The organism is Neobacillus solisequens (genome assembly GCF_051233465.1).
GTDB lineage: Bacteria > Bacillota > Bacilli > Bacillales > Cytobacillaceae > Neobacillus.
The window spans coordinates 173,014-230,379 of sequence record NZ_JBKFGJ010000009.1; the positions used below are offsets into that span (position 1 = coordinate 173,014).

General features: G+C 40.8%; 59 protein-coding genes and 2 riboswitches (2 of these 61 cut by a window edge). Of the genes, 38 read left to right on the top strand and 21 right to left on the bottom strand.

Annotation, left to right across the window (positions count from 1 at the left end):
* Nucleotides 1-1,013: the 3' portion of a diguanylate cyclase gene (locus ACI3K6_RS10075; RefSeq protein WP_435554714.1), read on the top strand. It extends 271 nt beyond the left edge of the window; the window shows 1,013 of its 1,284 coding nt (coding positions 272-1,284); its start codon lies beyond the left edge, outside the window; the stop codon is at nt 1,011-1,013.
* Nucleotides 1,014-1,057: 44 nt separating this feature from the next.
* Here ACI3K6_RS10075 and ACI3K6_RS10080 read toward each other — a convergent pair whose 3' ends face one another.
* Complete coding sequence (locus ACI3K6_RS10080) at nt 1,058-1,741, bottom strand: spore coat protein (RefSeq protein WP_435554807.1); 684 nt, start codon at nt 1,739-1,741, stop codon at nt 1,058-1,060.
* 164 nt (nt 1,742-1,905) lie between these two features.
* Between ACI3K6_RS10080 and ACI3K6_RS10085 the strand changes: the two genes are divergently transcribed.
* From ACI3K6_RS10085 to ACI3K6_RS10095, 3 genes are all read left to right on the top strand, one after another.
* The gene (locus ACI3K6_RS10085) at nt 1,906-2,472 is read left to right on the top strand and encodes an IMEF encapsulin system ferritin-like cargo protein (protein ID WP_335478702.1); all 567 of its coding nucleotides are present in this window, start codon (nt 1,906-1,908) and stop codon (nt 2,470-2,472) included.
* Between the two features lie 178 nt (nt 2,473-2,650).
* Nucleotides 2,651-3,499, top strand: coding sequence for a family 1 encapsulin nanocompartment shell protein (locus ACI3K6_RS10090; RefSeq protein WP_435554715.1), 849 nt, complete (start codon nt 2,651-2,653; stop codon nt 3,497-3,499).
* 3 nt (nt 3,500-3,502) lie between these two features.
* The gene (locus ACI3K6_RS10095; RefSeq protein ID WP_435554716.1) at nt 3,503-3,856 is read left to right on the top strand and encodes a 2Fe-2S iron-sulfur cluster binding domain-containing protein; all 354 of its coding nucleotides are present in this window, start codon (nt 3,503-3,505) and stop codon (nt 3,854-3,856) included.
* 30 nt (nt 3,857-3,886) lie between these two features.
* Here ACI3K6_RS10095 and ACI3K6_RS10100 read toward each other — a convergent pair whose 3' ends face one another.
* The 12 genes from ACI3K6_RS10100 to ACI3K6_RS10155 all read right to left on the bottom strand — a co-directional run bounded on the left by ACI3K6_RS10100 (nt 3,887) and on the right by ACI3K6_RS10155 (nt 17,148).
* Nucleotides 3,887-4,366, bottom strand: coding sequence for a hypothetical protein (locus ACI3K6_RS10100; RefSeq protein WP_435554717.1), 480 nt, complete (start codon nt 4,364-4,366; stop codon nt 3,887-3,889).
* A 582-nt stretch (nt 4,367-4,948) separates the two neighbouring features.
* A complete protein-coding gene (locus ACI3K6_RS10105; RefSeq protein ID WP_435554718.1) occupies nt 4,949-6,436 on the bottom strand; it encodes a YfcC family protein in 1,488 nt (495 codons plus the stop codon).
* 58 nt (nt 6,437-6,494) lie between these two features.
* A complete protein-coding gene (locus ACI3K6_RS10110; protein WP_435554719.1) occupies nt 6,495-7,844 on the bottom strand; it encodes a M20 family metallopeptidase in 1,350 nt (449 codons plus the stop codon).
* Nucleotides 7,845-8,127: 283 nt separating this feature from the next.
* Nucleotides 8,128-9,087 carry a carbamate kinase gene (arcC, locus tag ACI3K6_RS10115; RefSeq protein WP_335478690.1) on the bottom strand — a complete coding sequence of 320 codons (960 nt, stop codon included), beginning with the start codon at nt 9,085-9,087 and terminating at the stop codon, nt 8,128-8,130.
* Nucleotides 9,088-9,125: 38 nt separating this feature from the next.
* Nucleotides 9,126-10,541, bottom strand: coding sequence for an arginine-ornithine antiporter (arcD, locus tag ACI3K6_RS10120; RefSeq protein WP_435554720.1), 1,416 nt, complete (start codon nt 10,539-10,541; stop codon nt 9,126-9,128).
* Nucleotides 10,542-10,615: 74 nt separating this feature from the next.
* The gene (gene argF / locus ACI3K6_RS10125; protein WP_335478686.1) at nt 10,616-11,626 is read right to left on the bottom strand and encodes an ornithine carbamoyltransferase; all 1,011 of its coding nucleotides are present in this window, start codon (nt 11,624-11,626) and stop codon (nt 10,616-10,618) included.
* A gap of 82 nt (nt 11,627-11,708) precedes the next feature.
* Nucleotides 11,709-12,995, bottom strand: a complete 1,287-nt coding sequence (gene arcA / locus ACI3K6_RS10130; RefSeq protein WP_335478684.1) for an arginine deiminase — start codon at nt 12,993-12,995, stop codon at nt 11,709-11,711.
* Between the two features lie 288 nt (nt 12,996-13,283).
* Nucleotides 13,284-14,684 carry an arginine-ornithine antiporter gene (gene arcD / locus ACI3K6_RS10135; protein WP_435554721.1) on the bottom strand — a complete coding sequence of 467 codons (1,401 nt, stop codon included), beginning with the start codon at nt 14,682-14,684 and terminating at the stop codon, nt 13,284-13,286.
* A gap of 203 nt (nt 14,685-14,887) precedes the next feature.
* On the bottom strand, nt 14,888-15,586 hold the full coding sequence (locus ACI3K6_RS10140) for a Crp/Fnr family transcriptional regulator (RefSeq protein WP_335478679.1): 699 nt from the start codon (nt 15,584-15,586) through the stop codon (nt 14,888-14,890).
* A 31-nt stretch (nt 15,587-15,617) separates the two neighbouring features.
* Complete coding sequence (gene argR / locus ACI3K6_RS10145; RefSeq protein WP_335478676.1) at nt 15,618-16,082, bottom strand: arginine repressor; 465 nt, start codon at nt 16,080-16,082, stop codon at nt 15,618-15,620.
* 132 nt (nt 16,083-16,214) lie between these two features.
* Complete coding sequence (locus ACI3K6_RS10150) at nt 16,215-16,847, bottom strand: DUF2085 domain-containing protein (RefSeq protein ID WP_435554722.1); 633 nt, start codon at nt 16,845-16,847, stop codon at nt 16,215-16,217.
* 79 nt (nt 16,848-16,926) lie between these two features.
* The gene (locus tag ACI3K6_RS10155; RefSeq protein WP_435554723.1) at nt 16,927-17,148 is read right to left on the bottom strand and encodes a hypothetical protein; all 222 of its coding nucleotides are present in this window, start codon (nt 17,146-17,148) and stop codon (nt 16,927-16,929) included.
* Nucleotides 17,149-17,457: 309 nt separating this feature from the next.
* Between ACI3K6_RS10155 and ACI3K6_RS10160 the strand changes: the two genes are divergently transcribed.
* The 3 genes from ACI3K6_RS10160 to ACI3K6_RS10170 all read left to right on the top strand — a co-directional run bounded on the left by ACI3K6_RS10160 (nt 17,458) and on the right by ACI3K6_RS10170 (nt 19,828).
* Nucleotides 17,458-18,414, top strand: coding sequence for a polysaccharide deacetylase family protein (locus ACI3K6_RS10160; protein ID WP_435554724.1), 957 nt, complete (start codon nt 17,458-17,460; stop codon nt 18,412-18,414).
* A gap of 95 nt (nt 18,415-18,509) precedes the next feature.
* On the top strand, nt 18,510-19,511 hold the full coding sequence (locus tag ACI3K6_RS10165; RefSeq protein WP_435554725.1) for an AI-2E family transporter: 1,002 nt from the start codon (nt 18,510-18,512) through the stop codon (nt 19,509-19,511).
* An 83-nt stretch (nt 19,512-19,594) separates the two neighbouring features.
* Entirely contained in the window at nt 19,595-19,828 is a 234-nt protein-coding gene (locus ACI3K6_RS10170; RefSeq protein WP_335478667.1) for a hypothetical protein, read from the top strand.
* A gap of 614 nt (nt 19,829-20,442) precedes the next feature.
* Here the strand turns inward: ACI3K6_RS10170 and ACI3K6_RS10175 are convergent.
* Nucleotides 20,443-21,150, bottom strand: a complete 708-nt coding sequence (locus ACI3K6_RS10175) for a DNA alkylation repair protein (protein WP_435554726.1) — start codon at nt 21,148-21,150, stop codon at nt 20,443-20,445.
* Nucleotides 21,151-21,285: 135 nt separating this feature from the next.
* On the opposite strand from ACI3K6_RS10175, the gene ACI3K6_RS10180 reads away from it, so the two are divergent.
* Together ACI3K6_RS10180 and ACI3K6_RS10185 are read left to right on the top strand one after the other, a co-directional pair.
* Nucleotides 21,286-22,284 carry a cation diffusion facilitator family transporter gene (locus ACI3K6_RS10180; protein WP_435554727.1) on the top strand — a complete coding sequence of 333 codons (999 nt, stop codon included), beginning with the start codon at nt 21,286-21,288 and terminating at the stop codon, nt 22,282-22,284.
* Between the two features lie 69 nt (nt 22,285-22,353).
* Complete coding sequence (locus tag ACI3K6_RS10185; protein ID WP_435554728.1) at nt 22,354-23,355, top strand: DUF3231 family protein; 1,002 nt, start codon at nt 22,354-22,356, stop codon at nt 23,353-23,355.
* Between the two features lie 92 nt (nt 23,356-23,447).
* On the opposite strand, the gene ACI3K6_RS10190 is transcribed toward ACI3K6_RS10185, so the two are convergent.
* Nucleotides 23,448-23,960, bottom strand: coding sequence for an acyl-CoA thioesterase (locus ACI3K6_RS10190; RefSeq protein WP_335474221.1), 513 nt, complete (start codon nt 23,958-23,960; stop codon nt 23,448-23,450).
* A gap of 101 nt (nt 23,961-24,061) precedes the next feature.
* Here ACI3K6_RS10190 and nadE point away from each other — a divergent pair, with 101 nt between their 5' ends.
* From nadE to ACI3K6_RS10235, 9 genes are all read left to right on the top strand, one after another.
* Nucleotides 24,062-24,883, top strand: a complete 822-nt coding sequence (nadE, locus tag ACI3K6_RS10195) for an ammonia-dependent NAD(+) synthetase (RefSeq protein ID WP_435554729.1) — start codon at nt 24,062-24,064, stop codon at nt 24,881-24,883.
* Between the two features lie 220 nt (nt 24,884-25,103).
* A complete protein-coding gene (locus ACI3K6_RS10200; RefSeq protein ID WP_335474225.1) occupies nt 25,104-25,955 on the top strand; it encodes an MASE3 domain-containing protein in 852 nt (283 codons plus the stop codon).
* A 145-nt stretch (nt 25,956-26,100) separates the two neighbouring features.
* Complete coding sequence (locus tag ACI3K6_RS10205; RefSeq protein WP_335474227.1) at nt 26,101-26,931, top strand: amino acid ABC transporter substrate-binding protein; 831 nt, start codon at nt 26,101-26,103, stop codon at nt 26,929-26,931.
* Nucleotides 26,918-27,604, top strand: a complete 687-nt coding sequence (locus ACI3K6_RS10210; RefSeq protein WP_335474228.1) for an amino acid ABC transporter permease — start codon at nt 26,918-26,920, stop codon at nt 27,602-27,604. Before ACI3K6_RS10205 ends, ACI3K6_RS10210 begins: the two co-directional genes overlap by 14 nt.
* A gap of 15 nt (nt 27,605-27,619) precedes the next feature.
* Nucleotides 27,620-28,354 carry an amino acid ABC transporter ATP-binding protein gene (locus tag ACI3K6_RS10215; protein WP_435554730.1) on the top strand — a complete coding sequence of 245 codons (735 nt, stop codon included), beginning with the start codon at nt 27,620-27,622 and terminating at the stop codon, nt 28,352-28,354.
* A 162-nt stretch (nt 28,355-28,516) separates the two neighbouring features.
* A complete protein-coding gene (locus ACI3K6_RS10220) occupies nt 28,517-29,056 on the top strand; it encodes an NfeD family protein (RefSeq protein WP_435554731.1) in 540 nt (179 codons plus the stop codon).
* Between the two features lie 56 nt (nt 29,057-29,112).
* On the top strand, nt 29,113-30,633 hold the full coding sequence (locus ACI3K6_RS10225) for a flotillin family protein (protein ID WP_435554732.1): 1,521 nt from the start codon (nt 29,113-29,115) through the stop codon (nt 30,631-30,633).
* Nucleotides 30,634-30,946: 313 nt separating this feature from the next.
* On the top strand, nt 30,947-31,657 hold the full coding sequence (locus tag ACI3K6_RS10230; protein WP_435554733.1) for a response regulator transcription factor: 711 nt from the start codon (nt 30,947-30,949) through the stop codon (nt 31,655-31,657).
* Entirely contained in the window at nt 31,635-33,008 is a 1,374-nt protein-coding gene (locus tag ACI3K6_RS10235; protein ID WP_435554734.1) for a HAMP domain-containing sensor histidine kinase, read from the top strand. The genes ACI3K6_RS10230 and ACI3K6_RS10235 overlap by 23 nt, the downstream gene beginning before the upstream one ends.
* 456 nt (nt 33,009-33,464) lie before the next feature.
* Here ACI3K6_RS10235 and ACI3K6_RS10240 read toward each other — a convergent pair whose 3' ends face one another.
* The gene (locus ACI3K6_RS10240) at nt 33,465-34,223 is read right to left on the bottom strand and encodes a (S)-benzoin forming benzil reductase (RefSeq protein ID WP_435554735.1); all 759 of its coding nucleotides are present in this window, start codon (nt 34,221-34,223) and stop codon (nt 33,465-33,467) included.
* A gap of 338 nt (nt 34,224-34,561) precedes the next feature.
* On the opposite strand from ACI3K6_RS10240, the gene ACI3K6_RS10245 reads away from it, so the two are divergent.
* Nucleotides 34,562-35,224, top strand: coding sequence for an FMN-dependent NADH-azoreductase (locus ACI3K6_RS10245; RefSeq protein WP_435554736.1), 663 nt, complete (start codon nt 34,562-34,564; stop codon nt 35,222-35,224).
* Between the two features lie 128 nt (nt 35,225-35,352).
* On the opposite strand, the gene ACI3K6_RS10250 is transcribed toward ACI3K6_RS10245, so the two are convergent.
* Nucleotides 35,353-36,135, bottom strand: a complete 783-nt coding sequence (locus tag ACI3K6_RS10250; protein ID WP_435554737.1) for an undecaprenyl-diphosphate phosphatase — start codon at nt 36,133-36,135, stop codon at nt 35,353-35,355.
* A 208-nt stretch (nt 36,136-36,343) separates the two neighbouring features.
* Between ACI3K6_RS10250 and ACI3K6_RS10255 the strand changes: the two genes are divergently transcribed.
* The 3 genes from ACI3K6_RS10255 to ACI3K6_RS10265 all read left to right on the top strand — a co-directional run bounded on the left by ACI3K6_RS10255 (nt 36,344) and on the right by ACI3K6_RS10265 (nt 38,596).
* Nucleotides 36,344-37,105: a DUF4931 domain-containing protein gene (locus tag ACI3K6_RS10255; RefSeq protein ID WP_435554738.1), complete on the top strand. Its 762-nt coding sequence runs from the start codon at nt 36,344-36,346 to the stop codon at nt 37,103-37,105.
* A gap of 125 nt (nt 37,106-37,230) precedes the next feature.
* Complete coding sequence (gene rodA, locus ACI3K6_RS10260; RefSeq protein WP_335481370.1) at nt 37,231-38,403, top strand: rod shape-determining protein RodA; 1,173 nt, start codon at nt 37,231-37,233, stop codon at nt 38,401-38,403.
* Nucleotides 38,404-38,437: 34 nt separating this feature from the next.
* Nucleotides 38,438-38,596: a hypothetical protein gene (locus ACI3K6_RS10265; RefSeq protein WP_435554739.1), complete on the top strand. Its 159-nt coding sequence runs from the start codon at nt 38,438-38,440 to the stop codon at nt 38,594-38,596.
* A gap of 72 nt (nt 38,597-38,668) precedes the next feature.
* Here the strand turns inward: ACI3K6_RS10265 and ACI3K6_RS10270 are convergent, their stop codons facing one another.
* On the bottom strand, nt 38,669-38,944 hold the full coding sequence (locus tag ACI3K6_RS10270) for a hypothetical protein (protein WP_435554740.1): 276 nt from the start codon (nt 38,942-38,944) through the stop codon (nt 38,669-38,671).
* Nucleotides 38,945-38,979: 35 nt separating this feature from the next.
* Complete coding sequence (locus ACI3K6_RS10275) at nt 38,980-39,948, bottom strand: ABC transporter substrate-binding protein (protein ID WP_435554741.1); 969 nt, start codon at nt 39,946-39,948, stop codon at nt 38,980-38,982.
* A 184-nt stretch (nt 39,949-40,132) separates the two neighbouring features.
* Between ACI3K6_RS10275 and ACI3K6_RS10280 the strand changes: the two genes are divergently transcribed.
* Genes ACI3K6_RS10280 through ACI3K6_RS10300 form a run of 5 tightly spaced genes read left to right on the top strand, consistent with a single transcriptional unit; the run spans nt 40,133 to nt 44,009 of the window.
* Nucleotides 40,133-41,137, top strand: coding sequence for a FecCD family ABC transporter permease (locus tag ACI3K6_RS10280; protein ID WP_435554742.1), 1,005 nt, complete (start codon nt 40,133-40,135; stop codon nt 41,135-41,137).
* Nucleotides 41,134-42,189 (top strand): FecCD family ABC transporter permease, encoded by a 1,056-nt coding sequence (locus ACI3K6_RS10285; protein WP_435554743.1) that lies wholly within the window; start codon nt 41,134-41,136, stop codon nt 42,187-42,189. The genes ACI3K6_RS10280 and ACI3K6_RS10285 overlap by 4 nt, the downstream gene beginning before the upstream one ends.
* Before the next feature lie 27 nt (nt 42,190-42,216).
* On the top strand, nt 42,217-43,035 hold the full coding sequence (locus ACI3K6_RS10290) for an ABC transporter ATP-binding protein (protein WP_435554744.1): 819 nt from the start codon (nt 42,217-42,219) through the stop codon (nt 43,033-43,035).
* Nucleotides 43,028-43,810 carry an IucA/IucC family C-terminal-domain containing protein gene (locus ACI3K6_RS10295; RefSeq protein ID WP_435554745.1) on the top strand — a complete coding sequence of 261 codons (783 nt, stop codon included), beginning with the start codon at nt 43,028-43,030 and terminating at the stop codon, nt 43,808-43,810. The genes ACI3K6_RS10290 and ACI3K6_RS10295 overlap by 8 nt, the downstream gene beginning before the upstream one ends.
* A complete protein-coding gene (locus tag ACI3K6_RS10300; protein ID WP_435554746.1) occupies nt 43,758-44,009 on the top strand; it encodes a DUF2573 family protein in 252 nt (83 codons plus the stop codon). Before ACI3K6_RS10295 ends, ACI3K6_RS10300 begins: the two co-directional genes overlap by 53 nt.
* A 30-nt stretch (nt 44,010-44,039) precedes the next feature.
* Here the strand turns inward: ACI3K6_RS10300 and ACI3K6_RS10305 are convergent, their stop codons facing one another.
* Nucleotides 44,040-44,174, bottom strand: coding sequence for a YuzL family protein (locus ACI3K6_RS10305; RefSeq protein WP_435554747.1), 135 nt, complete (start codon nt 44,172-44,174; stop codon nt 44,040-44,042).
* 217 nt (nt 44,175-44,391) lie between these two features.
* Here ACI3K6_RS10305 and ACI3K6_RS10310 point away from each other — a divergent pair, with 217 nt between their 5' ends.
* The 8 genes from ACI3K6_RS10310 (at nt 44,392) to ACI3K6_RS10345 (ending at nt 52,073) form a co-directional block, all read left to right on the top strand.
* Nucleotides 44,392-46,779, top strand: coding sequence for a 3-hydroxyacyl-CoA dehydrogenase/enoyl-CoA hydratase family protein (locus ACI3K6_RS10310; protein ID WP_435554748.1), 2,388 nt, complete (start codon nt 44,392-44,394; stop codon nt 46,777-46,779).
* Nucleotides 46,780-46,869: 90 nt separating this feature from the next.
* Nucleotides 46,870-48,045, top strand: coding sequence for an acetyl-CoA C-acetyltransferase (locus ACI3K6_RS10315; RefSeq protein ID WP_435554749.1), 1,176 nt, complete (start codon nt 46,870-46,872; stop codon nt 48,043-48,045).
* A gap of 45 nt (nt 48,046-48,090) precedes the next feature.
* The gene (locus ACI3K6_RS10320; protein WP_435554750.1) at nt 48,091-49,872 is read left to right on the top strand and encodes an acyl-CoA dehydrogenase family protein; all 1,782 of its coding nucleotides are present in this window, start codon (nt 48,091-48,093) and stop codon (nt 49,870-49,872) included.
* A gap of 209 nt (nt 49,873-50,081) precedes the next feature.
* A complete protein-coding gene (locus tag ACI3K6_RS10325) occupies nt 50,082-50,441 on the top strand; it encodes an arsenate reductase family protein (RefSeq protein ID WP_435554751.1) in 360 nt (119 codons plus the stop codon).
* Between the two features lie 79 nt (nt 50,442-50,520).
* Nucleotides 50,521-50,904, top strand: a complete 384-nt coding sequence (gene gcvH, locus ACI3K6_RS10330; protein ID WP_335479499.1) for a glycine cleavage system protein GcvH — start codon at nt 50,521-50,523, stop codon at nt 50,902-50,904.
* Nucleotides 50,905-51,008: 104 nt separating this feature from the next.
* Nucleotides 51,009-51,248 carry a YusG family protein gene (locus tag ACI3K6_RS10335; protein WP_335479497.1) on the top strand — a complete coding sequence of 80 codons (240 nt, stop codon included), beginning with the start codon at nt 51,009-51,011 and terminating at the stop codon, nt 51,246-51,248.
* A 150-nt stretch (nt 51,249-51,398) separates the two neighbouring features.
* Complete coding sequence (locus tag ACI3K6_RS10340; RefSeq protein WP_335479495.1) at nt 51,399-51,755, top strand: toprim domain-containing protein; 357 nt, start codon at nt 51,399-51,401, stop codon at nt 51,753-51,755.
* A gap of 6 nt (nt 51,756-51,761) precedes the next feature.
* Nucleotides 51,762-52,073, top strand: a complete 312-nt coding sequence (locus ACI3K6_RS10345) for a thioredoxin family protein (protein ID WP_435554752.1) — start codon at nt 51,762-51,764, stop codon at nt 52,071-52,073.
* 1,581 nt (nt 52,074-53,654) lie between these two features.
* Here ACI3K6_RS10345 and ACI3K6_RS10350 read toward each other — a convergent pair.
* Entirely contained in the window at nt 53,655-54,383 is a 729-nt protein-coding gene (locus ACI3K6_RS10350) for a nuclease-related domain-containing protein (RefSeq protein WP_435554753.1), read from the bottom strand.
* 204 nt (nt 54,384-54,587) lie between these two features.
* Between ACI3K6_RS10350 and ACI3K6_RS10355 the strand changes: the two genes are divergently transcribed.
* From ACI3K6_RS10355 to ACI3K6_RS10365, 3 genes are all read left to right on the top strand, one after another.
* On the top strand, nt 54,588-54,929 hold the full coding sequence (locus tag ACI3K6_RS10355; RefSeq protein ID WP_435554754.1) for a hypothetical protein: 342 nt from the start codon (nt 54,588-54,590) through the stop codon (nt 54,927-54,929).
* A gap of 70 nt (nt 54,930-54,999) precedes the next feature.
* A riboswitch (SAM riboswitch) is annotated at nt 55,000-55,101 on the top strand.
* Nucleotides 55,102-55,194: 93 nt separating this feature from the next.
* Nucleotides 55,195-56,511, top strand: coding sequence for an O-acetylhomoserine aminocarboxypropyltransferase/cysteine synthase family protein (locus tag ACI3K6_RS10360; protein ID WP_435554755.1), 1,317 nt, complete (start codon nt 55,195-55,197; stop codon nt 56,509-56,511).
* 124 nt (nt 56,512-56,635) lie between these two features.
* Nucleotides 56,636-56,741: riboswitch (SAM riboswitch) on the top strand.
* Nucleotides 56,742-56,866: 125 nt separating this feature from the next.
* Nucleotides 56,867-57,366: the 5' end (the start) of a methionine ABC transporter ATP-binding protein gene (locus ACI3K6_RS10365; RefSeq protein ID WP_335477947.1), read on the top strand. It continues 526 nt past the right edge of the window; only the first 500 of its 1,026 coding nucleotides appear in the window; the start codon lies at nt 56,867-56,869; the stop codon falls past the right edge of the window.

Below are 57,366 nucleotides of genomic sequence, written 5' to 3' on the forward strand. Positions count from 1 at the left end.
TTGGAACAGATCGATATTCATCTTTGGCTTGGGGATTAAAATTAAATATCCGCCGATTTCCTTCATTAACTGATCCTGTGAATGCGATGATTGAATCAGGCTTTTACTGGCATAATCATTATGGCTCGCAACAAGTGATCGAGCAAGGCCATAATATGAAAGTAACAAATCAAAGTCTTGCTAAAGGGAAAGAAAGTTTTGATGAGTTTAGGTCAAAGGCTAAAACAGTCTATACAGAAACATCTTTGCAAAGAGAGGCAAAGATAAAATACATTTCCTCTTTAACGTCTAACTACCATATATTATTAATACTTCTCTCGTTTTTTCTATTCTTGACGCTAATCGTAATGATGTTGAGCGCATTTAAAAAGGTAACCGAGCCAATACTTGAAGTTCAAAATGCGATCAAAGAAATAGCAGGTGGAAATTTCGATTATCCTTTATTTGATCAGAAAAAATCCAAGGACGAGCTATCTGAACTGGTTTCAAGTATAAATATTATGCGATATCAACTTCACCAAAAAATGAATACAACGATGCTATTGGCGGAAACGGATTCATTAACGGGTATCTTTAATCGAGGATTCTTTGATAAGGAATTAAATAAATTAATGGTTAACGCCCATTTATATGGGGGAGAGTTTAGCCTCATTCTCATTGATATTGACCATTTTAAAAAATTTAATGATTCCTATGGCCATACAGAAGGTGACAGAGCTTTATGCCACGTCACTAAGCTGATTTCAGAACAAACTCGCTATACCGATGTCTTTGCCAGATATGGCGGAGAAGAATTCGCGGTCCTTGTTACCACTCCAGATGCAGCTTCCTTAGCGGAAAAGTTGAGAAAAAAGATAGATGAAACTCTGTTAGAAAATTACCACATTACCGCTAGTTTCGGTATCAGTGACTTTCAGATAGGTGAAGATGCAAAGTCATTGATCAATCGGGCTGACCAAGCGTTATATGAAGCAAAGCGTAAGGGTCGCAATAGAGTAGAATATGTAAAATAGGTAAAAAGCTATCCTTCCAAACTTGGAAAGGATAGCTTTTTTTATTAATGACGCATGTTATTCGAATTGTTGTTCATGTTCGTCCCCATACCCATGTTTGTGTTGCCACCAGTTTGTGGCGTTCCTTGGGCAGGAGCAAATGTGTTCATGATTTGCGTCATATCCTCTTGAGCAAGCTGTGGTACTTGGTAGTAATGGTTTTTGTTTTGATAAATAGAAAGTTCATACGCCATTTCAATACAGTTCGGAATGGAGTCAGCAAGTACACGGCGAACAACAGGGTTCGTCGATTCAACGGCAGCCATCGTTTTTCCAGCAGCTCCAGCTTTACAGCATGCGAGCATTGAAGCAGAAATAAATTCATCAGAAATCTCATTAAGGGTCTGCATTGGTCTTTTCGGCTGAGATGTTTGTTTGAGTCCATAAACAAAATCGTTATCCTGTTGCATTTTATAGCTTTGTGTAGGTTTGGAAGGATCTTGTCCGCTTTGGAAGCATTCCAAGGTAATATTGTACTCATCTTGTATGAATTGATATTGGCGATCTAAAATCCCCAGTAATTCCTGATCTTTTACATGTGGACGAAGCATCATATACTGATTCAATGTGTCAATCGATTGAACTAGTACCTCATGCACGTCAAACATTTCATGACCGCCATGGTTCAATTGCGGTGGCACGGCTCCTGTATGCATATTCTGGTGCATTTGCCCCTGTTGATTTTGCATCATACCCTATCTCCTCCTAAGAATATTTGGACACTCCCATCTATTATTTTGTTTCAAGCCAGAATTGTTATTCGTGATCGTAACTTTAATTTCTCTGTTTCGCGTTTTAAAACGATTCTCCACGTCAATAATGCAGGTAGTAAAAGCTTAGGGAGGTACATGTCGTGAAACAGGAACTGGAGATATTTTATCGGATCTTTACCACAACAAAAAACGCCATTGAAAAATTTATGGATCTGCTCGACCCGGTCATCCAGAACGCAACAGACGACCATGAACGCCTGTATTATCACCATATTTATGAAGAAGAGGAACAACGTCTATCTCGCTTGGCAGAGCTGATTCCGTTAATCAACAAGTTCCTGCAGGAAAAAGAGAACCAGGACTTTACCCCAACAAATAACGAGTTTAATCGTTTGCTACAGGAATTAAATCTTGAAAAATTTGGACTTCACAATTTTGTTGAGCATTTGGATTTGGCCCTGTTTCGCTTCACAGATGAAGAGCGCACTACACTGCTAAATCAGTTGCGGCAGGTTTCCTACCAGGATTACCAGCAAGTTAAAGTCATGCTAAATGAAATAAATGGTCGTTTTGACCATAACTATGTGGATCCCCATGTCCATCATGATGAGCATCATGATCATTTGGACAGGTCCGTGTCAGCTTCCGTTACTGCCGAAAAGACTTCAAATTACCGGAAAGGATTTACGGTTGGCAGCTTGATGTAAGGCATAGTAGAGGATTCGTCATAATTATTGCTAACAAACGGTGGGATTAATCGAAAATATAACGGGATACTTCTTAGCAAAACTCGCGAAAGTATCACAAAATCTTGTGGGAATCCAGCTAAATCCTGCTGAATCACTAACATCATCATCAGCAAATGAGGAAAAGAGAGGAAAACGTATGAATAAATCACAGCTATACCCAGACTCACCACTCCATGATGGTGAATTTGCCCAATTAGATAAAACCGTCATCGAGGCAGCACGCAGACAACTGGTCGGGCGAAGATTTATTGAACTGTACGGCCCGCTTGGCAGGGGAGTCCAGAGTATTTTTAACGATATTTTTACTGAAAATGAAGAAGCAAAAATGGACTTTCAAGGTTCATTTGACGTAGATGTTGAAACAAGCAAACGTGTTAATTTGACAATTCCCATGATATACAAAGATTTTATTCTATTTTGGAGGGACCTGGAACAGGCAAAAGTCCTCGACATCCCGATTGATTTTTCACCGGCTGCCAATGCAGCCCGAGATGTTGCTATTATGGAGGATCAGATGATTTTTCATGGTTCAAAGGAATTTGACCTCCCAGGCTTAATGAATGTTCATGGGCGAATCACTCATTTAATCGGCGAGTGGTATGAATCGGGTGCAGCGTTTCAGGATATCGTGGATGCCCGCAACAAACTGCTCGAATTGAATCATCATGGACCTTTTGCCTTAGTACTATCGCCAGAGCTTTATTCACTTATCCATCGTGTACATAGGGATACTAATGTTCTAGAAATTGAACATATTCGTGAGTTGGTGACCGATGGCGTGTTCCAATCACCTGTTTTAAAAGGAAAAACAGGAGTGCTGGTCAATACGGGCAGAAACAATTTGGACCTTGCCATTTCAGAGGATTTTGACACGGCTTATTTGGGACAGGAAGGATTGAACCATCCATTCAGGGTTTATGAAACAGCTGTACTGCGGATTAAGCGACCATCAGCTATTTGCACATTGGAAGCAATCGGGGATTAAATGATGAATCGCATGTTTACCGTTGGTTCGTTAATTCCCGGAAGGATGAGCGCTGTTCAACAAACGATACCAAAGGCCATCCTCAAACCAGAAGTGTTTACGGAAAAACTAATCTTGTATCAAGGGATAAATAAATTTGAAGTGACACCTGAAAAAGGAATCCTTCTCGACACTGCACTTAAGCAGGGAAAACCCATTCAGTATAAATGCAGAAAAGGAACATGCGGCCAGTGCACGGTCAAAGTGGATGCCATTGGCATAAAGTTATCCCAACCAAATGAGAAAGAATTAAGTAAATTGAAAGATGAAATAGGGGGCGGCTTCCGCTTGGCATGCCAGACGGAAATTATGTCATAAAAAAAACGAGGACTGGGGGCCTCGTTTTTTTTATGCGTGCATACGATCGCTCATATGAACTAAATTATCTTCCACTGGGAAGGGCAAAGTAATATTGTGTTTATGAAGCTCTTTTACACTAATATCACGGACAATTTTCATAGCCTCTTTTTTGAAGGTTTGAGTGACAAAGCCATGGTTTACTTCACAAAGCTTTTGTAAATACTGTAATGTGTCACGGACCATGATTTGCTTAATGAAAGAGTTATTCAGCTGACAAATCAATTTGTGCTGAAGGCCTTTAATAATGGCAATCTGGTCAACATGGGCAATGATGTTCGCGCCGTTTTCATCGATAAAACCGACCGAAACATATTGACCTTTTGAAATATCAACATTGGTGAACACGGGGTTGTTATAAATCTCACCGGAGGACAAACGAATGGAATCCGCTTCAGCTGCACCACCAATTTTACGTTGATTCGCAATAACCGTGTGAATATCTTTCAACCCAAATAACATGTTAAACATTGTTGATATTCCTCCTCGCAGTGTTAAGTTCTCTCTGTTGTCTATAAGCTTATTCTAGAGATAATGAGAATCATTGTCAATAAGGTTTTGTAAAAGAAATATGACAGTTATTTGAAATGAAAAAGTTGGTAATGAAGGGTCAGGCTATCTGACCAAATATGATGCTTGGGGAATAATAAGACTGATAGAAAGCCTCTAACAGCCCAAAAATAAGGGAATTCTTGAATAATGGTCAGATAGAATACTTCTATCAGACTAAAAATTGTAGAAATCTAGAAAAGCGGTCAGATAGAATGCTTCTATCAACCCAAAAACAAGTAAGAGTCAATAAACGGTAACATAGCCATCTTCTACGTTCCCGAACAAGCTGCAAAAGCAAAAAAACAGGAAAGTAGACCGCCTCTACGTTCCTGAACAAGCTACAAAAGTAAAAAAACAGGAAGGTAGACCATCTCTACAATCCAGAACGAGCAGCAAAAGTAAAAAACAGGAACGTAGCCCCAATACATTGCTCCAAAAACAAAAAACGGTCACATAGGCCAAATAGGCCCACGCAACCGCTTTATCAGACATTCAAATTAATTACATAATCGTCGCAACACTTAAAATAACCATTACAATCACCGAAAGCATTACTACCAATTTCCAAACATGTTTCAAATACGTGCTATAAGGAATTCGAGCAATAGCTAGTGCGCCCATAATGACAGCACTTGTTGGAGTCAATAAGTTGATGACACCGGATGCACTTTGGTAAGCCGTGATGACAATATCTCTTCCCACATGCGCGAAATCAGCCAATGGCGCCATGATTGGCATGGACAAGGTGGCTAGACCCGATGTGGATGGAACTAAGAAAGAAAGTGGCATGTAGAACAAAAACGATAGATCCGTAAAAAGAACAGAACCCATATTAGAGAGGGCTCCTTCGCCCCAATGAAGAACGGTTGCGGTCATGCCGCCAGCGTTCATAACAACGGTAATACCGCGGGAGATTCCGATAATAATCGCAACTCCGAGTAAATCACGTGCTCCATTAATAAAGGTACTCGTAAAGTTTTCCTCGCCCATACGGTAAATAAAGGCAATTATAATAGAAGAAACGAGGAAAAGCATTGTTAATTCTCCGAACCACCAGTCACCAAGCGGGATCATGCCGCCTAGTAATTTACCGATGAACGGAATTTTTCCTAAGGCCGTTACTAAATCTTCAAAAATAGTAATATTGAATTTCGCAGCCCATGGGACTACACCTAAAATCATAATCACAAACGTTAATCCGAATACCGAAAGTACTGCTTTGCGGCGACCGGTAAATTCAAGATCTTCTGTTTTCTGAGTCAAGAAATGCTGCTCATTTTCCTCTTTCATATTGGCAATTAATGACTTGGACGGATCGTCCTTGACTTTTTTTGCATAGCGCATGACAAACATGATGGTAACAATTAACGTCACAATAAGGATGACTAACCGCAGTCCCATTCCGTCACCAATTGAAACTCCGGCGAATCCAGAAGCAATACCTGTAGCAAATGGGTTGACAGTAGAACCCAGACAACCGATACCAGCTCCAAGAGCGATGATAGAAACAGCAGTTAATGCATCATAACCAGCAGCAATTAAAACTGGGATCAAAATCGGATAAAACGCGATTGTTTCTTCGGCCATGCCGTAGGTTGTACCACCGATGGCGAACAGTGTCATCAAGATTGGAATCAGCCATTGCTCCCGGCCTTTTAATTTACGAATGACCCGAGTGATCCCTGCATCAATCGCGCCTGTTTTCATAACCACTCCAAGGAATCCACCGATAACTAGAACGAACAATGCGATATCTTTTGCATCAAAGAAACCGTTAATCGGGGCATTGACCACTTCCCATATACCTTGAGGCGTTTGTTTAGCGGCCGAGAGTTGGTGATAGGTACCGGAAACAGGAATTTCTTGCTGGCTAACCTTGTCCACTTTCGTATCGTATTGACCACCAGGGACTATCCAAGTTAATGCAGCAATAACAATGATAATTAAAAATAATAGCGTGTAGGCAGTTGGCATTTTCATTTTTTTCATAGTACTACCCCCAATAGAATAATAGAAAAAGAAAGGAGAGTACTAACCCGATTATGATTTATCGGGTTAGTTCATAAATCGCACGTGCATAAATTTCCATAGCATTAAACATTAAATCCAGATCAATATGTTCATTTGGCTGATGCTCGGTTTTTGCTTGATTCGGAAAAATGGCTCCAAAAGCAACGAAGTTTTCCATCGCTCTAGCATAAGTGGCTCCACCTGACGAAATCGGTTGGGAAGCGAAATCATTGGTAACTTCCTGATAAACCTTCATCAAGGTTTTAATTAAAAAGTGATCTTTTGGGACATAAATGGAACGTAAATAATCAAATTCCTTGTACTCCAGACCATACTTTGCGGCGGCTTCAGACAACAGCCCGACCATTTCTTGTTTATCGGCGGTTACAGGGATCCGAATATCAATGGATAGACGTTCAACTTCCTCATTCAAATCGATTTTTCCAATATTAAACTTTAATTTGCCGGATGCCTCATCTTCACATTCGCCAAAAATCTTCACCGCAAATGGATCCTCTTGGAGCATATCGCTGACAAATTCAATGACTTTTGAAGAGTAGCCGACCTGTTTCAGTGCCAATAGCAGGCGGGTAATAGCATTAATCCCTTTCTCTGCCACCTGAGCATGGACTGCTTTACCTAGAACAACAATTTCATCTTCAGTTTCTTCAAAAGCATAACCCATTTCTGTCAAAGCAGCCTTTACTTCCGGTAATTTTCCACCTGCATATCTCGCTGCGTCAGGCACTGCGTTAAACGCATTTCCCGCTTTTAACTGGAGCCCTGAATCATTACTTCCTTCTAAATTCAGCTGTAATAATCCTTTTTCAGCATAGACGAGAGGGAAGGTAGAGTCGGGAGCAAAGCCCATTGACGGAATTTCTTCAATCTCGCAGTAACGGTTCATACAGCGCCAAAGGGTTTCTTCATCTGTTCCAAATATAAACCTGACCCGCTTGTCAAACTCAATACCGAGATTCATTAAGGCTTTGACGGCAAACAGTGCAGCTAGTGTTGGGCCTTTGTCATCCTGAGTACCGCGGCCATACATGTTGCCATCTTTAATGACGGCTTCAAACGGGGAAGTATTCCAGTCATCAAGACTACCGGCAGGCACTACGTCTAGATGGCCGAGAACGCCAACCATCTCCTTGCCTTGACCAATCTCTGCATAACCGTAATAACCCTGAGGATCATAGAAGGTGGTAAAACCTAACTGACTGCATAGCTCTAAAGTCTTTCTTAAAGCTAAATCAATATTTTTGCCGAAGGGAAAGTTCTCATCGGTTTCATCTATGACACTGGGAATGGCTATGAGCTCCTTTAAGGCTTGATGAAAGTCAGTTTCTATGTTTTTTAATTCACTTAACAATTTGTCTGCATTCAATGTTTTTCGCTCCTTTCATCTTGATTTTATAGTTAGCAAGCGCTTTCTTAAGTTAGCATGTTCACAGTTGTGGTGTAATAATCCTTACATTTTTGCAGAGAAAATATACATTTTTATGCATCAAAACTAATAAATGGTGGGAGTGTATACAAAAAAGGGGGGTGAAACTGAATAACTAGTGAATGTCATATAAAGTTCATACCTAAAGTTCTAAAATTACAAAAATTAGTTTGACATAAAAACCTCTCCGAAACATGTTTCGGAGAGGTTTGATTTATGGCTATTAAACTAGTACAGGAGCACCATTCATTGATACAACGGTACCAGCCTTGCCTTCAACTGCGTTTACTGCTTGTTCTAATGAGGTAATGATCGTTTTGCGTTTAGGACTTGTTGCTGCAAATTGGATAGCCGCTTCTACTTTTGGAAGCATGCTGCCTGCTGCAAATTGACCTGTTGTGATATAAGTGTTCATTTCTTCAATGCTAACTTCTTCTAATTTCTTTTGAGTTGGTTTGTTAAAATCAATATAGACATTGTTAACGCCTGTTAGAATAACCAATGCATCAGCATCAACAAGCTCAGCTAATTTTTCAGAAGCGAAGTCTTTGTCAATTACTGCTTCAACACCAGTAATACCATTTTCTGTTTCGATGACAGGGATACCGCCGCCGCCGCAGGAGATAACGATGTTACCTTGTTCTACTAAGGAATTAATAACGGAATGCTCCATGATGCTAACAGGTTTTGGTGATGCTACCACACGTCTCCAGCCGCGTCCGGAATCTTCCTTAAAGCATACACCTGAATCTTCCATGATTCGTTTTGCTTCTTCTTCGCTATAGAATGGGCCGATTGGCTTAGTTGGGTTGATAAAGGCAGGATCCTCTTTATCAACAACTACACGGGTAACAAGGGTAACAACATTTTTAACAATGCCGCGTTCTTTCAAGGCTTTTTCCATGGCATTTTGCATCCAGTAGCCAATCATTCCCTGACTCATGGCACCGCAAGTATCAAGCGGCATTGCTGGATTTTTAACTGAATCTGCTGCAGCTTGCTGTAGTAAAATATTGCCGACTTGTGGACCGTTTCCGTGAGAAATAATGATATCTATTCCTTGTTCAATGAAGTCAACTAATTGACGAGCTGTTGTTTCTAGTGCTTGCTGTTGAGCTTTGGCAGATGCATCGCCAGATTGAATAGCGTTGCCGCCTAAAGCGATTACTACTTTCTTTGACATTGTATTTTCCTCCTATTATTAAAAACTCGATTAGGTTTTTATAAACTGATTTTTCCGGCAACAACCATGTATACAGCCAGGATGGCAAGTAAGATAAAGATAATAGCCCAGATCAGTTCGAATGGTTTAAAGGTTTTTTCGCCATTTTCTTTTTGGGCGATTCTAAAGACTAAGATTCCGATCGCGTATAATACAGCGGTTAATACTAGATAACTAAGTCCAGCTGCATAGATTAACCAAACTCCGTAAATAGATGCGATTAATCCGATTACCATTTGTTTCGTTTCTTTATTCTGTAAACTGTATTTCACTTGGTACAGTGCAGAGAACAAGTAAGGAATTAAGATTGCTGAGCTAGCTAATGAGAATGCAAAATTATAAGGCTTATCAGAAACTAATAGAGTTAATAAGAAAATCTGTACTAGTACGTTTGTGACAATTAAGGCATTGACTGGTGCATGGTTTTTATTTTCCTTGGCAAACATTTTTGGTAAAATGCCGTCCTTCGCTGCTAAAAATGGCAGTTCTGCAGCGAGTAGGGTCCAACCAAGCAAGGCACCTAATAAGGAAACGATTAACCCTAGGTTAACTACAGCCGCTCCCCAAGGACCAACTACTTCTTTTAAGACGTAAGCCATAGATGGACTCTTTAAGCCCGCAAGCTCTGATTGGGACATAATCCCATAGGATAACAAGGTTATAAGAATGTAGATAACCAACGTTGATAGTAGACCGATGACTGTTGCTTTACCAACATCATTCATATTTTTTGCACGGCTTGAAAGTACGACGGCTCCTTCAATACCGATGAATACCCAAAGGGTAACTAACATGGTGCTCTTTGTTTGACTTAGGACATCTGAAAAATGGAAACCATTTTTGCCCCAGAAATCGATGGAGAATGTATCCATTTTAAAAGCGAAGATGGCAATGATGATAAATAGGAAAATTGGAACGAGTTTTCCGATCGTTACGACCAGGTTGACTAATGCTGCTGAATGAACCCCACGGAGGATTAAGAAATGTAGCAGCCACAGTAGAACTGAAGCACCAATGATCGATGCAAGATTTGCACCATCAAAAATTGGAATAAAGTAGCCGATGCCACTGAAAAGTAAGGTTAAGAATGCGATATTGCCTAACCATGCAGATAGCCAATAACCCCAAGCGGAGTTGAAGCCCCAATAGTTACCGAAACCAGCTTTTGCATAGCTGAATACGCCACCTTCTAGGTCAGGACGTTTATTTGTTAAATTTTGAAAGCAAAAGGCAAGTGCGATCATGCCAAATCCTGTAATGACCCAGCCGAGGATAACTGCCCCGGCAGAAGCACCGCCTGCCATATCTGATACTAGGTTGAACGCTCCGCCACCGATCATGGAACCAATAACAATGGCAATTAAGGATAATAAACCAAGTTTCTTGCTTGTATCAAGACTTTTTCCCTCTTCCATTATGTTTCACTCCTCTGTTTGAATTGGAAAGGAAAGGAGAAGGAGAGCAAACTCCTTCTCCAGTAAGCAGTCTCTTAATCTAAGTTTCCAAGAGTTGCAGCCATTACCGCTTTAATGGTGTGCATTCTGTTTTCAGCTTGATCAAATACTTTAGAATGATTGCTGCGGAATACTTCATCTGTTACTTCCATTTCAGACATGCCATGTTTTTCGTTAATGTCACGGCCATAGCTTGTTTCAAGGTCATGGAAAGCAGGTAGGCAGTGTAAGAAAATCATATTTTCATTACCAGTCTTTTTCACCATTTCCATGTTGACTTGATATGGAGATAGAAGTTCAATTCTTTCAGCAAACTTATCTTCTTCACCCATAGATACCCAAACGTCTGTATAGATAACGTCTGCTCCAGCAACACCTTCATCAACACTGCTAGTGATGGTTACTTTACCGCCAGATTTAGCAGCTAGTTCTTTAGCTAATTCAACAATTTCTGTTTCAGGGAATAAAGATTCTGGTGAGCAGATGCGAACATCCATTCCAACTAAAGCTCCACCGACAAGTAAGCTGTTAGCAACATTGTTACGGCCGTCGCCAACGTATACGAATTTAATGCCTTCTAAGCGGCCAAAGTTTTCTTTAACAGTTAAGAAGTCTGCAAGAGTTTGTGTTGGGTGCCATTGATCTGTAAGACCGTTCCAAACTGGTACCCCAGAATGTTCTGCTAACATATCCACTTTTTTGTGTTCAAAGCCACGGAATTCGATACCGTCAAACATGCGGCCTAATACTTTAGCTGTATCTTCGATAGATTCTTTTTTACCTAATTGGATATCGTCTTTTCCTAGGTATTCTGGATGTGCGCCAAGGTCGATACATGCTACTGTGAATGCACAACGTGTACGAGTAGATGGTTTTTCAAATAGAAGGGCAACGTTTTTACCTTCTAAGTGGCGATGAGGAACACCATGTTTTTTCTCATCTTTTAATTTCATTGCTAATTCAATGAAATAGACAAACTCTTCTTTAGAAAAATCCATTTCGCGTAAAAAGCTTCTGCCGTGTAATTTTGGTGTAGTTGCTAACATTGTATATTCTCTCCTTTAATCTCTCATTTTTATAAAAAGGTTTTCTTAATCAAGCGCCCGGCAATGAAGCGGGCGCTGCTAATTATTTGCGAAGGTCTTCACGAACGATTGGCATACTCATGCAACGTGGGCCCCCACGACCGCGAGATAATTCCGAGCTTAAGATTTCAATTACCTCAATACCATGCTGACGTAATAAGTCGTTAGAAATGTAGTTTCGGTCATATGTGACAACAACTCCAGGAGCGATAGCCAAAGTATTGGATCCATCATTCCATTGTTCACGGGAAGCAGCGATTTCATCACCGCCGCCGCAAGGAATTAGGACAAGTTCACTAAGTCCAAGAGCTTCTTTTAAAGCTTCCTGCAGGTTGGAACGGTGCGAAATTTTAGCATGTTCAGCATCTTCGCCTTTTTCAAGGATATATACGTTCATATTTCCTTGTGGACCTTGGATTTCTGGGTGAATCGTAAATTTATCGTGATCTACCATTGTAAACACTGTGTCTAGATGCATGAAAGCGCGGCACTTAGGAATTTCAACGGCCATAACCTTTTTAAAGGAACTGTTCCGTTTGAATAAATTCAATGCTAGTTTTTCAATTGCTCTAGCAGATGTACGAGCTGAAACTCCGATTGCAATAACTTCATCACTTAGGATGAGCTCATCTCCGCCTTCGATTGGGAATTCATTATCACGGTCAAGCCATACTGGAACGTCATGTCCGGCAAAGCGCGGATGATGTTTGATGATATATTGCATGAATAAGGATTCACGGCGACGTGCTGGTTCGCGCATTTTGTTAATAGATAATCCGTTGCCGATACTTGCTGCAGGGTCACGGGTGAAATACAGGTTTGGCATTGGATCTAAGTAGAACGGATAGTGATCATCCATAAATTCATATAAATGAGTTTTCTTGCTTTCTTCTATTTCTTTTTTTAGAACACCAGCCATAATTTTGTCCACCATTTCGGCAGTAGGGAAGGATAATAAATATTCTCTTAATACCTTTGCAGCCCCATTGACATTAGCATGGCTTTCTCGTAAAATATCATCAACAAGTTGTTTTTTAATTTCTGTGTTACTTAATGTCTCAGTAACTAATTTCTCGAGGTATAGGACTTCTATGCCTCTATTTTTTAATGTCTCGGCAAAATAGTCGTGTTCTCTCTGTATAATTGGTAAATATGGAATATCGTCGAATAATAAACGTTGAAGATATTCAGGAACCAGGTTTTCAACTTCTTTACCTGGGCGTTTTAGTAACACCGTTCTTAAAGTCCCAATTTCAGATTTAACATTGATCGGGTGCTTTAATTGGTTTTGTGTTTCTCTCTCAGCAGTCAATACGGATGTACTACTCATTTCTAATCCTCCTTTTTTTCTCTTTCCTTGCTACACCTTTATTCTAAGTGATGTAAACGATTTCTTTTGTAAGTACCCTTACAAGTAAACTGTTAAAATCATTACATTTTTTTGTCAATCATATAAATGACTATGCATATTTATGTATGTTTTTATGCAAAACAGTATTTTTAGGAGTTTTTTAATTGAATAACGACCGAATGTCACATATATTTCAAAGATAAAGTTCTAATTTTCTGAATACACTAGGTAAAAAAAGACTGGCAATCATGCCAGCCTACCTGTGTTTTATATCGAAATTTTCCCCGTAACAAGCATGATAACCGCCACAACCGCTACTACTACAAAGAATAAGGCCCAAATAAGTTCAAACTTTTTGAAGGGCTTTTGCCCACTTCCTTTTTCAGCATATAAAAAGACGAATATACCCAATGAATAAAGAATGGCTGTTAGTAATAAGTAACTTAGTCCAGCAGCATAAAGAATCCAAACGCTATAAATGGATGCAATAATCCCGATGATCATTTGACCCGTTTGCTTTTGCTGCCAGCTATATTTCACTTGAAATAAGGCGGAAAACAGATAGGGAACTAGTATGGCAGAGCTTGCCATGGAAAAAGCAAATTGATAGGGTTTATCAGAAATTAATAAGGTGAGTAAAAATAACTGGATCAGCACTCCAGTAAAAAACAACGAATTCATTGGAACATTATTTTTATTTTGTTTGGCAAATGTCTTCGGAAATGTTCCATCTTTGCCGGCTAAATAGGGAATTTCGGCGGCATAGAGGGTCCAGCCGAGCAAAGCTCCTAATAACGATACAATCAGACCAATGTTGACAAAGGCTGCTCCCCAAGGGCCAACAATGCTTTTTAGTACATAGGCCATAGAAGGGTTCTTTAGGCCGGCCAGTTCTTCTCGCGGCATAATACCTAATGATAATAAGGAAATCAGTATGTATATGACTAGTGTTGAAATCACGCCGATGACAGTTGCTTTACCGACATCGCTTTTTTTCTTAGCCCGGCTTGATAAAACAATAGCACCCTCAACGCCTGTGAACACCCATAATGATACAAGCATCGTACTTTTAACTTGGCCCATAACGTCGGAAAAATGAAATCCTTTACTACCCCAGAAATCGATTGAAAAGGTACGGAACTTAAATGCGATTAGGGCAATGATAATAAATAGTATGATAGGAATCAGTTTAGCAATCGTCACGACGATATTCATGACAGCAGCAGATTGGACACCTCTGGATACAAAGAAAATTAAAATCCAAAGGAATAAGGAGGCACCGATCACAGAACTAATGGTTCCTCCATTAAAAATAGGAATAAAATAACCGATGGAATTGAATAGTAGGGTTAAAAAGGCGATATTCCCGAGCCAGACAGATAGCCAATAGCCCCATGCGGAATTAAACCCAAGGTACCTGCCGAATCCAGATTTTGCATAACTGTATATACCGCCTTCGAGGTCAGGCCGTTTATTGGACAGGTTTTGAAAAGAAAAAACTAATGCAAGAATACCGATTCCTGTAATGACCCATCCCAGCATGATGGCACCGGCATTCGCGCCGCTAGCCATATCAGTTGCCAGATTAAAGCACCCGCCGCCAATCTGAGAGCCAATGACTAACGCGATTAATGCAAGCAAACCGAGTTTGTTTTCTTTGTTTTCCATATAGAACCTTCTTTCCATTAAAAACCTTCTTGATATTCAATAGGTTGTCTAATTTCCACATCTTAAATACTACACTAAATAGAAGGTACGAACATCTAAAAAAAATGCATAAATATAAGTTGTAATTTTCATAATATACAGGATTTGTATCTAGACAGAAAAAATCAGCCCCTCACGAAATAGTGAAGGGCCGAACTTAATGGTTATATTTCTTTAAAGTAATCAGGATCCTGGAAACGAATATTTTTTTTATTCACGGAGATGATCTCTTCCCGTTTTAATTGGTTCATAATCAAGCTGACGGTTTCCCTGGTCGTGCCCGACATTTTAGCAATATTGGCAGCTGTTAGGGGACAAGGGATTAGAACGTCAGTCCCATCTTTAATGCCAAGATCCTCCATTAAATAATTAAGTGTATGCAGCACGCGTTCTTGAGCATTTGGTATGAGGATTTGCTGCACTCGTTTCTGATGGAGCTCGAGAATTTCGGAAAGCTTTGTGATGGTCAGGATTAATGCCTTTGGATTGGTCTTCAACATTTCTTCAAGGACGTGGGTCTGAATGAAATAGACCATGATATCGGTCGCGGCAACCGCGGTGTTTTTATAGTAGGGATCGTTAAAGATTCCTCCATGAGGGAATAACTGATTTTTTTTCACAAAGTCAACATACATCATGCTGCCTTCTTCACTGCCACTTTCAAACATAACGTACCCGTCAAGCAAGAAAAAGATCTTATCTCGCGGGTCACCTTCCATAAATAGACATTGATTTTTCTTGTATGTTCGAAAATAAAAATAAGGCAAATACTTTTGTAAAGTTTTTGGGGAAACCGCCTTCAAAATCTCAAATTGCTGTAAGTCAGAAATAACATCCATATGAATCACAGTTGAGTTGAGCATGTTCTCTCTCCTTTCTGTGGGTAATTGTACCTTATTCGCTTAATGATCTAAGCTGCTTATTGATATGGGACGCTTCGTCAGGAGTTCGGCAAATGATTAGGCAAGTATCGTTCCCGCAGACTGTTCCTGCTTTGCCTTTCAAATCTAACGAATCCAACAATGCCCCAAAAGAGTGGGCGTGTCCTGGAAGAGTTTTAATAATAATAAAGTAATTGATAACCTCAATTCCAATTAAGGCATCCTTAAGCTTGTTCTTCAGCTTTTCTGAAATGAGATGGTCTTGGTCCACTTTAAAGCTATATTTAAGACTGCCATCACGGGAAGGTACTTTAATTAACTGCAAGGCATGAATATCACGTGAAATGGTGGCTTGCGTTACTCGTAATCCCTTTTCTATAAGCAATTGTTGCAGCTCTTCTTGTGTCTTTACCTCTTGTTCAGAGATCAGCTGGGTGATAAGTTGTAATCTCATCTCTTTCGTGATTGGTACGTTCATCGGCGGAGCTCGCTTTCATCTTATTCTACCTTTCTATCTTATTGCCAAATCATTGTAAATGACATGTATAAATCGTGAACTTATTCTAAACTACATAAAAAAAGGCTGGAAATCGTCACAATAATGTGGATTTCAGCCTTTTATAAGTATCTGGTGAAGGATCGAGAGAAAGGTCAGGAAAAGGATACTGCCCATAATTGAGAATGCCCATTTTATACTTTTTATTATGATTTTGGAAAATACAAATGATGCAATGAGGCTAAACCATCCGATGATCGTAACGATTATCAAACCGTCAATCATCAGGTAAGGGAGCACCCCAAAAAATACGAGTCCCCCTAGTGCACTGCTAAGAACAAGGGGAATGAGTACATCAAGGCTGTGGGTAATTACAGGTGTGCTTGTTGATTCTATTGCTTTTACATTCAATAGCGGATAAAGAAAATATGGCAGGACCATTCCAAAACTGATACCGGTCACTATTCTTTTAAGATTTGAGCTTTCAAACAAATGCAAGTAAGAACCTAATCCGTCTATCATTAGGGGGAGCATAAATATAAGAAGAATCATGCTTATTTTTACGGATGGAATGGTCATGCTTGGTCGTTTTTTAAATAAACATAAATAGGTTAGGGTCGAAAAAATCCCTAGATAAATTCCAGTATCACGAGCACAAACGGAGAGGACTCTTCCAGAGGCAAGGAATGTTCGATCCGCAATTTGATGACAGACAGCCTTCCCGAAAAAGTCAAAGATTTCATCCACCAGCAGCCACCACCACCTTTCTAGGCAAAACCCAATTCATGTGTAATGAATTGGGTTCCCAAGAGCAACATCATTGTGATTAATATCCTGACATAAAGGCGGGAGAAATAGATAAAGCTGACAAGGCAAACCAACAAATACAACTTAATACAATTGAAACAATTCCAATGATCAAGCAATTTTTTCCGATTGCTTTTTTCTCGAGATCTTGATCGTTCATCCAGATAATTCCTAATATAATTCCAACAACAGGAATAAAAAATGATAAGATGTAAAGTAGAGCCTTAAGCCCACCTGACACATACTCACCCCCATGATGCGAAAATATGGAATTCCTCTTGTACATGAAATTCCTTGTTCAATGATATGTATGTAGAACTCTTTACAAATTTGCCTGTCCCTGAATTGGAAATTTTTTAGTAATTTTTCGCCCGTTTTTAACGTATATAAGTTACAATAGATAAGAGAATTGTTGCAACTTGTCTAACAATCTATTATTCTGACTGGACCTTTAATATAATTGTAATATTTTTAATGGATTTGAAACATTTCGTCGGCATAATCGTCTATAATGGTAAAGGAAAAAAAATCATCAAAGAGGGAATGAATAATGGGGAAACTAAGACTACGAAGAAGGGTAAAGGGGACCCTTATCTTTTTGGGGTTGCTTGCATTTTTGTTTGCCGGAATTACGATCAATAATTGTTATTTCCAAGCACAGGCTGCCGACAAACCTATTAATCAACCAAAGAATGAAACTATTAAAAAGCCAAACTTGCAAGCACCTGCTCACGAAACAAAAGAGTTAAGAAAAGAACGAGAAAAAAGGTGGAAAGAGGGGGAAGCACGGCGGAAAGAACATGAAAAAGGAGGAACTGCACAGCCCGTCAATACAACTGTACCTCCACCACCACCGGGTCAACCCAATCCTACTTCACCACAACAGCCACCGGCTAGTTCTCAGCCGAATAATCCTAAAACGGTATATCTAACATTTGATGATGGACCGTCGGTATTTTCCGAAGGGATTATCGCCCTACTGGAACAATATCATTTTAAGGCAACTTTTTTTATGATTGATGGTAATATTAGAAGGTATCCGGATGCGGTAAGACTCATGGTAAAAATGGGTGAAGGGGTAGGTCTCCACAGCGTATCTCATAATAAAGCCATTTTTTACGCATCAGTCAACTCTGTTCTGGGAGAATTGAATCAGAACCGCCAAACATTAAAAGAAGTGTCCGGAGTCGAATCCTTTTTAATGCGGACACCATATGGAAGTTCACCATATATGACGGATGAATATAAACAAGCGGTGAAAGCGAACGGATATATTATGTGGGATTGGAACATTGACAGCAAAGACTGGTATTTTAAAGACGAACGCTATATAGGAAATGTAATTAATCAAATAAATAGCAGATCCAGTCATCCTGGGCCACTTGTGATTTTAATGCATGAGCGAAAAGAAACGCTTGCGTCACTGCCAAAGCTAATGGAATACTTAAGACAGCAAGGCTATAGGTGCGAATCCATTAACAGTTCGATTCCTCCGGTTCAATTTTAATTAGCTTTATTAAATGTAATTAGCATTATTAAATTATTAAAGGATTTGATATAATTAACTTCAATAGTAAAGATAATGAGGTACGATAATTCCCTATGATTAATAAACTTTTTCAGAGCAGCAGTTTTAAACGAATTTTAATATTTATGGTGATCGCATTAGTTATTTATGCGATGAAATCGATGATTAATCTCATCTTGTTAACGTTTATTTTCGCGTTTTTAATGGATCGTTTGGTTCAATTTATCGGAAATAAAATTCCGCTTAACCGGCGTTTGTTAGTGATCATCTCCTATTCTTGCATTGTCGGATTGCTTTCCTATGGATTAATTATGTATCTTCCGATGATTGCTGGGGAAATTACCGCCTTAATTAAGCAATTGACAGCATTTTACACTTCAAAACATGATAATGTTGTTTTGAATTATATTGTTAGACGTGTAGAAGAAATACAAGTATCCAGTTATTTGGAGCAAGGTTTCACGTTTATCCTCAAATATTTTACTGATATTAGCAAGGTCAGCTTACAGGTGCTATTAGCATTGTTGTTAAGTTTATTTTTCTTGTTGGAAAAACCTCGTTTAATAGAGTTTACTAAGAAATTTAAAACGAGCAAGGTTGCTTCTATTTATGATGAAATTGAGTTTTTTGCACAAAAGTTTGTGCGGACGTTTGGTAAAGTCATTGAAGCGCAGTTAATCATTGCTGTAGTCAACTGTATTTTAACAACTATTTCCTTATGGCTGCTGGATTTCCCACAGCTGGGCGGTTTGTCGATTATGATCTTTATCCTGGGATTAATTCCTGTGGCTGGGGTCATTATTTCGTTAATTCCACTAACGATTATCGCCTATAGTATTGGCGGAATGATGAAGGTCTTATATATTGGGATTGCCATTGCTGTCATTCACGGAATTGAAGCATATATCATGAATCCTAATTTAATGAGCTCCAAAACGAACTTGCCGGTTTTCTATACCTTTATTGTCCTAATCTTTTCAGAGCATTTCTTCGGAGTCTGGGGTTTGATTATCGGAATTCCGGTATTTGTGTTCTTGTTGGATGTGTTAGAAGTAACTGATAGCAGTAGGAACTAAATGGATAAAGCCCACTCTTGGGCTTTTTTCTTTTGCCGGAAAAATGGTATCCTAGTGACATCAAATAATGAGGAGGCAACTACATGAGCGAATGCAAATTAGACCATTCCGCAGAGGACGTACAAAAGAAGTACGAATCCCAGGCAGCTTTTTTACCGGAAGAAATGAAGCCGTTATTTCAACAATTCTTAGCCAAAGAACACACCCAGGAAATATTAAATGAAGTCTTCCATTTATTGAAAAAATACGATTTGGCATCAGAGGAAGAAAAGAGCGAACGGACTAATCGGCTGTACTTGGTATTGCGGAATTTGTAGGGATTGGGATGAGTTGGAAAAGGCGGTTTGAAAGCCAAAGCTAATAGAAAAGCCGGTAAAAGAGTCAATCATGAGGTGTCTGAAAGCCAAAGCTATAAGAAAAACTGGTGAAAGTGTCAATCATGAGGTGTCTGAAAGCCAAAGCTAATAGAAAAGCCGGTAAAAGAGTCAATCATGAGGTGTCTGAAGGCCAAAGCTAATAGAAAATCTGGTTGAAGTGTCAATCATGAGGTGTCTGAAGACCAAAGCTAATAGAAAAGCTGGTTGAAGTGTCAATCATGAGGTGTCTGAAAGCCAAAACTAATAGAAAAGCTGATTGAAGTGTCAATCATGAGGTGTCTGAAAGCCAAAGCTAATAGAAAAGCTGGTTGAGGTGTCATTCATGAGGTGTCTGAAGATCAAAGCTAATAGAAAAGCTGGTTAAAGAGTCAATCACGAGGTGTCTGAAAGCCAAAGCTAATAGAAAAGCAGGTTGAAGTGTCAATCATGAGATATATGAAGCCAAGCTGGTAGAAAGGCCGGTTAAATTGTCTTTCTAACTTCTAATGAAAACAAGATCCCATCTATCACAATAAAAGTGTCCTTGAGCCAGACTCTCAAGGACACAATCACCACTAGCAAATGCAAGTCTTCCGTTTTACTCCGATTTTGTCCCGATCCTCGATTTTTTTTATGTAATCAGTAGCTAAAGGGACTTTACAAGCGGTTCGCCCGATATCGACATGGACCTTGCCTATGGCAGAAGCGACTCTTTTTGCCTCCGCGTGCAACTCCATCACATAAGTACCTACACAAATAACAAAGATATTCATCACATAACGGACGCGATTTTTTTCTTCATGGATGGTTGCTTCAACCTGATGCAGTAACTGTTGTATTTCTGCTATATCCAACTGTTCATCAGGCGTTATCGATAAATAGTTTGAGTAGGTGCTCCAACCGGAAACTGCAATCATCTCTTCCTCTGATTTCATCCATTCACGAGCCAGCTCCAAGGCAAAAGGGCTTTCAGCAGTCACGCTGGCAACAGTATACTCAGCCAGCATGTACCAGTTAGCCTGTTTGACCCAATTCTGAAGTGTTTCTTTATTCATAAGCTTTGGATTGACAGATAATCCAGCTAAATACATGGCGTCATGATTACCCGTTTCAAATAGAGCAAGTGCTAGTTCTTGATCCTTTTTCACATGCTTTACTAGCTTTTTTAAATCACCGACCTTTACTCCAAATAGCGATCCCTTTGCGCCATGATTCATAAATGTTTTTCTAGTCTGCTCCGTCCCCAATTCTTCCAGTTTGGTCATGATCTCAATAAGTGTCATATTGTACCTCCTGTCCCTTTTTCCCTATTTTACCATCAGTATCGAGCATTTTTTGAAAAAACAAACTGAAATGAAAACCCCTTTATTAGAAAATATTAAGATTAACTGAATGTTAGTAAGAGATAGGAGGATTAGATGGGCGAATTACTGCAGCTTCTAAAACGAGGAAGTAAATCTGCTATGCTTGCGGCAATCGTGAATACAGTGATAGCGGTTATTAAAGGTGTTGCGTATGTGTTCACAGGGAATGTCGCCATGTTTGCAGAAACGATGCACAGCTTGGGTGATGCAGCGAATCAATTTTTTGTATTCGTTGGATCTGCTTTAAGCAAAAAGGCTCCTACTGAAAAGTATCCTAATGGGTTTGGCAGGCTTGTCAATTTGGTCCTTTTAGGTGCAGTGTTAATTGTCGGAATCATGGCCTTTGAAACCATAAAGGAGGGCTATCATCATATTCTTCATCCTACAGGGGATGGAGGCTTCTACATCAACATCGTGGTATTAGCTATCGCCACGATTCTAGAAATGTTTGTTCTTTATAAAGCGATGAAGGAAGTTCTGCATGAAATCGGTATAGATTTAAGCGGTCCCAGTGTATTTGTAAAAAGTTATGCCTATTTAGGACGTGCCAAACCTGCAACAAAGCTGGTGTTTATGGAAGACCTGGTCGCAACATTGGGAGGGTTACTGGCAATCCTTGCTGTGGCGATTGCCCATTATACAGGTATTCATCAGCTTGAAGGGATCGTCTCTATGGTAATTGGACTGATGATGCTTTTTGTCGTGGGCAAGGTATTTTTGGATAATGCTGCTGGGGTGATTGGTCAGGCTGATGAAGAAATGGAGCAAAAAATTGGAACGATGGTGATGGCTGACCCCGATGTAAAGGATATTCAAGGGATTACCGTTATTAAAGAAGGTGAAGATTTGCATGTAGAGCTGGAAATTGAAGTGGATCCGAGAATGACAGTAGCGGCGGCTGACGATATAAAGGATCGACTGGAGGAAAAGATTCTCGCAGAAAATGGTGTTGTCGATGTCACCATCGAAATTGATGAGGAGGATGGGGTCATGTCATGGGGCAAACACATGGAGCAGCCATCTCAAAATAATAGACCTCATGGTAAAGAATAATATTTCGATTAAATTGGAAATCTAATTTTATTAATCAGAAATAGAAGTATTGATGAAGGAGGCATAGGTATGGAAGAGCGCAGCATCAGGTTGTCCAGTTCAGAAATTGGCGGTTTATGGGCCGTTTATCTGCAAGAAAGTATGACGTTGTGCCTGCTGACTTATTTTCTGCATCATAATAAGGATGAGGATGTAAAGGTAATCCTAAACCAAGCATTCAAAATTTCAGACAGGAATATAGAGCAAATTTCAAGTGTTTTAATCAAAGAAAACATTCCGCTCCCAGAGGGTTTCACTGAGAAGGATCTTGATTTAACTGCGCCGCCATTATTCTATGACCTATTTGGATTGAGCTTTGTGTATGCCATGTCCCGTTTATCCATGATCAATAACAGCTTTATTACGGCAAGCGTTGCACGTAAGGATGTGCTTGAGTTATTTACTAGAATGGTCCTAGATACAACACAATTATATAAGGATTCAACGGCAATGATGCTCGAAAAGGGTTTATATGACAGACCGCCGATGATTCCCTATCCAGATCGTATTGAGTATGTTGAAAAAAAGAGCTATATCAGCGGCTTTGGAAAAAAGCGACCATTGAATGCAGCGGAAATTACGGAAATCTTTTTTAATACAGAACGCAACTATTTCTCGATCCTCCTATGCGTGGGGTTACTCCAGGTTGTGAAGGATAACGAAATTCATAATTATATAGAGGAAGGCAAGAAAATTTCAGAAAAACAGATTACGACTTTTAATGATGCTTTAATGAGGGAGGAATTGTTGGGGAATGTTTCCACGAGTATGGAGGTGACAGAATCAACCCAGTCGCCATTTTCCGACAGACTGGTGGTTACTTTGTTTCATTCATTAAACAGTGTTGATATTACTCTACTTGGCCATGCGTTATCTTTATCGATGCGAACAGACCTGGTGACAGAATATCAAAAATATATTGCCGAGATTCTCTTATATGCGGCAAAAGGTTTTAAGATTATGGTGGAGCGAGGTTGGATGCAAAAGCCTCCTCATGCTCCTGACCGAAGAGTTTTGCAGAAATTGGACTAGACGAAACGTATCTAGTCCAATTGTTTTTATTGTCAAGCTCCAGCCCCATCGCTCTGCTCTCCACCTAAAGGCAAGCACGGCTCCCGCAATACTTATTCCCATGGCTTTTGCGTTGTAAAATAACTCGCCAAATCTTTACTGCTTTGCCGGTGCAATTTGCGTTTTTCGGCACGTTCCTTCCCTGTTTCAAATAGTTTCTTTTCCTCCTCAGTTTCAGGAACAATTTTGGGAACTTTAGCGGGTTTCCCATTTTCATCCAAAGCGACAAAAGTTAAAAAGGCAGTAGCGGCAATTTTACGTTCCCCAGTTAATAGCTTTTCAGCGATCACCTTGACGAAGACCTCCATGGAAGAAGTTCCGGTCCAGGTGATAAAGGACTCTAGGCAAACTGAATCCTTCGGGGTAATCGGACTGAGAAAATCTACAGAATCAGTTGATGCCGTAACGCACTCTCTCCGGCAGTGCCTTGTTGCGGAGATGGAGGCAATCATATCGATGTCACTCATTAATTTTCCGCCAAACAAGGTGTTATGGTTGTTAACATCATTAGGGAATATTCGGCTCGTTCGAACTACTCTTGATTCATTGCACGTTTTTGCTTCCATTCTTTCAACCTCCAATTTAGTGAAAAAGCATGGATTGTGGTACATTACTATTATCCATGCAATTACCTATAGTGTAACAGAAAATAGGAGGTACTATGATAATGAGCTTACAAGCACAAATCATGAGAGACTTACATGTTTCTCCTGTCGTCCAGCCTAAGGATGAAATCCGCAAACGGGTTGAGTTTTTAAAAAATTACCTGCTAAAAACGAAGGCAAAGGGTTATGTATTAGGGATCAGTGGCGGTCAAGATTCAACATTAGCAGGCCGCTTGGCACAATTAGCTGTAGAAGAGCTACGAAAGGAAGGGACAGATGCTTTATTTATCGCAGTTCGTCTTCCCTACGGTGTGCAGCAGGATGAAGAGGATGCCCAACGTTCATTAGCTTTCATTCGTGCTGATCGAGAAGCAGTTTTTAATATTAAAACTGCGGTAGATGAGGTTGAAACGGAATTTAATTCGTCAGAACAAAGTCAAATGCTAAGTGATTATCAAAAAGGTAATGTTAAAGCACGAATGAGGATGATCGCGCAATACGCGATTGGAGGAATGGAAGGACTTTTGGTTATAGGAACGGATCATGCAGCAGAAGCTGTAACTGGGTTTTTCACGAAATACGGCGACGGAGGAGCTGATATTCTCCCTCTTACCGGGCTTACAAAGCGCCAAGGTAAAGCTTTGCTACAAGAGCTTGGAGCTGATGAACGTCTATATTTGAAGACTCCAACAGCTGATTTACTTGATCAAAAGCCGGGGCAAGCGGATGAGACTGAGCTGGGCATTACATATGATGAATTGGACGATTATTTGGAAGGAAAGCAAGTTTCAGCGGAAGTAGCCGAGAAAGTCGAGAAACGCTACATTGCCACAGAACACAAACGAAAGTTACCTGCCACCATGTTTGATGATTGGTGGAACTAAGATGAAAGGTTGTCAGCCACGCTGGCAGTCTTTTTTTATTCAAAAATTATCCTTTAAATAGTCAAAATCAACAGGGGTATACTGGCAGAACAACTTCTATAATAAGAGTAGGGAAAGAGCACTGTTTAAATATTCGCAAATGTTTTGAAATTAGATTCCTTATACGCGACCTTCCCATCTATAATATTATTCATAAAATCTGATGAAAGGAGGTTGTGGCGTGAAATCAGGCTTAACCGAAGGGAAATTCCTCGTATACTCCACTTTGGCAATCGTTTTTCTCATGAGTATCCATTTATTTCAACAAGAGATTAGTGTCATTTATAATCCGAAAAACTCCGTTGGTTTTCATACTTTGCTGGAGTCTTTTAGCATTTCGATTTCGGCTACGATTTTCTTTTATGGATATAAAAATTTTACGGAAACACACTCAAATCGAATGCTGCTGCTTTCATTTACCTTTTTCCTAGTGGGTACATTGGACTTGCTCCACACCTTAACTTTTAAGGGAATGCCTTATTTTATTACGGAAAGTTCGGTAGCCAAAGCAACGTGGTTTTGGGTGTCGGCACGAGTGCTTCAATCTATGTTGATTCTGTTTCTTTTAGTGGTGAAGGAACGAAAGGTAAAGCGAGATTACCGTTCAGGCGTTCTACTATTGAGTGCGGTGATGACCATCGTCATTGCATCGGTCATCTTTTATTTTGAAGATAAACTGCCATTGCTAGTGGTAGAGGGTGAAGGAACAACCCTTTTAAAAAATAGCTTTGAATACTTTGTCAGTTTCATTCAATTTATTTCTTTAATCGTTGTCCTCTATCAATACTATATTAAAAAATCTGAGGCGAAATTATCGATTGCCCTTGCACTAGTATTACTGCTATTAACGGACTTAATCTTTACGATCTATCAAAGTGTGTTTGACTTTGATAACTTCTCTGGCCATTTGTTTAAGGCGGTGGGATTTTACTTTATTTTAAGGGGGATTTATTTAGTAAAAACACCTGAAGTATCTGATCAGTTAGAAGTAGAGATCCATCAGGAAATCAGGAAAACGGTAAACTTTTTTTAACCTGTCAGTTGCTGACGGGTTTTTATTTTTTACATTAGGGAAAAATAACTTCAACTTACCGGGAGATTTTGCTTTACAGAAATCAAAACTTATACTATGATAATGAAATCCAAGTAAATTAATCAGAATTAGGGGTGTTTAGAGGATGAAGAAATTATCAGTTATTTTTGCCTTGTTACTAAGCTTTATGGTAGTTTTATCAGCCTGTGGGCAAAATGATAATAAAACGACTGACACTAAAAAGTCAGATAATAAGCAAACTGCTTCAAGTGAAGATGTTTTAAAGAAAGTAAAAGCTGACGGCAAATTGACAATTGGTACAGAAGGTACATATTCTCCGTTCAGTTACCATGATGATAAAGGGAAATTAACCGGTTTTGACGTGGAACTTGCAAAAGAGATCGCGAAACGTTTAGGAGTAAAAGCAGATTTCAAAGAAACACAATGGGATGCCATGTTTGCTGGGCTTGATGCCAAGCGCTTTGACATGATTGCCAATCAGGTAGGAATTCGTCCTGACCGTCAGGAAAAATATGATTTCTCTGATCCGTATATCACTTCAACGGCTGTCTTAATCACAGCGAAGGATAACAATAAAGTAAAATCTTTTGAAGATATTAAAGGTTTGAATGCTGCTCAATCATTGACAAGTAATTATGGTGATATGGCGAAGAAATACGGCGCCAATCTTGTCGGAGTAGAAGGCTTCCAGCAAGCCGTTGAATTACTGGCACAAAAACGAGTAGATGTACACATCAATGACAACATTGCTTTTTTAGATTATACAAAACATAAGCCAGATGCACCGATTAAAATTGTGGCTACTTCAGATGATGCTTCACAAAGCGGTTTTATGTTCAGAAAAAATAGCAACACTCTTGTAGATGCTGTTAATAAAGCATTAAAGGATATGATTGCTGACGGTACCTACACAAAAATCTCTGAGAAATGGTTTGGTAAAGATGTACTTAAATAGTGTCTTTCTTGACCCTAAAAAATTAGAAATTGCCAAGAACTCCCTCCAGCCTTTGCTGGAGGGTGCTATTATGAATACAATTCCGTTAACCATTATTTCGTTTATTTTTGGAATCATTCTTGCCGTTTTGACAGCATTAGCACGAATTTCTTCTATTAAAATTCTTCAAATCATTGCCAGAGTCTATGTTTCCGCAATTCGCGGCACACCATTATTAGTGCAATTATTTATCATTTTTTATGGACTCCCGAACATCGGAATTATTCTTGATCCGTTTATTTCTGCTGTCATTGGCTTCTCGCTAAGTGTTGGTGCTTATGGCTCTGAAATTATTCGTGCTGCGATCATTTCAATTCCTAAAGGTCAATGGGAGGCAGGTTATTCCATTGGGATGACCTATTCACAAACATTACGAAGAATTATCCTGCCGCAAGCTACAAAAGTATCGATTCCGCCCTTATCTAATTCATTTATCAGTCTTGTCAAAGATACTTCGCTTGCATCCGTCGTACTGGTTACAGAGATGTTCCGAAGGGCTCAGGAAATTACCGCGGCGAACTATGAATTCTTATTGGTGTATACGGAAGCTGCCCTCATCTATTGGGTCATTTGCTTTTTCCTTTCCATTATTCAAGGATTCTTGGAAAAGAGACTGGACCGTTATGCGTCTTAATGAAGGAGTTTTACCATGATTTCAATTAAAGGTTTATATAAGCAATTCGGTCAATTAGAAGTGTTAAAAGGGATTGACCTCACCGTGGAAAAAGGGAAAGTAGTCGTCGTGATTGGACCTTCTGGATCCGGGAAAACCACAATGCTTCGCTGTTTAAATGTGCTAGAGACCCCGACGAAAGGTGTCCTTTCCATTGATGGTCAGGACCTTGATTTTTCAAAGACTGTTTCCAAAAAAAATATTGCTTCCTTCCGCCGTTTAACCGGAATGGTGTTTCAAAACTATAATCTATTTCCCCATAAAACCGCACTGGAAAACGTCATGGAAGGCCCGGTTATTGTGAAAGGGGAAAGTAAGGAATCCGCTCGGAAAAAATCAGAGGCTCTGCTAGAAAAAGTTGGTTTAGGCGACAAAAAGGAATTTTACCCTGCTCAGTTATCCGGAGGCCAACAGCAGCGAGTAGGAATAGCCCGTGCTTTAGCGATGGATCCAGAGGTTATGCTGTTTGATGAACCGACATCTGCACTTGATCCTGAACTGGTCGGGGAAGTTTTAAAAGTCATGAAGGATCTGGCCCAAGAGGGAATGACAATGATTGTTGTCACACATGAAATGCGATTCGCTAGGGAAGCCGCAGATGAAGTTATTTTCATGGATGGCGGTGTGGTTGTCGAACGAAACAAACCAGAAGAAATCTTCACGAATCCTAAAGAAGAACGAACCCGAAAGTTTTTGAATATGATTCAATAAGGTGCTGCAGCGTAAAGGCTGTGGCATTTTTTTTATGATTATCCCCAAAATTCGACTATTAAATGGTAAAATATTCATGTAACGGAAAGTTTTCAAAGTGAAACTTTACCAATTTTCATTCGTATTACCATACATACACCAATCGGGGAAGGATGGATGAGGATGGAGCCATTTGGTATACCTTTAGCAACGATTTACCTATATGGACTAATTATTTCCGGGGTGTTAACGGTCATTTATGTCCTGTTTGCGGATGTATTTCATTTTAGCGGTGGTGATGGGCTGCACTTTTTAAATCCAGTGTTGGTCTTTGCCTTTGTCACGATTCTTTCTGCAAGCGGTTATTTGTTTGAACGGCTATCTGACTTAAACTATGGGCTGATTTTTGGAATATCAGCCGTACTTAGCTTTATAGTTGTTACGTTATTAAATGTATTTGTTTTGGTGCCGTTGTCTTCTGCAGAGGAATCTTTGGTTTATAAAGAATCCGATTTAAGAGGGCGAATTGGCGCGGTGATTACGGCAATACCTGCCGATGGCTTTGGTGAAGTCATGATTGACAGTGCCAGCGGCCGAATTGCCAAACCAGCTCGTAGTTTCGATGGCGACCAAATTCCAAATGGAGCTGAAGTACTCGTTGTCCAAGTTAAGAATGGTGTCCTCGAGGTAACTGTTCATCGAGAATTAGAAAGCTATCTTTAATCACATGGTGTTTCATTTTTAAGTTTTATAGATAGATATAGGAGGTATTTTAGCTGATGGAATTTGGATTTGTATGGATCGTAGTGGGAATTGTTGTCCTGATTATCCTAGCGTTAATTGGTGTCTTTATTACCAAATATAAAACGGCTGGGCCGGACGAGGCGCTAATTGTAACGGGTAGTTTTTTAGGAAATAGAAATGTACATGTAGATGAAGCTGGAAATAAAATTAAAATTATTCGCGGTGGCGGTAGTTTTATTTTACCGGTATTCCAACAGGCAAAGCCACTTAGTCTATTATCAAGTAAACTGGAAGTAACTACACCAGAAGTGTATACCGAGCAGGGTGTACCGGTAATGGCTGATGGAGTATCGATTATTAAAATTGGCGGTTCGATTAGTGAAATTGCCACTGCGGCTGAACAGTACCTTGGCAAGCCAAAAGAAGAACGAGAAAATGAGGCACGAGAAGTACTAGAAGGTCATTTGCGTTCGATTCTCGGCTCGATGACAGTAGAAGAAATCTATAAAAATCGTGATAAATTCTCCCAAGAAGTCCAGCGTGTGGCATCACAGGATTTGGCAAAAATGGGGTTAGTAATTGTATCGTTCACGATTAAAGACGTTCGTGACAAAAACGGCTACTTGGATGCCCTCGGTAAACCGCGAATTGCCCAAGTGAAGCGGGACGCCGATATTGCTACAGCCGATGCTGAAAAGGAAACAAGGATTAAAAAGGCGGAAGCTGCTAAAGAAGCAAAGCGTTCTGAATTGGAGCGCGCAACTGAAATTGCCGAGGCAGAAAAAGTCAATCAATTGAAAATTGCAGAGTTCCGTCGCGAGCAAGATATTGCCAAGGCCCGCGCCGATATGGCTTATGATTTGGAAAGTGCAAAGGCAAAGCAAGATGTTACCGAACAAGAAATGCAAGTTAAGATCATCGAGAGACAAAAACAAATCGAATTGGAAGAAAAAGAAATTCTCCGCCGTGAAAAGCAATATGATTCTGAAGTAAAGAAGAAAGCAGACGCAGACCGTTACTCAGTTGAACAGCAGGCTGCTGCGGAAAAAGCTAAGCAAATGGCTGAAGCGGAAGCCAATAAATACCGGATCGAAGCAATGGCAAAAGCGGAGGCAGAACGCGTGCGCATCGATGGTCTTGCCAAAGCGGAAGCCCAAAAGGCACAAGGTCTCTCCGAAGCCGAAGTTATCCGGATGAAAGGTTTGGCAGAAGCAGAAGCGAAGGAAAAAATCGCCGAAGCCTTCGAACAATTTGGTCAGGCTGCGATTCTCGATATGGTTGTCAAAATGCTTCCAGAATATGCGAAGCAAGTGGCTGCACCACTTTCCAATATTGATAAAATCACCGTTGTCGATACTGGCGGTGGCTCCGGAGAAAACGGCGGCGCCAACAAAATCACCAGCTATGCCACTAATTTGATGGCCAGCCTTCAAGAAACCTTGAAAGCATCAAGCGGCATTGACGTAAAAGAACTCATTGAGAACTATTCAGGCAAATCCAATGTGAAAAGAAGCATTGAACAACTGACAGAAGAAGTAATAAAGAAAGAAGTATAATCATCAAAGAAAAATCCTTATCGCATATGGTAAGGATTTTTCTTTTGCAAAAAAAATGGTGCTCCGATATCGGGGCACCTGTTCATTTAATAAGAGAGGTTATTTGGGATGAGTAAGATGGCTGCTGGCCATAAACTGCATCAAAGAGGCGAAACAGAAGTCATTTGGGGATCCTAACGTTTCGTCTCTCCCAACTACACCTTTATCATAGTGAAAAAGATTGAAGATGTTATGAAGAAGTTATGGTGAATTTGTGAAGTTATAAAAATCACAGACCTTCCATGCTATAGTAGGATTATGGGGAGTGGTTTACATGAAAATACTTCTAGTTGACGATGAACGTAGAATTATAGAAGTTCTCGAAGCTTATTTGGTAAGAGAAGGCTATGAAATTCACAGTGCAGATAATGGAATCGACGCCTTAAAAAAAGTGAAAACAATCAACCCTGATTTAATCATACTAGACCTTATGCTGCCAGACATTTCCGGTGAAGAAGTATGCCGTTTGGTCAGAAAAGAGTCAGATGTTCCGATCCTCATGTTAACAGCAAAATCTGCTGAAGACGACCGGATTAATGGAATTGTTATGGGCGCGGATGACTATTTAACAAAACCATTCAGCCCGCGTGAAGTAGTTGTTCGAGTACAAGCCATTTTACGACGAGTTAAGAAAACAGAGAAGGTAGAACGACTCGAATTCAACAACCAAAAGTTAGCAATCGATCTAGAGAAAAAAGCCGTCATGGTAAACGGCCAAGAAATTACTCTTACTCCCATCGAGTATAAGCTGTTAACCAATATGGCAATGAACCCCGGCCGCGTATACAGCCGAATGGATTTACTTGAAAAAATCCAGGATGAAGGCATGTACTATGAAGGCTATGAACGAAGTGTCGATACCCATATTAAAAACCTCCGAAAAAAAATCGAGCTCGATTCCCGCCAACCTGAGTTTATCATGACCGTATTTGGAATGGGCTACAAATTTGGAGGGGTAATCGATGCTGCAAACCCTGCGGTCTAAAATCCTGTTTTATCTAATCCTGATCTCGATGATCGGGATCTTTATTGTTAGCTTTTTTATCCAGTATGGTTTTGAAGAAAGCTTTAACAGTTATTTAGACCGAAATCGTGAAAAAAAGGTCGATCGAGTCATCACGGAAATTGAAAAGGATTATCGCGCAAATGGTCACTTCACCAGGGACCCAGTATACGCAATGCTCCATGAGAACGCCATGAGTGACCAGCTCTATTTTCAGCTCTATGACCGTTATGGGCAGCTTCAGATGGATTCCTCCAACATTCGTAGCATGTTAAACAGTTTAGGTCTGGCTGAACCTGAGCCGGATGGTGAGGAGTGGCACTCGAAAAAGTACACGCTCAAAGTTGATGGTGCTGTTATTGGGCAGCTTGTTGCTATTTATCCTGTAGGCCTCATTGATGATGAGTACAAATTTATACAGACTATTCAGCTATACATTTATGCCGCCGTTTGTTTGACAATTATATTGGCCATTATTTTTAGCATGCTTTTTTCGAAAAAATTAACCTCCGGGCTGAAAAAGGTATCATTTGCCGCCAATGAATTGCAGCAGCATAACCTAAATATAAGAATTCCGTTAAGGGGATTGCCAGAGGAAGTCAAGCAGTTGGCGATTTCTTTTAATAACCTTGCCGAATCATTGTCGAAGGAAGAAATGCTTCGGAAACAGTTTACCGGAGACTTGGCACATGAACTGCGCACGCCGCTTGCCACCTTAAGAAGTCAAATCGAGGCTTTCCAGGACGGTATATGGGAGCCAACTCCACAAAGACTCCAGGTATGCCATGAAGAGCTCATGCGGTTGGTTCGATTTGTTAATGAAATGGAAAAATTACTTGCCGCCGAAAATCCACAAATCAAGCTTGAAAAAATCGAAGTGGAAGCCGGGAGTGTATTGGCTGCCCTTTGGGAAATGTTTTTGCCATTGTTCAAAGAAAAGGGTGTTGAGCTTCATATTGTGGAGCCTGATCAGGAGGAATTATTTAAAGCGGACAAGGATCGCCTCATGCAAATTTTATCCAACGTGTTAAATAACGCCCTGAAATATACGCCTGAAGGAAGAAATGTTACGATTTCAGTGACCACAGAAATGGATGGCTATGTTGGATTCAGCATACAAGACGAAGGCTCCGGCATGGCCGAAAATGATATCCCGCATATTTTCGAACGCTTCTACCGCGGCGACAAATCCCGCGATCGAAAGACCGGCGGCATTGGCATCGGCCTTTCAATCGTCAAGGCGCTAATGGATGCCCATAAAGGGATGATCAACGTTAAAAGCCGTATAAACAAAGGAACCAGCATTACTTTGTGGTTTCCGAAAGAAGACTAATTTTGAGCCGCTGCATGGGTGCAGCGGCTTTGATTTTGATGGATGCTATTGTCCCAAAAAGGTCAGCCACAGTAAAAAGGGAAGATAGAGGTGCTCTACGTTCCCAAAAAAGCGGACGCCCCAACAAAAAGGGAAGATAGAGGTGCTCTACGTTCCCAAAAAAGCGGACGCCCCAACAAAAAGGGAAGATAGAGGTGCTCTACGTTCCCAAAAAAGCGGACGCACCAACAAAAAAGGCAGATAGAGAGGTTCTATGTTCCCAAAAAACGATCACCCCAGTAAAAAGGGCAGATAGAGAGGCTCTACGTTCCCAAAAAAACAGCCGCCCCAGCAAAGAGGGCAGATAGAGAGGTTCTTAAGCACCTCAAAACAACCCTTCCCCCAAAATCGGTCACAAAGAACACACAAACAAAAGACTTCGGCAAAAAAACGAAGTCTAGTAATTTTTAAAATAGATTAGTTCAACAAATCATTAACATTATAGATTTTTCCGCTTTCCACATCTCCGCAAAGTACGAGATTCACGAGCGCATCTGCAACCACATCTGTTTTGCGCAGCATATTCTTCTCTTTGAACTCTTTAAATTTCTCAAGTTCTTTAAAGGCGTCTTCAGAAGAGGAACGGATCTGTGCCTGCATATCAGTATCCATGATGCCAGGGCTGAAGGCGATAATCTTGTGATGGGTGTTTAACTCTTTTTGCTCCTGCGCCGCTGTCTGGGTGAACATGTTCAGTCCTGCTTTCGAACTGCAATATATGCTCCAGCCTTCGATCGGGCGGACTGCCGCGCCAGAAGTGATATTAATAACCTGTACTTTCGTGTCTGTCTGCTGGGCTTTGCCGAGAAATAAATTGGTTATATAAATCGGAGCAATTAAATTAATCTGGATGTTGCGCATGATTGGGGTTTGGTCCAGGTTGCCAACAGTATGTATAGGTTCAATAACACCTGCATTATTAAAGATTAATAGTTCGTTCGGGTCATTTTGAAAAATCAAATGGGCAATTTCCATGAATACTTCTTGTACTTCTTTTTCCAAGGATAAATTGCAGGATAAGTGTTTATAGTCAACACCCTTTTCAAGTGCCCATTTTTTAAGACGATCATTCTCCGTTCGGGACACAGAAACAACTGCGATTTTTTCATTGATTAGGCGTTTGGCAATGGCTTCGCCTAAGCCTTTTGATGCCCCGGTTACGATGGCATATTTCATGGTAACTCCCCCTTAAACCTATGTAAAAATTAGCTTAATCTTATTGTATGCTCGGGTGAATAAATATTCAAGAATACAAGACGTTTAAGAAAAAAGCAGCCCTTCAAGGACCACCCTGTTTTAACGGCTTATACTTCTCCTAGTTTAATGATCTCACAAACAGTTTGCTTGGGTATTGACTATCGTTAGGTTATGTTAAGTTTTGTAATAATTTATACACAAATGAATGGATTTCACAGTTTATTCATAAACTTCACTTAATGTTCAGATGTGGGCAAGAAAGAATAGTGTAGTATGGTAAGTAGGAAAAATAATACAGTTAAAAGGTAGGGATTGGAATGTCGAAGCTTTTATATATTACGGCTAACCCCAAGAATGATAGTAAACTTTCCAAAGGTGCGCAAATTGGTGATGTATTTTTAGAAGAGTTCCAAAAAGCTCGTCCTGATGTAGAAATTGAGCGAATGCATTTATATAGTATGGATATACCAGAGATTGATATGGATTTGCTTTATGCAAGGGCCAAATTATCTTTCATGGGTTATACGAAAGATCAATTATCTGATGCAGAACGCACAAAGCTTGAAAAAATGCATGCTCTAGCTGACCGCTTCATCAATGCAGAATACTATGTGTTTGTGACACCGATCTGGAATCTTGGTGCTCCCGCTATTTTAAAATCATTTATGGACTGCTTGTTTATCGCCGAAAAAACCTTTACAAATACCGAGAACGGACCTAAAGGATTGCTTACCGGCAGAAAGGCCGTACATATCCAAACGCGCGGAGGCATCTATTCTACAGGTCCGATGGCCGAATTTGAAATGGGCGATCGTTATTTAAGAAAAGCCCTGCAATTCCTCGGTTTCGACATTCTGCCAACCATTGTTGCAGAAGGAATGGACCATTTCCCGAAAATGACTCCGGAAATTATGGCAAAAGCCAAAGAACAGGCGGCAGAAGCTGCTAGAGAAATGGCGAAAATGCCAGTAAAAGCATAAAAAAAAGCGACTCGATCATTGAATCGGGCCGCTTTTTTAATTTACTTGAGAAAACGTGGGATTTATTTGCGAAAACAATAGGTTTACTTGCGAAACATACCTATTTACTTGCGTTTCTGTTTAAGATTTTAGAATTTACCTGTGAATTGGAAGAACAACACAACCAAGCCTAAAACCCATACATATACAGCAAACGGTTTTAAGGAGTGTTTTTTCAAATAGCCGATCATCCATCTTACTGCGATATAACCGAACACCGCGGATGAGACAATCCCTACAAGCAGGGCAGATAAGGAAATGGTTTCGCCTTGTCCTTCAAATAAATCCTTTGTTTGCAGCACAATTGCACCAGCAATCGCCGGAGTGGATAATAGGAAGGAAAAATACGCTGCCGTTTCCCGGTCCAATTTGCGCCACAGCGCCGCGACTATGGTCATTCCTGAACGAGAAATCGCCGGCATGATGGCAACAGCCTGAAATGTACCAATAATAAGAGCATCTTTATAACTGATATCATCCATTTTTTTATAACCGTTTTTCGCTGAATCAGCTAGCCATAGGAATGTTCCAGTAATTAAAAACTCCCACCCGATGGTTACACCGGTTTTCGAGATTTCATCAATATAATCCTTGAATGCCAGTCCAAAAATAACCGCAGGAATGGTTCCAACAATTAGTAAAAAGGTTAGTTTACTAAAAGGTTTTTTCAAGATTTTAATAAATTCGTCTTTATAAAAAACAAAGACGGCCAACAGGGTTCCTACATGAAGCATCGTATCAAGCAGCAGCCCCGCTTCCTTCAGGCCGAACAATTCTCTCCCTAAAAAAAGGTGTCCTGTACTAGAAATAGGTAAAAATTCCGTCAATCCTTGAATAAATCCAAGGATGAGCGCTTCAAATTTCGTTAACATACGTTCCCTCTCATTCTTGTGTTTTGACCTGCATGTACATATTTATAGATATGCCAAAATTCTCTAGTTCATGAAATACCTTTTTTTATTTTAGAGTGTACTTCCAGTGTGGTCAAGGAATATTCCATTTTTAAGCCAAATTAAGTGCAAACTACTCACTTTCTCCCATAAAATAGAATTATAGCTTTTTCGAGAGGAGAAACCGCGGTTGGAAACGAAACATCTGCATTTTAATACGTCGATCGGTGTGCAAAAACCGGAAAGTATCCGAAACAAAGCACAAGCCTGTCCTTTCTGTGACCGGGAAAATCTAATTGATCTGATTGAGGTCGATGGTCCGATCATTCTATTGAAAAATAAATACCCTGTCCTAGAAAATGCTTTCCAAACGGTGTTAATTGAAACAGATGAGTGTCAAGCTGAATTATCCGCCTATTCAAAAGAGCATTTACATAGACTGATTAGGTTTGGAATAAGGCATTGGCTGAAGATGGAGAAAAGCGGTAAGTATCGCTCCGTTATCTTTTTCAAAAATCATGGTCCTTTATCAGGCGGTACGATTGCTCATCCTCATATGCAAATCATTGGCCTGGATGATATTGATTATAAGGAAAACGTTAGTCATGAATTGTTCGAGGGAATGGTGCTAGCTGAAGACAACGGCGTCAAGTTTACCCTATCCACGAAACCCCGTGTCGGTTTTTATGAGTTTAATGTGATGATGGAGGATTCCGGTTATAAGGAGCGTTTTGCAGAGTACATGCAAATGGCTGTTCATTATATTTTGAATCATTTTCCATTTAAGGCATCCAGTTATAATATCTTTTTCCATCATATTGATGAGAAAATTTATGTGAAGGTTGTTCCGCGGTTCGTGACAACCCCGCTGTACATTGGCTACGGACTTCCGCAGGTACCCAATAATCTGGAATGGATGGCCGGAGAAATGAAGCGAATTTATTTCAGCTAAGCTATTACCAATTAATGAGGATATTATGAAAAAAAATCCATTCAGCTTTTAGAAGTTGTGATTTACTCATAATAAAAATATAATGGAGAAATGTACAAGTTCTTATTTAAGGTGGAGACTTTCACATGACTTCCAATAAAAATACAACTTCTAAGCTGGATTACAGTCTTGTGTTAATCGTAATGTTACTTTTCCTGGCCAGCTGTATCTCAATTTATAGCGCCCAGGCCAGCGGGCAGTATAAGGATAACTTCTTAGTAAAGCAAATCGTTTGGTATGTGGTCGGCGCTGGAATTATCGGCGGCGTGATGACGCTGGATTCTGACCAGCTGCGAAAGCTAACCTGGTATGCCTACGGTTTTGGAAATTTCCTGCTTCTGTTATTAATTGTGGCGCCAACCAGCATCGCCCCGGTCATTAATGGGGCGAAAAGCTGGTTTAGAGTCCCGGCTATGGGATCGCTGCAACCGTCTGAGTTTGTTAAAATTTTTATCATTCTAACACTGGCTCGCGTCATCGATGACCATCATCAAAAAAATCCAGATAAAACACTGCAGACCGATTTTTGGCTGCTGATTAAAATGGGAATCGTAACCATGGTTCCGCTGATGCTCGTCATGCAGCAGCCGGACTTGGGAACATCGCTAGTATTTTTGGCGATTTTATTAGGAATGATATTTATCTCAGGGATTTCATGGAAAATCCTAGTGCCGATTTTTTCAACGGGCGCAGTTCTGATTTCAGTGGTCTTTTATTTTGTATTATTAAAGCCAGATTGGCTGGAAAAATATTTGGGTGTGAAGCAGTATCAATTTGGCCGGATTTATTCCTGGCTTGACCCATATAACTTCCAGAGCTCTGCCGGGTATCAGTTGACCAAGTCGCTGTTGGCGATTGGCTCAGGGCAAACATCTGGTAAGGGTTACAGAATGCGTGAGGTATACTTGCCAGAAAGCCATACCGACTTTATTTTTAGTATCGTTGGAGAAGAGTTCGGCTTCATCGGTGCAAGTGTGCTGATCAGTCTATTCTTCTTGTTGATTTACCACATTACCAAGGTAGGTATGGAAACAAGGAATCAATTCTATACGTACATTTGTGTCGGAGTCATCAGCATGATCACCTTCCACGTATTCCAAAACATTGGAATGACCATCGGCGTTTTACCGATTACCGGTATCCCGCTGCCGTTCATCAGCTACGGCGGTAGTGCATTGATGGGTAATATGATGGGACTGGGACTGATCTTTTCGATCCGGTATCATTATAAAAAATATATGTTTTCGACAACAGCATAACATTTTAGGGGAGCGACGAGGGTCGCTCTTTTTTTTGTGGAGGGAGATTGGCGGGAAAAATCGGAAAACCGGCGGAATTCCGACCAAAGCTCGCGGGATCATCCAAATAAACGGCGGAATTCCGACCAAAGCTCGCGGGATCATCCAAATAAACGGCGGAATCCCACCCAAATTCGCGGGATCATCCAAATAACCGGCGGAATCCCGACCAAAGCTCGCGGGATCATCCAAATAAACGGCGGAATCCCGTCCAAAGCTCGCGGGATCATCCAAATAATCGGCGGAATCCCACCCAAATTCGCGGGATCATCCAAATAACCGGCGGAATCCCGACCAAAGCTCGCGGGATCATCCAAATAACTGGCGGAATTCCGACCAAAGCTCGCGAGATCATCCAAATAACCGGCGGAATTCCGACCAAAGCTCGCGGGATCATCCAAATAACCGGCGGAATTCCGACCAAAGCTCGCGGGATCATCCAAATAACCGGTGGAATCCCATCCAAACTCCACGGAATCCCAAATCCCATCACCCAAAGCACAAAAAAGACCGCGCAAAAACGCGGTCCTAAGAACATTATTTTTTCAAGAAGATCTTCTCAATATCATCTAGCATCAAATTCGCTGCAAGTACGCCGCCGGCTGTATTCCAGATGACGTCGTCAACTTTGTGGACCTCTCCTTTTTTAGAAACTTCTAGGTTTTTAAACAAAGGATCGGCTAGCCATTCTTTTTCTAAGCTGGAAGCTTTTCCATCGCCAGTATCGTATGTGAAATAAAACAGGATATCTCCGTCCATCGCTGGAATCCGCTCTTTTGTTACGTTTCTTTCAGCGAAGTCATTGACATTTTGGCTTTCAGGTCTGGCGAAGCCAAGGTCTTTCAAAATAATTCCGGAAAATGTATCTAAGTGGTAAATCCGAACATCCCCAGCCATAAATCGAACCATGGATACCTTCATATTCTTTTTATCGCCGAGCTCATTTTTAATATCAGCAATGCGGTCCTCGTATTTTTTAAGAACTTCATTCCCTTTTTCCTCTTTATTAATAGCTTTTGCATATAATTTAAAGTTTTCTTTCCAGTCACCGCGCAAAGTTTCAGCAAAAACAGTAGGGGCAATGGCACTTAATTGCTCGTAAATTTTTTCCTGACGCATTTTGTTGCCAATAATCAGATCTGGCTTTAGCGCAACAATGGCTTCGACATTGACTTCACTTTCGGTTCCAACTACCTTAGTATCTTTTAGCTGGCTGGCAATATGCTTATACCAAGGATCTCCGGTCCAAGACTGAACCGCACCAACTGGAGTTACCCCCATAGATAACAATGCCTCAGTACCTTCGTTGGTCAAGATCACAATGCGTTTCGGGGTTTCTTTTATTTTAGTAGACCCCATGGCATGCTCAACCGTATAGGATTTCCCCGATGCCGTTTTGGTTGTTTCTTTTTTCTCAGTAGATGTCTTCTCCGTACCACCGCAGGCAGCTAAAAACAATACAGTCAAAATGGATAGAAGAGATAAAAAGCCTTTAATCGATTTCATTTTCTATGTATCCCCCTGTCTAATTGTAAATGATAATCATTATCACCTCTGAACGTACTTATCATATGATGACAGGCAGCATGATGTCAACACCTAATTGAAAATGATTTTCAAAGTCATTGACAATCATTATCAATTAGAGATAGACTTTATCTAATGAATATTAAATAGTAGAGGATATTATATGCTTTTAAAAACTACTTCATTAAAATGGATTGGGTTGCTCGGTGCCATTCTGCTTATGCTGTTGTTAATGGGGGCCAGTGTAATTTTTGGCTATACAGACACCAGCATTCGGACAGCTATTGAAGCATACACGAATTTCAATGGATCTAATGAACATATTATTATTCAGTCAGTGAGGATGCCGCGGGCTTTAATTGCCGCAGCGGTTGGGGCCAGTTTGGCAATTGCCGGGGTGCTTATGCAGACCTTAACGAAAAATCCCCTGGCAGCTCCTGGGACATTTGGTATCAACGCCGGTGCGGGTTTTGCCGTGGTAGCCGCAGTTACTTTATTTTCTGTCGTCAATTTAAAGACTTTTAGTATACTGTCATTCTTGGGAGCAGCGGTTGCAGCGATTACTGTTTATGCAATAGGTTCTGTTGGGCGTGAGGGACTAACCCCCATGAAACTGACTCTGGCAGGTGCTGCCATGTCGGCGATGTTTGCTTCATTTACCCAAGGGTTGCTTGTCATTAACGAAGCTGCGCTGGAGCAGGTCTTATTTTGGCTTGCTGGTTCTGTGCAGGGCCGCAAGCTAGATATACTTATTTCTGTTTTGCCATCCATAGGACTAGGTTGGGTAGGCGCACTGCTGATTTCGGGAAAAATGAATATCCTATCAATGGGGGAAGATGTTGCAAAAGGACTAGGATTACATACGGGTCTTATTAAAATCTCTATCGGAGTGATCGTGATTTTACTGGCGGGAGGGTCGGTTGCTGTTGCTGGTCCCATCGGATTTGTCGGTATTGTGGTACCGCATATAACAAGATCGATTATGGGTATTGACCATCGCTGGGTCATTCCCATGTCCGGCGTTTTTGGAGCGATTTTATTACTCGCCGCCGATATTGCCGCCAGATATATTCTAATGCCGTCGGAAGTACCTGTTGGTGTTATGACAGCAATCATTGGAACTCCATTCTTCGTTTATATAGCCAGAAGGGGGTTCAATAGCCGATGAGCAAATACAGGAAACTGCGTTTTTTCAACGATAGAGGTTCATTTTTAATTGATCGGAAAGCTGCCAGTATATTTATGATTTTATTACTTATTACATTTGTAGTCTTTGTTATAAGTACCAGTATGGGGGAAATGAAAATCAATCCTCTTACGGTTGTAAAAGTATTGTTTGGTGTCGGCCCGGAAATGGAAACGCTCATTATCAAATCGTTTCGATTGCCGCGAATTATCATCGCTCTAATGGTGGGAATTTCGCTGGCAGTGGCCGGGGGCATTTTGCAGGGGATGATTCGTAATCCGCTTGCATCGCCCGACGTACTGGGGATAACCGGTGGAGCCGCTGTAGCGGTGGTCGGCTTTTTAGCGATATTTAGTGATAAAAGTAATGCTCTATCCGTCAGCATCAGTTGGCTTCCATTGGCCGCTTTTCTGGGGGCCGGAATCGTTGCTTTTCTCGTCTATTTTCTTGCCTGGAAAAATGGCGTATCGCCTATTCGGCTCGTGTTAATCGGGATTGGCATATCTACACTTATGCAGGCGTTAACGACACTAATGATGATTATGGGGCCGATTTATCAGGCTAGTCAGGCCAATATTTGGATAACTGGTACAGTTTATGGTTCGAATTGGAAAAATGTTGCGGTTATGGTGCCATGGACTGTGATTTTTCTGATTATCGCACTGATTTCGGCACGAACGATTAATCTTCAAGAACTGGGTGATGAGGTTGCCACCGGCCTGGGGGGAAGAGTGCAAAAACAGCGTTTCCTATTGTTATTAATTAGTACAGCTTTGATTGGCAGTTCGGTAGCCTTTGCAGGAGGAATTGGATTTGTTGGCCTAATGGCACCGCATATGGCCCGCAGGCTCGTTGGCTCATCGTTCGGAGCATTGCTTCCAGCTTCCGCTCTTATAGGAGGTATTTTAGTCATGGTTGCCGATATAATCGGCCGTTCGCTGTTTTCGCCATTAGAAGTACCAGCGGGTGTTTTCACCGCGGGAATAGGTGCTCCATATTTTATTTACCTGCTATTTAAAACAAGAAATGCTTAAAAAAAGGCAAAGGAGCTGGCATTTGTCATGAATGCAATCGAAACAAAAAATTTATCGATATCCTATGGAGAAACGTTGATCATCAATGAACTGAATGTAAACATACCAATTGGTGAGATTACTGTTTTTATTGGTGCAAATGGCTGTGGAAAATCGACGCTGCTTCGTTCACTTGCTCGGCTCCTTAAGCCAAAAACAGGCGCCATCCTTTTAGAAGGAAAGGAAATTGCTAAGCATTCTACCAAAGAAATCGCCCGGAAAATGGCCATTTTGCCGCAATCCCCTACAGCGCCGGAGGGCTTAACCGTCATGCAACTGGTGAAACAGGGACGTTACCCGCACCAATCCTGGCTAAGGCAATGGTCGGAACAGGATGAAAAAAAAGTAAATGAAGCATTACAAGCGACAAGGCTTGAGCACTTAAAGGAAAGAACTGTTGATTCCCTATCAGGGGGACAGCGTCAGCGTGCTTGGATCGCAATGACATTAGCCCAGGATACGGAAATTATTTTACTGGATGAGCCTACAACTTATCTAGATATGACCCATCAAATTGAAATTCTTGATTTATTGTTTGAACTAAATGAAGCGAAAAAACGCACCGTTGTCATGGTGCTGCATGACTTGAACCTAGCCTGCAGATATGCCCATAATATTGTCGCGATCAAGGATCAAAAAATATATGCCGAGGGAAAACCAGAGCATGTTATCAACTGCAGTCTGGTCAAAAATGTGTTTAACCTGGATTGTGAAGTGACAATGGATCCTCTGTTCGGTACACCGCTATGTATCCCTTACGGCAAAGGAAGATGCATCTTAGAGAAGGCGGTTGCGATCAATGGATAAGCGACTGAGTAGTAAAGAGCTGCTTGAACTGAAAAAATATCGTCTCTGTGATGAGATTAACGAACATTTTTGCGTAGCAGAACTGTTGAATGAAACCTATCTCCGATTCTTTATGAAAAGATTAACTAATGAAATCGGAGCACCTTCTGAAAAAGTGGCGGCGTCAATTTTTATAAAAAGATATGCCATTATTGCTGTCATATCGCTCTATGCCATGACAGTATGGAATAAAAAATTGAATCTACCATTGAATCAGATTTATATGGAGACGCCTAAAACAGGGAAAGATTGGCTCCCTAATTTTTCAATGAAGGACTTAACTGTGCAAACTTTCGACTCAGGAAACCGTGATGATTGGCGGGAAGGTGTTCTAACAGATTTGTTTGCGAATAATATTGGAACACTAATCAGAATGATGGAGAAAACCTTTGGCATTTCTAGCTTGATTTTGTGGGAAAATATCGCTGTTTATCTATTTTGGCTATACGAAACAGAGCTGGTGGATCGAGAAAAGGATGATTATCAATTTTTATTCTTAACAGCAAAAGGCAACCTATTTGGCTGCGCTAATGGAAATCCGTTGCAAAGATATGTTACTGTGAAAGATAAGAATTCAGGTATACGGATGAGGAAAACCTGTTGTTTTTCCTATCAGCTGCCAGCAGGGAAACGCTGCCGGACCTGTCCGTGTACACATTTAGCCAAGGACGGAGGATGTCATGATGGAGAAGGAATTTGCTCAGCAGCTCGAGGCTTTGCTGGAGAAGTACAGTGAACTTTTAGTCGGAGAAGCCACAGAAGCGACTAAAGAGAAGGTAAAGGCGTGGGCTATGTATTCACATATAGCCAAATCCATGCCGGCACTTATTAATCATTGGAGTTCTCTTTACCCTGAGGCACGAACAGAGATGAAGCAAATCATCAATGAAATCAAAGAGTTAAATGAACAACATCGGAAGTCATCGCAAAAATAAACAGGCTGCACGGGTCAGCCTGTTTATTTATTACCGTTTTTTAAATTGATTATTTTGGCTGTTTTGCTTATCGATGCCGCTTTGTTCGCCGCCAGGACCGGCATTACCGCGGACACTTGCTGCACTGACCCCTGCTTTGGACGGATCCTTCTTCATCTTAGCCATCATGATCACCTCAGAAAATAGATTTCCCTTTTCTGAAAAAAATATAAAAGTCAATGGTTTAATTAACAATTCAAAAAAATTTCAATTTTCCGCGTTTATCGATTGCACAATTTTTCGAAATATTTTATATTAAGTGTAGTAACTCATTCTTAAAGGCGAATTTTTTTTGACATAAAAATGAATGAGTATTCATTCAAAGTTTGTGAAGGGGGAGACAATGTTGAACCAACTTATTAAAAAAGCGGCTGTACTAGGTTCCGGAGTTATGGGCTCAGGAATTGCGGCCCATCTAGCAAATATCGGCATACCGACACTTCTATTGGATATCGTGCCTCGTGAATTGACGAAAGAGGAAGAAGCAAAAGGACTAACTTTGCAGGATAAACAAGTACGTAATCGTATTAGTGCCTCCAATATTCAAAAACTATTAAAACAAAAACCGGCACCCCTAACAGCGAAAAAGAACCTTGCCCTAATTGAAGCAGGCAATCTTGAAGATGATTTAGTAAAACTGAAAGATGTCGACTGGGTCATCGAAGTCGTTGTAGAAAATCTTAATGTAAAACAACAAGTATTTGAAAGAGTGGATCAATACCGTAAACCAGGTAGCATCATCAGTTCCAATACATCCGGTATTTCTGTTGAGGCAATGGTCGAAGGTCGTTCCGATGATTTCCAAAAGCATTTCCTTGGAACTCACTTCTTTAACCCGCCGCGGTACTTAAAATTATTAGAAATCATTCCAACACAATATACTGATCCTGAAGTTCTGGCATTCATGAAAACCTTTGGCGAAGATGTGTTAGGGAAAGGCGTGGTTGTCGCAAAGGATACGCCTAACTTCATTGCTAACCGTATCGGAACCTATGGACTCTTAGTAACAGTTAGAGAAATGCTGAAGGCTGGATTAAGTGTCGGCGAAGTAGATTCTATCACTGGTCCGCTAATCGGCCGTGCGAAAAGTGCGACATTCCGTACTCTAGATGTTGTTGGCTTGGATACGTTCTACCATGTTGCTAATAACGTATATGAAAAAGTAGAAGGCCATGAAAAAGAAGTTTTCGAAGTACCTGGCTTTTTGAAAGAAATGGTGGCCAAAGGTTGGCTGGGAAGTAAATCCGGTCAAGGCTTCTTTGTGAAAAAAGGGAAAGAGATACTTGAATTAGACCCAAATACATTGGAATACGGCCCGCGTAAAAAGCTGTCAACACCTTCTGTAGAGCTTAGCAAACAGGAAAAAGGAACAGCGAATAAATTGAAAGCGCTTGTATATGCGAGTGATCCCGCTGGAAAGTTCCTTTGGAGCACATTTACCCAATCATTCGTGTATTCCGCACAGCTTTTAGGAGAAATTGCCGACGATATCGTAGCAATCGACCGCGCCATGAAATGGGGCTTTGGCTGGGAAAAGGGTCCATTTGAAACATGGGATGCGATTGGTGTTGAAAAATCAGTCCAAAAGATGAAGGAATCTGGTGTGGAAGTTCCTGCATGGATTACAGAAATGCTTGAAAAAGGCTTCACTTCTTTCTATAAGGAAGAAGAAGGTGACCTTTACTTCTATGATAAAGGTGAATACAAATTAGTAGAATTCAACCCAAAGGCGATTGATTTGAAAAAAATCAAAAAGCAAAAAGGGGTTATTAAAAAGAACACCGGTGCAAGCTTAATTGATATCGGCGATGGAGTAGCGTTGCTGGAGTTCCACTCCCCTAACAATGCTCTTGGATTCGATACGATCCAAATGATTAACTATGCAATCGATGAAGTCGAGAAAAATTATAAAGGACTTGTCATCGGAAACCAAGGCAAGAATTTCTGCGTTGGGGCTAACCTTGCCATGATGCTGATGGAAGCACAGGATGATAACTATGATGAGCTTGATATGGTTATACGCCAGCTTCACAAAGCACTACTCAGAGTGAAATATAGCTCAAAACCTGTCGTTGCAGCTCCATTCTCGATGACACTAGGCGGCGGTGCAGAAGTTTGCTTACCAGCAGCTCGCATTCAAGCTTCTTCTGAAACCTATATGGGACTTGTGGAAGTCGGTGTTGGCTTACTGCCTGGCGGCGGCGGAAACAAAGAACTTTATATTAAACATTTAGAAGGACTGCCAAACGGCGTTCCATTTGACCTGCAAAACGTGGCCATTAAAGTGTTTGAAACGATTGCGACTGCGAAGGTGTCCACTTCCGCTGAAGAAGCTCGTGATAATAACTTCTTAAACTTTGTGGACGGCGTCAGCTTTAACGGTGATCACCTGCTTTATGATGCAAAACAAGTCGTGCTTGCCCTTCATGAGCAAGGCTACAAGCCAAAAGTCCGCAAGAAAGTTCCGGTTGTCGGTGAACCAGGGTATGCAACATTATTGCTGGGTGCTGAAGGAATGCGTTTATCCGGCTATATTTCCGAGCATGATTTGAAAATTGCTAAGAAAATCGCTTACGTGATCTCCGGAGGCAAGGTGCCATACGGAACGGAAGTCGATGAGGAATATTTATTAGAACTAGAGCGTGAAGCATTCCTGAGCCTAGTCAGAGAGCCAAAAACGCAACAGCGTATGCAGCATATGCTCGTTAAAGGCAAACCGTTAAGAAACTAGAAAAAGTTCAGAGAGGGCTGCAGGTCTTGTGCCCTCTCCACAATCATAGATTGCTATTTTTAAAAAAATGCAAGAAAGAGAGGGAACGATATGAGAGAAGCGGTAATCGTTGCCGGTGCCAGAACCCCGGTTGGAAAATCGAAAAAGGGATCGCTAGCCAATGTTCGTCCGGATGATTTAGGAGCATTGGTTGTAAAAGAAACATTAAAACGTGCTGGTAATTATGAAGGAAATATCGATGATTTAGTAATGGGTTGTGCAATGCCGGAAGCGGAACAGGGCAATAACGTCGCCCGGAATATTGGCGCATTGGCAGGTCTTCCACACACAGTTCCAGCCATTACAGTCAATCGTTTTTGTTCATCTGGATTGCAAGCCATTGCTTATGCAGCACAGTCCATCATGCTGGGTCACACGGATACGGCTATTGCCGGTGGTGTAGAATCCATGAGCATGATTCCGATGGGCGGACACGTCATTCGTCCTAACGCAACACTTGTTGAAACAGCTCCTGAGTATTACATGGGTATGGGGCATACAGCTGAACAAGTAGCGATTAAATACGGGATTTCTCGTGAAGAACAAGATGCTTTTGCCGTACGAAGCCATCAACGTGCCTATAAAGCCATCCAAGATGGGAAATTTGTGGATGAAATCGTACCAGTTGAAGTAACAAGCCGCTTTGTTGGCAGCAACAATAAGCTTGTTGAGAAAAAGTTCTTATTTTCACAGGATGAAGGTGTTCGCCCAGAAACCAATCCAGCAACATTAGCGAAACTACGCCCAGCTTTTTCTGTTACAGGTTCTGTAACAGCTGGTAACGCTTCGCAAACAAGCGACGGGGCAGCTGCCTTGATGATTATGGATCGCGAAAAGGCTGAATCACTTGGGCTTAAGCCACTGGCTAAATTCAGATCCTTTGCGGTTGGCGGCGTACCACCAGAAATTATGGGTGTTGGTCCTGTAGTAGCCGTTCCAAAAGCCTTGAAACTGGCTGGACTAGAAGTATCCGATATCAACCTGTTTGAATTGAACGAAGCATTTGCTTCTCAATCCATCCAAGTTATCCGTGAACTCGGCCTTGATGAAGAAAAAGTAAACGTAAACGGCGGCGCCATCGCACTTGGCCACCCACTAGGCTGTACAGGAGCGAAGCTGACCTTGACATTAATTAATGAATTAAGACGCAGAAACGAACAATTCGGTGTTGTTACTATGTGTATCGGTGGCGGTATGGGTGCTGCCGGTGTGTTTGAATTACTATAATTGATCAACTGTTCCCCATCAAAAAATTTAAGGAGGAAACAAACCATGACTGAAACGAAAAAAATTGTTAAAGGCGGAAGCTTTTTAATCGAAGATATTTCCTATGAGCAATTATTAACACCTGAAGATTTTACCGAAGAGCATTTAATGATTGCCAAGACAGCTGATGACTTTGTTGAAAAAGAAGTTCAGCCTGTGCTAGAGAAATTGGAAAATCATGAATTCGATATTACCGTAAAGCTTTTAAAAGAAGCTGGTGAACTTGGACTTTTAGCAGCTGATGTACCAGAGGAATACGAAGGACTTGGTTTAGACAAAATCACATCCTCGTTGATCACTGAAAAAATGTCAGGCGGCGGTGGGTTCGCTCTTTCCCATGGTGCACACGTAGGAATTGGCTCCCTGCCAATCGTTTTATTCGGAAACGAAGAGCAAAAGAAAAAGTATTTGCCAGCCCTTGCTTCTGGTGAAAAACTAGCTGCCTATGCACTAACAGAGCCAGGTTCAGGATCTGATGCACTTGGTGCAAGAACAACAGCCAAATTAAATGCAGAAGGCACACATTATATCTTAAATGGTGAAAAACAATGGATCACCAATGCTGGCTTTGCAGATGTATTTGTGGTTTATGCTAAAATCGACGGCGAAAAATTCTCCGCATTTATCGTAGAAAGAGAATATCCGGGTGTTTCTACTGGTGCGGAAGAGAAGAAAATGGGAATCAAGAGCTCCTCAACCCGTACTCTAATTTTAGAGGATGTGCCAGTACCAGTCGAAAATCTTTTAGGCGAAATTGGCAAAGGCCATGTCATTGCGTTTAACATCTTAAACATTGGACGTTACAAACTGGCAGTCGGTGCAGTCGGTGGCTCTAAAAAGGCGCTGGAAATGACCGTGAAATATGCCAACGGCCGTCAGCAATTCAAAATGCCAATCTCCCAATTTAACCTAACGAAGGAAAAATTCGGTACTTTGGCCTCTGAACTATATGCAGCTGAGAGCTCCGTATGGCGTACAATTGGCTTGTATGAAGAAAACCAAGGAAAACTCTCCGATGAAGAAACAAAGGACATTAAAGTTCTTGCTAATTCCATTGCGGAATATGCGATTGAGTGTTCATTAAACAAATTCTTCGCCAGCGAAGTATTAGCACATGTGGTTGACGAAGGCGTGCAGATTCATGGCGGTTATGGGTTCATGCAGGAATATCCGATTGAAAGAGCCTACCGCGATGCCAGGATTCAGCGGATTTTCGAAGGAACAAACGAAATCAACCGCTTGTTGGTGCCAGGCACTCTAGTGAAAAAAGCGATCAAAGGCGAACTTCCTTTATTCCAAAAAGCCATGGCGCTTCAAGAAGAATTAATGATGTTAATGCCAGAAGAGCCAGGTGACGAGCCGCTTGCTCAAGAAAAATACTTGGTGAAAAATGCGAAGAAGATTGCCTTACTGTCTGCTGGTTTAGCCGCTCAAAAATACGGCCAAAAGCTTGAAGCAGAGCAAGAAATCCTTGCCAACATCGCTGACATCGTGTCTGATGTCTATGCAATGGAATCTGTTGTATTACGTACAGAAAAAGCCATCGCCAAAGACGGTTTAGACAAAAACAAGCAAAAGCTTCTTTATACACAAATCTTCTGCCAAGAAGCATTCAACCATATCGAAGCAACTGCAAAAGAAACCCTAGTAGCCGTAGAACAAGGCGATATGCTGCGAATGATGCTTTCATCCCTTCGCAAATTCACTCGCCACACACCAATCAACGTCATCGCCAAAAAACGCGAAGCCGCTGACGTGATCATTGAAGCAGAACGCTACATCGTTTAAAAAAGGTTGGTGCTTGTCACCCAGTAAAAACCGGTCCTCTGTTTATCGCGGAGGACTTCTTCTTTATTTCTTTTTAAAAGAAGGAATTTACCGAAATTAGTCGAATTTATCTTTGGATAGAACCATAGTGTTAGGATTTTAATAGTGGTTATGATACTATTTCAAGTGAGGGCTGCCTCAAAGATTTTAGGGAATAAGGCGGTGAATCGATGTCATTGACGTTTTACTGGTACCCAAAATGCGGCACATGCCGAAACGCAAAGAAATGGCTGGATGAACATCAACTGTCATTCGATGCGGTACATATTGTAGAAAATCCACCCTCCCGCGAGCAAATAGCGGATTTCTATAAAAAAAGCGGGCTGGAATTAAAGAAATTTTTCAACACAAGCGGTATGAAGTATCGCGAACTAGGAATCAAAGATCAACTGAAAACAGCAACTGAAGACGAAATGCTAGATCTCCTCGCTTCAGACGGTATGTTGCTCAAAAGACCAATCTTGACAGATGGACAACATGTCACAGTGGGCTTTAAAGAAGAAGAGTATGAGAAAATGTGGCTCAAATAACTCTCTTCACTTTCATTAACGAAATCGATTTATTTCGATGATAGACATTTTAGAAGAACATAATGGAGGGATTTAAGTAATGAGTGTACCAAAGGAATTGCGTTATTCAGAAGAACATGAATGGGTAAAAGTAGAAGGCGACAAAGTGCGTGTTGGGATTACTGACTTCGCGCAGCACGAATTAGGGGATATCGTGTTCGTTGAACTTCCGGAAGTTGGCGATGAAGTAACCGTTAACGAGCCATTCGGCAGCGTAGAATCCGTTAAAACCGTCTCAGAACTTTACGCACCAGTCAGCGGTAAAGTTGTGGAAGTAAACGAAGACTTAAATGACAGCCCTGAATTTGTTAACGAATCTCCATATGAAAAAGCATGGATGATCGTCGTTGAAGTATCTAACAGCGGTGAGGTTGACGAATTAATGACTGCTGAAAAATATGAAGAAATGATTAAAGAAGATTAATCATTTAATCTAGGCACCTTTTACTCGAAGGTGCCTTTAATTTCCACTTTATCTTCTTCTTGAATGGGGAAACTGTAAATACAATAAAGAAGAGGGTGGAAAGCATGGCATTAAACCAAAGCAAAATCGATGTGACAGACAGAGTCGTCGGAAAGCTGAAAAATGGAGAAATCCAATTATTTATAGAAAATACCCCAATTGGCAAAATCAAAATGTCTGATCATATTCAAGTAGAACTTGATCACCATTTTGAAGCTGAACAACAAAAAATTTATCAACACGTCACTGTTACAGAAGGTCGAGACGCCAAATACACTGATTGCGATGACGGAGGTTGGTGCTAGCTTTTCGTCATCATCGTCATCCATGAACAAGCATATACCTATTTTTAAGATGACAATGATGTTATAGTTAACATAGGTAAAGGATGGAGCACGTCTTGTAACTTTTGGAATATGTTAACAATAAACCACTTCTTTCACAGGTGATGGATGATGAATGATACGTATGCTGACAAAGTTCTAATCGTAGAAGGAAAATCCGATAAAAATAAAGTGAAAAACATTGTAAAGGAACCGGTTGACATCATTTGTACAAACGGGACCATCAGTCACACAAAATTGGACGAATGGATTGACATCCTCGAAGACAAAGAGATCTATATCCTAGTCGATGCCGACGAAGCTGGCGAAAAGCTTCGCAAACTGTTTAAACGTGAATTCCCTCATGCCGAGCATTTATATATTGACCGAATGTATCGCGAAGTAGCAACAGCACCTGTGCACCATCTGGCCGCTGTCCTGCTAGGAGCAAACATTGACGTTCATAGCGAGTATTTAGAAATGGGTTAACGAAAGATGATCGAATGGAATCAAGAAGACTTAACAGCTTTTTTAGAAAATAAACAAACCGGATTGGTTTACTTTTATACCCCACTATGCGGCACTTGCCAGGTAGCTTCAAAAATGCTGCAAGTCATCGAACAACTGTTGCCTGAGGTGGCGATGGGCAAAATGAACCTGAATTATCACGCCGCCCTGGCTCAGAAGTTTGCCATCGAAAGTGTTCCTTGCCTGTTGTTTATTCGGGACGGCACCGTTGTTGACGGCCTTTATGCCTTTCATTCCGTGCCTTTTCTTTTGGATAAAATGAAGATGAATTTTGGGTAAGCAGACGCTTTTTTGGGGAGCGTCTGTTTTTTTGTTTCCGCCTAGTTTCCGCAAAATCTGGCCACTAGGGAAGGACTTTGCGTTCTTAAAAAAACATATAGTTCCACACTCCTGAACAACCAGTTCACACTAGCAAAAAAGGAACATAGAGGTGTTCTACATTCCTGAAAAAACAGTCGCACCAGCAAAAAAGGAACATAGAGAGGTTCTACGTTTCCGAAAAAAGAGTTGCACCAGCAAAAGTGGAATAAAGAGGGGTTCTACATTCCAGAAAAAGCAGTTCACACCAGCAAAAAAGGAACATAGAGGTATTCTACGTTCCAGAAAAAGCAGTCGCACCAGCAAAAGGGGAATAAAGAGGGGTTCTACGTTCCAGAAAAAGCAGTCGTGCCAGCAAAAAAGGAACATAGAGGTGTTCTACGTTCCAGAAAAAGCAGTCGCACCAGCAAAAGGGGAATATAGAAAGGTTCTACGTTCCAGAAAAAGCAGTCGCACCAGCAAAAGGGGATTATAGAGAGGTTCTACATTCCTGAAAAAGCAGTCGCACTAGCAAAAAGGGAACATAGAGATGTTCTACGTTCCCGAAAAAACAATTTCGTCATCAAAAAGGGAATATAGAAGGGTTCTAGTTCCCGAAAAAACAGTTTCGTCATCAAAAGGGGAATATAGAAGGGTTCTACGTTTCCAAAAAAAGAGTTGCACCAGCAAAAGGGGAATATAGTGGTGTTCTACATTCCAGAAAAAGCAGTCGCACCAGCAAAAAAGGAACATAGAGGTATTCTACGTTCCAGAAAAAGCAGTCGCACCAGCAAAAGGGGAATATAGAGAGGTTCTACATTCCTGAAAAAGCAGTCGCACTAGCAAAAAGGGAACATAGAGATGTTCTACGTTCCCGAAAAAACAATTTCGTCATCAAAAAGGGAATATAGAAGGGTTCTAGTTCCCGAAAAAACAGTTTCGTCATCAAAAGGGGAATATAGAAGGGTTCTACGTTTCCGAAAAAAGAGTTGCACCAGCAAAAGGGGAATATAGAGGGGTTCTACGTTCCTGAAAAAGCAGTCGTGCCAGCAAAAAAGGGACATAGAGGTGTTCTACGTTCCAGAAAAAGCAGTACCGGAAACAAAAAGGGAACATAGAGGTGTTCTACGTTCCAGAAAAAGCAGTACCGGAAGCAAAAGTGGAATATAGAGGTGTTTTACGTTCCTGAAAAAGCAGTCGCACTAGCAAAAAAGGAACATAGAAGGGTTCTACGTTCCAGAAAATCGACCTCAACATCAAAATTGGGAATAAAGAGGTGTTCTACCTTCCATAAAAAGTGACCGCACCAGCAAAAGGATCGCTTATAAAGCGCACACTAAAATTTAATATAAGCCCTTACACAATTTTTAAAGTGAATCACTCATAATAAAACCATCTTCCATACCCCACTGCCTTAAAATTCTCTTTTAAAATCCTCCAAATTAATTTCTTAGAAATGTTTCCCCTTCCACACCAATCAAGTATCTTATTCGTCGTAACCCGCTCCCCCGGAAACAAAAGCCTAAATTCATCCACAGCCCGCAACACCGCTTGTATCAGCGACTATTCATACCCACAATCCAAACAACTCAATTTCCGTCCTGTGGTTGCAATCGAAAAAGACTGACACTTACAACAAGTAATGCCCTTTTTCAGCTGCTCAAAAGAATAGGCAGGTAATTTAGAATAAGGGTACTTTGTTATATGGGCTGCTAATAATGTTTCTATTAATTTGGTTTGGTGTCCATTAACTCGTGTGGTTCCGGCATTTAACTTTTTCATAAAGGCATTCAATTGAGTTGGAAAGATGAGGGATTCATGAACGGGTGCTTGATAGAGGGTGAAATTAGGATTAACAAAGGCTAGATAGGGTTTGATGGGAATCTGGCAGTCCTTAATGGAGAGGGATTTACGAAGGAGTGTTACACAGCGATCCAATTGTCCAAGGGGATTCAATATTTCTTGGTTACTGCCCATGGGATAAAACTGCCCATCTCTAAAAATGTAATCACCTTCTGAATTTTTGATATCGATAAGGTTCCCAACACCATTTGCTATGATAAATGAATCAATTTGAAAATAGGAGTTGTTATGTTTCATAAGTAAATCATTTAGAATCGGAATATGATCATCAAGTTGTCGTTCTGCAAATTCATCAAATTTCAACTCTCCTAAATATCCTTTTTGCAGATTGATAAAATTTCTTTTGTCATTTTCCGATAACTCCATGCGTGCATTCAAGATCCGAAACATTGCTAAATCATGAGGCTCGGTTCGAGGTTTAATAATCATGACTTCTTTCCTTTCAAATTTGATAAATCTATTTTACAAAACTTCCGACAAAAAATGGTGAAAAATGTGTTAAGAATCCCTCCTTCCGACATATTTCTCGGGAAATGATCATCTCAGGTACGGTAATTGTCGAGCATTTATTAAAGGAAGTCGGCATATTATTGCTGAATAGTAAAGGTAGCATAACGGAAGCGGAGTGATTGTATGAAGGAAGCGGTTCATTCATTTATACTTGCTGCTAACCAGTTGGAGCATATTCTGCCATTGATCCGACAGGCAGATTTTCACGTAGCCATTTCGACCCACCATGAAACAGTCAAACTGGCAATTAACCACGGTACAATTGAAATTAGTGATGATTTAGCTCCAGGCTATACGATTAACGGCAGCAATGCAGGGATCCATCGATTAATAAGTGGTGAGGCAAAACTGCGGACACTTCAACGTGAGGGCGTGTTAAAAGTAGAAGCACCCTTAAGAATCGTGCTGCTATTAGAAGCATTATTCGTATTAGCGAGCAGTCAAAATTTTGCCAAAATTAGTTAGTAAAACTCTTGACTAGGTAGAGGACATCCTGTAATATATTTTTTAAATATTCAGTAATAATAATGAATAATTCTTATCCAGAGTGGCGGAGGGACTGGCCCGACGATGCCCAGCAACCGGTTTGAGACACGGTGCCAATTCCAGCGGAGCTTCATGCCCCGAAAGATAAGAAGTACGGATCCCCCACTTTATAAAAAGAGTGGATCCCCCTCTTCTTATGAAGTGGGGGTTTTATTTTTATACAAAAGAGAGAGGAGTAAGGAAAATGACAGAAAAGCAAAAGAAATATCGGTTTGAGACATTAGGGGTTCATGGAGGTTTATCGCCGGATCCGGTTACTGGTGCACGCGCTGTTCCAATCTATCAGAACAACGCCTATCAATTTAAGGATACCGAGCATGCAGCTAACCTATTTGGGTTAAAAGAACCGGGCTATATTTACACGCGGATACATAACCCGACCGTTACTGTGTTTGAGGAGAGAGTTGCATTATTAGAAGGTGGGGTTGGCGCCCTTGCGGTGGCAAGCGGTATGGCGGCCATTACTCTAGCCATTTTAAACATCGCCGAAGCTGGTGATGAAATTGTTTCTGCTTCAACACTGTACGGCGGCACCTTTAATTTATTCGCCGTGACTCTTCCGAAATACGGAATTAAGGTAAAGTTTGTTGACCCTGCAGATCCAGAAAACTTCCGTGCGGCTATTACTGAAAAAACGAAGGCTGTCTTTGCTGAAACCATCGGTAATCCAAGCTTAACTATTTTGGACATTGAAAAAGTAGCGGAAATTGCTCATCAAGCAGGGATTCCGCTAATCATTGATAATACCTTTGCTACTCCATATTTGTGCCGTCCGATTGAACATGGTGCAGATATTGTCATTCATTCAGCCACTAAATGGTTGCTTGGGAATGGCACAACTTTAGGGGGTGTCATTGTCGATGGAGGAAAGTTTGATTGGAATTCACGGAAATTCCCTGGTTTTACGACTCCGGATCCAAGCTATCATGACCTGGTCTATGCAGAAGCACTTGGACCTGTTGCGTATATTGTTAAGGCACGTGTTCAATTGCTGCGCGACCTAGGGCCAGCGTTAAGTCCGCAAAACGCCTTCCAGTTTACACTTGGATTGGAGACACTTCATGTGCGAATGAAGGAACATGTGGCCAATACCCAAAAGGTTGTGGAGTATTTAGAAAATCATCCTGCTGTTGAGTGGGTTTCTTATCCTGGGCATCCATCCCATCCTGACTATGAATTAGCAAAAAAATACCTGCCTAAAGGTGCCGGTTCTGTAGTTATTTTTGGTATTAAGGGTGGACGTGAAGCAGGGGCCAAATTAATAAATGCGATTACTTTATGGGCTCATGTGGCCAATGTGGGAGATGCGAAGAGTTTGATTATTCACCCGGCCAGCACCACGCACCAGCAACTTGATGAAGAGGGTTTGAAAGCATCAGGAGTTTCAGAGGATTTAATTCGACTGTCTATAGGGATCGAAAATGCCGAGGACTTAATTGAAGATCTTGAGGATGCCATTGAGGTGGCAACAGGTCTAACTTCATTAAAAACGAAGGCTTAGTCGAATTTTTCCGAAAATGAAGAAATTTTATTGACACTGCTTTTTATCCATGATACGATAACTTTCGTAATATATTTTTTACGTAAACGAACTAAAGTATTAATTGAATATAGGATTGTTTAAGCTCTTATCAAGAGAGGCTGAGGGATGTGCCCTATGAAGCCCGGCAACCGTCAATTTTATTGAAATGGTGCCAATTCACACAAAGCGAATGCTTTGAGAGATGGGAGAAAGGATTGATTTATAATGCCTTTCTGCCCTTGCAGAAAGGCTTTTATTTTTTTAAAATAGTATCCTTTTAACGAAAAATTCAAACCCTATATTTACGTATTCTGGATATGAAGCAGGTGAGGCAATGATATCAATTAAAAATGTTCGAAAAATTTTCCCTTCGAAACAGGGGCAGCTCAAAGCAGTTGATGAGGTCAATCTGGATATTAAAAAGGGAGAAATTTTCGGAGTCATTGGATATAGTGGCGCAGGTAAAAGTACCTTGATTCGAATGCTTAATGGCCTTGAGCTACCGACTGAAGGCAGTGTAACGGTCGCCGGAAGAGAAATTTCCAAAATTAAAGGCAGTGAGCTTCGCAAGGCCCGCCAGGAAATCAGCATGATCTTCCAGCATTTTAACTTATTATGGTCAAGGACTGTAAGCGAAAATATTGCGTTCCCGCTAGAAATTGCCGGAGTCAAAGGGGCAGAAAGACAAAAGCGGGTAAATGAATTGATTAAATTAGTTGGTCTTGAGGGCAGAGAAAATGCTTACCCTTCTCAACTAAGCGGCGGACAAAAACAACGGGTTGGCATTGCCAGAGCACTGGCTAATAATCCGAAAGTGCTACTGTGCGATGAAGC

Bases quoted from the DNA above. Each gene is read 5' to 3' on its own strand.
- ACI3K6_RS10335 (WP_335479497.1), top strand. From the start codon at position 51,009: ATGGCATTAAACCAAAGCAAAATCGATGTGACAGACAGAGTCGTCGGA.
- ACI3K6_RS10245 (WP_435554736.1), top strand. From the start codon at position 34,562: ATGTCGAAGCTTTTATATATTACGGCTAACCCCAAGAATGATAGTAAA.
- ACI3K6_RS10290 (WP_435554744.1), top strand. From the start codon at position 42,217: ATGAATGCAATCGAAACAAAAAATTTATCGATATCCTATGGAGAAACG.
- ACI3K6_RS10340 (WP_335479495.1), top strand. From the start codon at position 51,399: ATGAATGATACGTATGCTGACAAAGTTCTAATCGTAGAAGGAAAATCC.
- ACI3K6_RS10230 (WP_435554733.1), top strand. From the start codon at position 30,947: ATGAAAATACTTCTAGTTGACGATGAACGTAGAATTATAGAAGTTCTC.
- arcD (WP_435554721.1), bottom strand. From the start codon at position 14,684: ATGGAAAACAAAGAAAACAAACTCGGTTTGCTTGCATTAATCGCGTTA.
- ACI3K6_RS10215 (WP_435554730.1), top strand. From the start codon at position 27,620: ATGATTTCAATTAAAGGTTTATATAAGCAATTCGGTCAATTAGAAGTG.
- ACI3K6_RS10280 (WP_435554742.1), top strand. From the start codon at position 40,133: ATGCTTTTAAAAACTACTTCATTAAAATGGATTGGGTTGCTCGGTGCC.
- arcD (WP_435554720.1), bottom strand. From the start codon at position 10,541: ATGGAAGAGGGAAAAAGTCTTGATACAAGCAAGAAACTTGGTTTATTA.
- ACI3K6_RS10100 (WP_435554717.1), bottom strand. From the start codon at position 4,366: ATGTTTAACATGTTATTTGGGTTGAAAGATATTCACACGGTTATTGCG.
- ACI3K6_RS10240 (WP_435554735.1), bottom strand. From the start codon at position 34,223: ATGAAATATGCCATCGTAACCGGGGCATCAAAAGGCTTAGGCGAAGCC.
- ACI3K6_RS10250 (WP_435554737.1), bottom strand. From the start codon at position 36,135: ATGTTAACGAAATTTGAAGCGCTCATCCTTGGATTTATTCAAGGATTG.
- ACI3K6_RS10205 (WP_335474227.1), top strand. From the start codon at position 26,101: ATGAAGAAATTATCAGTTATTTTTGCCTTGTTACTAAGCTTTATGGTA.
- ACI3K6_RS10295 (WP_435554745.1), top strand. From the start codon at position 43,028: ATGGATAAGCGACTGAGTAGTAAAGAGCTGCTTGAACTGAAAAAATAT.
- ACI3K6_RS10360 (WP_435554755.1), top strand. From the start codon at position 55,195: ATGACAGAAAAGCAAAAGAAATATCGGTTTGAGACATTAGGGGTTCAT.
- ACI3K6_RS10080 (WP_435554807.1), bottom strand. From the start codon at position 1,741: ATGCAAAATCAACAGGGGCAAATGCACCAGAATATGCATACAGGAGCC.
- ACI3K6_RS10140 (WP_335478679.1), bottom strand. From the start codon at position 15,586: ATGCTCAACTCAACTGTGATTCATATGGATGTTATTTCTGACTTACAG.
- arcA (WP_335478684.1), bottom strand. From the start codon at position 12,995: ATGAGTAGTACATCCGTATTGACTGCTGAGAGAGAAACACAAAACCAA.
- ACI3K6_RS10210 (WP_335474228.1), top strand. From the start codon at position 26,918: ATGTACTTAAATAGTGTCTTTCTTGACCCTAAAAAATTAGAAATTGCC.
- argR (WP_335478676.1), bottom strand. From the start codon at position 16,082: ATGAACGTACCAATCACGAAAGAGATGAGATTACAACTTATCACCCAG.
- ACI3K6_RS10275 (WP_435554741.1), bottom strand. From the start codon at position 39,948: ATGAAATCGATTAAAGGCTTTTTATCTCTTCTATCCATTTTGACTGTA.
- gcvH (WP_335479499.1), top strand. From the start codon at position 50,521: ATGAGTGTACCAAAGGAATTGCGTTATTCAGAAGAACATGAATGGGTA.
- ACI3K6_RS10320 (WP_435554750.1), top strand. From the start codon at position 48,091: ATGACTGAAACGAAAAAAATTGTTAAAGGCGGAAGCTTTTTAATCGAA.
- argF (WP_335478686.1), bottom strand. From the start codon at position 11,626: ATGTTAGCAACTACACCAAAATTACACGGCAGAAGCTTTTTACGCGAA.
- ACI3K6_RS10160 (WP_435554724.1), top strand. From the start codon at position 17,458: ATGGGGAAACTAAGACTACGAAGAAGGGTAAAGGGGACCCTTATCTTT.
- nadE (WP_435554729.1), top strand. From the start codon at position 24,062: ATGAGCTTACAAGCACAAATCATGAGAGACTTACATGTTTCTCCTGTC.
- ACI3K6_RS10105 (WP_435554718.1), bottom strand. From the start codon at position 6,436: ATGAAAAAAATGAAAATGCCAACTGCCTACACGCTATTATTTTTAATT.
- ACI3K6_RS10090 (WP_435554715.1), top strand. From the start codon at position 2,651: ATGAATAAATCACAGCTATACCCAGACTCACCACTCCATGATGGTGAA.
- ACI3K6_RS10325 (WP_435554751.1), top strand. From the start codon at position 50,082: ATGTCATTGACGTTTTACTGGTACCCAAAATGCGGCACATGCCGAAAC.
- ACI3K6_RS10305 (WP_435554747.1), bottom strand. From the start codon at position 44,174: ATGGCTAAGATGAAGAAGGATCCGTCCAAAGCAGGGGTCAGTGCAGCA.
- ACI3K6_RS10345 (WP_435554752.1), top strand. From the start codon at position 51,762: ATGATCGAATGGAATCAAGAAGACTTAACAGCTTTTTTAGAAAATAAA.
- ACI3K6_RS10185 (WP_435554728.1), top strand. From the start codon at position 22,354: ATGGAAGAGCGCAGCATCAGGTTGTCCAGTTCAGAAATTGGCGGTTTA.
- ACI3K6_RS10180 (WP_435554727.1), top strand. From the start codon at position 21,286: ATGGGCGAATTACTGCAGCTTCTAAAACGAGGAAGTAAATCTGCTATG.
- ACI3K6_RS10095 (WP_435554716.1), top strand. From the start codon at position 3,503: ATGAATCGCATGTTTACCGTTGGTTCGTTAATTCCCGGAAGGATGAGC.
- ACI3K6_RS10285 (WP_435554743.1), top strand. From the start codon at position 41,134: ATGAGCAAATACAGGAAACTGCGTTTTTTCAACGATAGAGGTTCATTT.
- ACI3K6_RS10165 (WP_435554725.1), top strand. From the start codon at position 18,510: ATGATTAATAAACTTTTTCAGAGCAGCAGTTTTAAACGAATTTTAATA.
- ACI3K6_RS10220 (WP_435554731.1), top strand. From the start codon at position 28,517: ATGGAGCCATTTGGTATACCTTTAGCAACGATTTACCTATATGGACTA.
- ACI3K6_RS10355 (WP_435554754.1), top strand. From the start codon at position 54,588: ATGAAGGAAGCGGTTCATTCATTTATACTTGCTGCTAACCAGTTGGAG.
- ACI3K6_RS10300 (WP_435554746.1), top strand. From the start codon at position 43,758: ATGGAGAAGGAATTTGCTCAGCAGCTCGAGGCTTTGCTGGAGAAGTAC.
- ACI3K6_RS10225 (WP_435554732.1), top strand. From the start codon at position 29,113: ATGGAATTTGGATTTGTATGGATCGTAGTGGGAATTGTTGTCCTGATT.
- rodA (WP_335481370.1), top strand. From the start codon at position 37,231: ATGACTTCCAATAAAAATACAACTTCTAAGCTGGATTACAGTCTTGTG.
- ACI3K6_RS10350 (WP_435554753.1), bottom strand. From the start codon at position 54,383: ATGATTATTAAACCTCGAACCGAGCCTCATGATTTAGCAATGTTTCGG.
- ACI3K6_RS10175 (WP_435554726.1), bottom strand. From the start codon at position 21,150: ATGACACTTATTGAGATCATGACCAAACTGGAAGAATTGGGGACGGAG.
- ACI3K6_RS10235 (WP_435554734.1), top strand. From the start codon at position 31,635: ATGCTGCAAACCCTGCGGTCTAAAATCCTGTTTTATCTAATCCTGATC.
- ACI3K6_RS10310 (WP_435554748.1), top strand. From the start codon at position 44,392: ATGTTGAACCAACTTATTAAAAAAGCGGCTGTACTAGGTTCCGGAGTT.
- arcC (WP_335478690.1), bottom strand. From the start codon at position 9,087: ATGTCAAAGAAAGTAGTAATCGCTTTAGGCGGCAACGCTATTCAATCT.
- ACI3K6_RS10170 (WP_335478667.1), top strand. From the start codon at position 19,595: ATGAGCGAATGCAAATTAGACCATTCCGCAGAGGACGTACAAAAGAAG.
- ACI3K6_RS10190 (WP_335474221.1), bottom strand. From the start codon at position 23,960: ATGGAAGCAAAAACGTGCAATGAATCAAGAGTAGTTCGAACGAGCCGA.
- ACI3K6_RS10315 (WP_435554749.1), top strand. From the start codon at position 46,870: ATGAGAGAAGCGGTAATCGTTGCCGGTGCCAGAACCCCGGTTGGAAAA.